Raw genomic sequence first — 55,270 nt, forward strand, 5'->3', positions numbered from 1 at the left:
CGCAATCTCTGCGGCAAAAATCGCCCTTGCCCGGGCCGTGGGCGTTGTCATTTGCGCTGGCCTTGGTATCCTTGGCGTCACTCCGGTCGAGGAAATGCGCTAGGCAATGGCGCCCCCGGAGCAGGCGTGAATGCAGGGGTGGACCAACCGCCCCGCAGGGCAGGGGCAGCAGATGGCGGATGCGGACTTCGACGGTCTCGGCAGCGGCTATACGGCCCGCGATGGCGCGCGGCCGAAGGCGCAGCGGTTCGTGCGGCTGGCTGGCGGGCTGACCTCGCTGGCGCTGGTCGTGGGCCTTGCGGTCTGGGGCTACAGGCTGGCGGTGCGCGATGTGCGCGGCGTGCCGGTGATCCAGGCGCTGGAAGGCCCGATGCGCATCGCGCCCGAGGATCCGGGCGGCGAGATCGCCGATCACCAGGGGCTGGCGGTGAACGCCGTCGCGGCTGTGGGCACCGCCGCGCCGCCCCCGGAAAAGCTGATCCTGGCGCCGCGCCCGGTGGACCTGGCCGAGGAGGATGTCCCCGGCCTTTCGGGACTCGAGCCGCAGGTTCCCGAATTGCCCTCGGCCGCGCCGCCGCCTGCCGCCGATCTGGCCCTGGCCGCCGCGCCGACCGTGGAAAGCGCCAGCCCGACCGAGATCGCGGTGGATGCGGCTTTGGCCGAGGCGCTGGGTGAGGTCCCGGTCGAAGCGGCGGAGCCGCCCGCACCCTTGCCGGATGTGGTGCAGGATCCGGTTCCGCTGGGTGGGATCGCGATCTCGCCGCGCCCCAGGGCGCGCCCCGGCAGCGCGGCCGCCGCGACCAAGCCCGCGCCGGTGGCCGCCGAGGCGACCGCGGCCATGGCAGCCCCGAACGAGGTGGACCCCGCGACGATCCCGGCCGGAACCCGGTTGGTGCAGTTCGGCGCCTTCGACACCGCCGACGAGGCGCGGGTGGAATGGGCGCGCCTCGCGGGGCTTTTCGGCGAGCTGATGGGGGGCAAGGGCATGGTGCTGCAACCGGCCGAAAGCGGCGGGCGCACCTTCTATCGCCTGCGCGCGCATGGCTTCGAGGACGAGGCCGACGCGCGCCGCTTCTGCTCGGCCTTCGTCGCCCAGGGCGCCACCTGCATCCCGGTCCCGCAGCGATGAGCCTGGGTCGCGGGGCGGCGATCTTCGGCTGTGCCGGGCCGGAACTTCTGGATACCGAACGCGCCTTCTTCCGCGAGGCGGATCCGTTCGGCTTCATCCTGTTCGCGCGGAATATCGAGACCCCGGAACAGGTTAGCCGCCTGACCTCATCCCTGCGCGAGGCGGTGGGACGCGAAGCCCCGATCCTCGTCGACCAGGAGGGCGGCCGCGTCCAGCGCCTGCGCGCGCCCCATTGGCGCGAGTGGGAGCCGCCGCTGGATACCGTTCTGGCGGCCGGCAGCTTGGACGCGGCGACCCGGCAGATGCGCCGGCGGATGGCGGTGATTGGGGCGGAGCTGCGCGCCGTGGGGATCGACGCCGACTGCGCCCCGGTCGGCGATGTGGCCCGGCCCGGGACGCATCCTTTCCTGCGCAACCGCTGCTACGGGACCGATCCCGAAACCGTCGCCCGCATCGGCCGCGCGGTGGCCGACGGGCTGGTGGAAGCAGGGGTCCTGCCGGTGATGAAGCACCTGCCGGGGCATGGGCTCTCGCATCTCGACACCCATCTCGACCTGCCGACGGTGGACGCCTCCCTCGAGGAACTGCGTGCGGTGGACTTCATGCCGTTCCGGGCGCTGAACGACCTGCCGATGGCGATGACCGCGCATCTGGTCTTTGCCGCGCTCGATCCCGGCCGGCCAGCGACCCAGTCGCCGGTGATGATCGACCTCATCCGCAATGAGATCGGCTTTCAGGGCCTGTTGATGAGCGACGACCTGAACATGCAGGCGCTGCAGGGGACGCTGGCGGAACGCACGGCGCGATCCATCGCCGCCGGTTGCGACATCGCGTTGCACTGCAAGGGCGACCTTGCCGAGATGCAGGCGGTCGCCGCTGCGGCCGGTGAAATGGCGCCCGAGGCGCAGGCCCGCGCGCGCCGGGTGATCGCCGCGCGGCCCACCGCCTTTCTCAGCCTCGCCGAGGCGCTGGCCGATGGCTGAGGATTGGGAGCAGCCCGAGCGCCTGTCGCCCGAGGAGCGGCTGGCCGCCGAGGCGCTGATCGTCGATGTCGACGGGTTCGAGGGGCCGCTCGACCTCCTCCTGACGCTGTCGCGCACGCAGAAGGTGGACCTGCGCAGGATCTCGGTCCTGCAACTGGCCGAGCAATACCTGGGCTTCGTCGAACGCGCCCGGACGCTGCGGATCGAGCTGGCGGCGGACTACCTGGTGATGGCGGCCTGGCTGGCCTTCCTGAAATCCCGCCTGCTTCTGCCCCCCGAACCCGGCGAGGCGGGGCCGAGCGCCGAGGACCTGGCGGCCCATCTTGCCTTCCAGCTGGAGCGGCTGCAGGCGATGCGCGATGCCGCCGCCCGGCTGATGGCGCGCGACCAGAAGGGGCGCGACTTCTTTGCCCGCGGCCTGCCCGAGGACCTGACCCATCACCGCAAGGTGACCTGGACGGCGACGCTCCTCGACCTGATGCGCGCCTATGCGATGATCCGCACCAAGGACGAATTCCGCCCCTTCGTGCTGGACCGCGACCATGTCTATACGATGGAGCAGGCGCTGGAGCGGATGCGCGGCCTGATCGGCTATACCGGCGACTGGGCCACGCTGACCAGTTTCCTGCCCGAGGGCTGGGACGTGACGCCGATGGCGCGGCGCTCGGCCCTTGCGGCGCATTTCGCGGCGGTGCTTGAAATGGCCAAGCGGGGCCAGCTGACCCTGCGTCAGGGCGAAACCTTCGCGCCGATCGAACTGCGCCGGAGGGATGCGTGAGCGAGGAACAAAGCCTTTTCGACGCGCCGCCGATGGGCGAGCAGGAGCGGATGGTCGAGGCGATCCTGTTCGCCAGCGCGGAACCCGTGACCGTGGCCGAGCTCGAGGCGCGGATGCCGCATGGCGCCGACCCGGCCGAGGCGCTGGTCCACCTGCGCCGCCGCTATGAGGGCAGGGGGGTGAACCTGGTCAAGGTGGGCGACGCCTGGGCCTTCCGCACCGCGCCGGACCTCGGCTTCCTGATGCGGCGCGAGACGGTCGAGACGCGCAAGCTCAGCCGCGCGGCGATCGAGACCCTGGCCATCGTCGCCTATCACCAGCCGGTGACCCGGGCCGAGATCGAGGAGATCCGCGGCGTCGCGGTCAGCCGGGGCACGATCGACCAGTTGATCGAGCTGGAATGGATCCGCTTCGGCCGCCGCCGGATGACCCCCGGCCGGCCAGTGACCTTCGTGGTCACGGAAGCCTTCCTGGATCATTTCGGACTGGAATCGGCCCGCGACCTGCCGGGGCTGAAGGAACTGCGCGCGGCCGGTCTTCTGGACAGCCGCCCCCTGCCGGGCCAGGCGGCCGCGCCGGATGACGAGGACGGGCCGGTGGTGGGGCAGAGCGAACTTTTCGAGGATTGAGCGATGGACTGGAACCGTCTGGTCGGCCCGCTGCTGCGCATGTTCCTCCGCACGGCGGTCAACAGGGGGATCGACCATGTCGCGCGCGGCGGCAAGACGGACGCCGAGCTTTCGCCCGAAGAACTGAAGCGCGCCCGCGCCACCCGCGAGATGGCCGGACGGACGCGGAAGCTGTCACGGATCGCGGGGCGTTTCCTGCATTAGATCAGGGGCTTGCGTTGGGTCCTTACTGTCGCAGGATCAGCCGGTCGCCGGTGAACTCCATGCGGAACTGGCCGAGGTAATCCATCCCCAGCAGCGAGCCCTGCATCTCGCCCTCGGTCACATAGGCGCGGAAGTCGCGGTTGACGAAGGGGCCAAGCTCGATCCGGGGCAAGGTGACCTGCGCGGTGCGCACGACCCCGTTGGCGGTGATGGCCTCGCCCAGGAAGGTCAGGCTGTCGGCAGTGATCCCCAGCGCCTCGGCGTCCTGCCGGGCGAGGACGAGACCGCTCGCGCCGGTATCGACCATGAAATGCACGGCCCGGCCGTTGATCATCAGCGTGAGGTAGTAATGCCCATCGGCCGCACGCGGCACCTCGACGGTGCCCTGCGTCACGGCCTGGATCGGCGGCGTCTCGCGCCGGATGTCGGACCAGAGCCCGTAGCCCGCCGCCACGCCGACGAAGATCAGCCCCCAAGCCATCGCCATGCGCAGGGCCTGGCCCATGCGCTGGCGGAACTCGACCAGGGCCCAGCCGCCGAGTGCGGCCAGGATGATCGCCAGATAGCCCACGCGGGCAAAGGTGTCGCCGTCCATTCCGCCTCCGCTTTGGCCAGATATGGGGGCAGGGGGCGGCAAGGAAAAGATCAGCCGATCAGCCCCGTGCCCTTTACCCCGTCGATCACGAACTGCACCGACAGCGCAGCAAGCAGCATGCCCAGAAGCCGGGTGATCACTATGGTCCCGGTCCGGCCCAGCATCCGTTCCAGCGGCGGCGAGGCGAGGAGGAAGGCGTAGGTCACGGCCATCATTGCCAGCATCAGCCCCAGCACCGCCGCAGAGCCCGCCCAGCCCGGACCGGACTGGCCGACCAGCAGGATCACCGAGGCGATCGCCCCGGGGCCGGCGATCAGCGGCGTGGCCAGCGGGAAGACCGAAGGGTCGTGGTCGGGTTCCGGATGCTGCCCCTCGCGGCGCTGGGTGCGGCGTTCGAACAGCATGTCGAGCGCGGTGAGGAACAGAAGGATGCCGCCGGCAATGCGGAAGGCCGGCATCGAGATGCCGATGAAGGACAGGATCGCCTCTCCCGCCAGCCCGAAGAGGAGGAGCAGCGCCGCCGCGATCAGGCAGGCCCGCCGCGCCATCGCCTGCCGTTTTTCCGGTCCCATGCCCCGCGTGAGCGCGATGAAGAGCGGCACGAGCCCCGGCGGGTCGATCACCACGAAGAGCGTGGCGAAGGCGGTGATCAGGAAGGCGGTCTCGGGCATCGTCACCTCGTTTTGCCACAGGCTAGGCGGGCGGCCGCGGTTTGCATAGCCAAACCTTCGGGCGGGGGCGCGGCCCCCGCGCCAGAAAGCCGAAGGCGTGGCCGCACCGGCCAAGGACGGGGAACCGCCGTCAAGCCGCTGCCGAGTCGAGCTTTTCCTGCGCGTCCAGCCAGAGCGCCTCGGCCTTGTCGAGGGCCTGCATCACCTCGGCATATTTGGCGTTCCAGGTCGCGAGTTCGCCCTTGCGCGCATCCTCGTAGAGCGCGGGATCGGCCAGCTTGGCGGCCAGCTTGTCGCGCATCCCGTTCAGCTTCTCCAGCCGGTCCTCGCATTTGCGGACCTCGGACCTTAGCGCGAGAAGTTCGTCGCGGCTGGCTTTCTTCGGTTTTTCAACGGGTTTCGACGCCGGCTTCACCTCGTCCTCACCGGCCAGAAGCTGGCGGCGATAGGCTTCCAGATCCTCGGTATAGGGCGTGACCGCACCGCCCTTGACCAGCCAGAGCCGGTCGGCCACCAGGCCCAGAAGGTGCATGTCGTGAGACACCAGCACCACCGCGCCGGAATATTCGGTCAGCGCCTCGACCAGCGCCTCGCGGGATTCGATGTCGAGGTGGTTGGTCGGTTCGTCCAGGATCAGGAGATGCGGCGCGTCGATCGTGGCGAGGAGGAGCGACAGCCGCGCCTTCTGCCCGCCGGAAAGCCGTCCCACCAGCGTCTCGGCCTGGTCGGCCATCAGCCCGAACCCCGCCAGCCGGGCGCGCAGCTTCGCCTGGCCTTCCTCGGGGCGCAGGCGCTGGACGTGCTGCAGGGGCGTCTCGTCCAGATGCAGCTCGTCGACCTGGTGCTGGGCGAAATAGCCGATCCTGAGCTTGGACGAGCGCGAGATCTTGCCTTCGGATGCTTGAAGTTTCCCGGCCAAGAGCTTGGAAAGCGTGGATTTCCCCTCGCCATTGCGGCCAAGGAGTGCGATGCGGTCATCCTGGTCGATGCGCAAGGACAGGCGGCGCAGAACCGGAGCGCCGCCATAGCCCACCGCCGCGCCGTCAAGGTTGATGATCGGAGGCGGCAGTTCCTCGGGTTCGGGGAAGGTGAAGACGACTTTCTTCGCCTCCTCTGGCGCAGTGATCGGGGTCAGCTTCTCCAGCATCTTCACGCGGGATTGTGCCTGTACGGCCTTGGAGGCCTTGGCCTTGAAACGGTCGACGAAGCTTTGCAGATGGGCGCGGCGGGCTTCGACCTTCTTCGCCTCGGCCTGCAGGACCGCGCGGCGTTCGGCCATCTGGCGGGCGAACTGGTCGTAGCCGCCCTGCCAATAGGTCAGCTTCCGGTTGTCCAGATGCAGGATGCCCTGCACCGCGCGGTTCAGAAGGCCCCGGTCGTGGCTGATGATCAGCACTGTGTGCGGGTACTTCTGCAGGTAGCTCTCCAGCCAGAGCGCGCCTTCCAGGTCGAGATAGTTGGTCGGCTCGTCCAGAAGCAGATAGTCGGGCTGGGCGAACAGCACGCCGGCCAGCGCCACCCGCATCCGCCAGCCGCCGGAGAAGGCCGAGCAGGGCATCAGCTGTTCCTCGGCATCGAAGCCCAAGCCCTTGAGGATGCTGGAGGCCCGGCCCTCGGCCGACCAGGCATCGATGTCGGCGAGGCGGGCCTGGATCTCGGCGATGCGGTGTGGATCATGCGCGGTCTCGGCCTCGGCCATCAGGCCGGCGCGTTCGGTGTCGGCGGCCAGCACCGTGTCGAGCAGCGAGGTCTCCGACGACGGCACTTCCTGCGCCACGCCGCCGATCCGGGCGCGCTGGGGCAGGGTGATCGTGCCGCCCTCCAGCGCCAGCTCGCCCCGGATCAGCCGGAACAGCGTGGTCTTGCCCGCGCCGTTCCGGCCGACGAGACCGACCTTGTGGCCGGTCGGAATGGTCGCGGTGGCGCCCTCGAACAGGGGGCGGCCCTCGACGGAATAGGTGATGTCCTCGATCTTCAGCATGCGCCGTTGCTTGGCCGCAGGGGCGCGGCTTGTCAACCGGCGGGATCAGTCCATCAGGCCGACCAGCAGGTCGGAGGGCCAGGACTGGAAGGCGATCAGCGGCTGGTCGCCTTCCTCGGAAAAGACGAAGACGTTGATCTGTTCGGCATGGGTGGTCAGCCGGCAGAAGCGGCCGGGCGCGGCCAGCGGCACCGGGCAGACCGCAAGGTCGATATGCGGCACGGCGTTCTCGAATTCGAGATAGGTGAAGGGGATCGGCTGATCCGAGGCAAGGGCGGGGACGGCGGACAGGGCAAGCGCAAGGCAGGCGGGGCGGATCATGGAACTCTCCTCGGTTTCTATTTCCGATTAATTCACTCAGATTTGATCCACCGGGAAGATGACGCTCTGTCGCAGGGCATCTTTTCAACGGCGCGCCTGCATGGTAGCAGCCCGACCACACGAAAAGGGCCGCCTGGCCCCGACACCATGGAGAGCCCGATGGCCACTGAACGCACCCTCTCGATCATCAAGCCCGACGCGACCAAGCGCAACCTGACCGGCAAGATCGTCGCCAAGTTCGAGGACGCGGGCCTGCGCGTCGTCGCAAGCAAGCGCATCCACCTGACCCCGGCGCAGGCCGGCGCCTTCTACGCCGAGCACAAGGAGCGCGGCTTCTATGGCGAGCTGTGCGAGTTCATGGCCTCCGAGCCGGTCGTGGTGCAGGTCCTGGAAGGCGAAGGCGCGATCGCGAAGAACCGCGAAGTGATGGGCGCGACCGATCCGGCCGCTGCCGCCGCCGGCACGATCCGCAAGGAATTCGCGCTGTCCAAGGGCGAGAACTCGGTCCACGGCTCGGACTCTGAGGCCTCGGCCGCACGCGAGATCGCGTTCTTCTTCTCGGGCCTCGAACTGGTCGGCTGATTTCTTCTGACGTCAGCGTTGCGGCCCGGTCCTTTGACCGGGCCGTTTTCGTTCAGGCGGGGGGGCATCGGCAGAAGCTCGCAGAGTCGCATAATCGGTATTATGTAATGCACTGGATGCTGGAAAGCCCGGATCACCCGCGATATGACCCCGGAAAGCCGTTTGGAGCCTGCCCGATGTTCAGCCGTTCGATCAAGATCGCCCCCTCCATCCTTGCCGCCGATTTCGCGAACTTCGGTGCGGAATGTCGCGCGATCGAGGCGCAGGGTGCGGATTGGGTGCATGTCGATGTGATGGACGGCCATTTCGTGCCGAACCTCACCTTCGGCCCGGCGATGTGTGCCGCACTCCGGCCGCACATCAAGGGCGTGATGGACGTGCATCTGATGATCTCGCCGGTGGACGCCTATCTCGAGGCTTATGCCAAGGCCGGCGCCGACGTGATCACCGCGCATGTCGAGGCCGGACCGCACATTCACCGCACCTTGCAAGCCATTCGCGGGCTTGGGAAAAAGGCCGGTGTCGCGCTGAACCCCGGTACCCCGGTCGAGGTGGTGGCCGAGCTGCTGGACATGGTGGACATGGTCTGCGTGATGACGGTCAACCCCGGCTTCGGCGGGCAAAGCTTCATCGAGAGCCAGGTCGCCAAGATCACCCGACTGCGCCAGATGATCGGCGACCGCGAGGTCCATATCGAGATCGACGGCGGCATCACGGTGGCGACGGCGCCGCTGGTGTCGAAGGTCGGCGCGGATGTGCTGGTGGCGGGATCGGCGGTGTTCAAGGGCGGCTCGGTCGACAATCCGGCACCCTATGGCGCCAATATCCGGGCAATCCGGGCGGCGGCCGAGGCGGTGCTTGGCTGAGGCGCTGAACCTTGTCTTCGATCTCGACGGCACGTTGATCGATTCAGCGCCGCAGATCCATGCCGCCGCCAATGCGGTCTTTACCGCAAGGAGCCTGCCCGGCTTTGCCCTTGCGACCGTGCTGGGCTTCATCGGCAATGGCCTGGGCGTGCTGGTCGGCCGCCTTCTGGCGCATCAGGGGCTGGAGGCCGAGGGGCCGCTGCACCGGGATCTGGTCGCAGACTTCATGAGGATCTACGAGCAGGCCTTTGATCTTACGTCGCTTTATCCCGGCGCGGCCGAGGCGCTGCAGGATCTTGCCGCCGCCGGGCATCACCTGGCCATCTGCACCAACAAGCCCGAGGCCCCTGCCCGCGCCATCCTGCATCATTTCGGACTGGCGGAACTGTTCCCCGTGGTGATCGGTGGCGACACCTTGCCCCTACGCAAGCCCGACCCGGCCCCGCTGCACGCCGCCATCGCCGCCCTGGGCCCTGCAAGGACGCTTTTCATCGGCGACAGCGAGGTCGATGCCGAGACCGCACGCGCGGCCGATGTGCCGCTTGCGCTCTTTTCCGGCGGCTACCGGAAAGCGGCCCCCGAGGAGATGGGGACGGAACTGGTTTTCGACCATCATGCCGCCCTGCCCCGGCTGGTCGCGCAGCTTCAGGGCCGCAGGCCCGGAAAAGGATGAAATCTTCCGTCATCCGGTCGAAACGACACCCTTTCCATGGCAAGAACCCTCGACAAGCCGGGAAAACCTGCCTTATCTCTCGCCCAGGTCAAGGTTGCCCCTGCGGCAGGCTGGACAATCAGGGATAGAGCCATGCGCGAGATACTTGCACTCCTGAACCGGATCGCCTCCTCCTCGAAGATCGACGATGCCTGGGAGCAGGCGACCGGCTGGTTCGCCACCCTGGGCTTCGGCCGCGTGAACTACGGGTTCACCCGGTTCAAGCATCTGAAGACCATCGGCGACCCCGAGGATGCGCTGTTCCTCACCACCTGCGACGCCGATTATGTGCGGCGCTACTTCCAGGGCGGTTTCTACGCCAAGACCCCGGTCTTCCGCTGGGCCGAGCGCAACTCGGGCATCTGCACCTGGAGCTGGGTGAAGGAAGCTTTCGAAGCCGGGCGGCTTTCCGCGGAAGAGGCCGAGGCGGTGCGGCAGAACGCGGCCATGGGGATCGTGGCCGGGATGTCGGTCAGCTTTCCCGCCGTCTCGTCGCGCTCGAAGGGCGCGCTGGGGCTGCTGGCCGATCCGGGGCTCTCGCCGGCCGATGTGGAGGCGCTGTTCGCGTCGCGCCGGGACGAGATCCTGGCGGTGGCGAACATGATGCACCTGACCATCGTGCACCTGCCGCAACTGTCACGGCACCGCGCGCTTAGCCCGCGCCAGCGCGAGGCGCTGGAATGGGTGGCGGACGGCAAGACGACGCAGGACGTGGCGCTGCTGATGGGTGTCTCTCCGGCGATGGTGGAAAAGCACCTGCGCCTTGCGCGTGAGGCGCTGGCGGTGGAGACCACGGCCCAGGCGGTGGCCAAGGGCGCGCTTCTCAACATGATCTTCCAGCGCCTGCCCGAGGTCGCCCAGGCGGCGCATTAGGTAAGGTATTCCGCACTCGCTTGCCCCTGGGTAAGCTGCAACAAGGGCTTACCGGATGTGCCACGCTTGACCGCTGCCGGATCGTTTGTTTCAGAGTAGCCGCATTTTGCGGCGGTTTCTGCCCTTCCCATCCTCGTCCCCAAGGGGCGGGCGGAACAGCGACGGCGCGGCCCCTCCCCAGGGCCGCGCCGTTTGCCTTTTTCCGCAAGGCAAAACAGAAGGGCCGGCGCATCGCTGCACCGGCCCCCTGCCCCATTGTCCGGGAAATCAGCCCTGAAGCACCTTGGCCACTTCGGCGGCGAAGTCTTCCTGCTTCTTCTCGATGCCTTCGCCGACCGCGACGCGGGCATAGCCGGTGATCTCGACACCCGCTTCCTTGGCGGCCTGCTCGACCGTCAGGTCGGGGTTGATCACGAAGGCCTGGCCCAGAAGCGTGTTCTCGGCGAGGAACTTCTTCATCCGGCCCGGGATGATGTTGTTGTGGATCACCTGCTCGGGCTTCGGCTTGGCCGAGGCGGCGTTCTCTTCCAGGGCCTTGGCGGTCTGGACGGCCAGCTCGCGCTCCACCACCGAAGGATCGAGGGTGGCTTCGGAGAGCGACAGCGGCGAGGTCGCGGCGATGTGCATCGCGAACTGCTTGCCGATCTCCTCGGCCTTGGCGGCATCGCCCTTCAGGGCAACCAGCACGCCGATCTTGCCCATGCCGGCGGTCGCGGCGTTGTGGACATAGGAGACCACGGTGTCGCCTTCCAGGATGTGCAGGCGGCGGAAGGTCATGTTCTCGCCGATGCGGGCGATGGCTTCCTGGATCACGGTCTCGACGGTCTTGCCGTTCAGATGCGCGGCCTTCACCACCTCCACCGAATCGCCGGTGGTCAGCGCGACATTGGCCACGTCACGGACCAGCGCCTGGAAATCCTCGTTCTTGGCGACGAAGTCGGTTTCCGAGTTGATCTCGATCGCGACGCCCTTGCCGTTCGAGACGGCCACGCCGATCAGGCCCTCGGCCGCGACGCGGTCGGCCTTCTTGGCGGCCTTGGCCAGGCCCTTGGTGCGCAGCCAGTCGACGGCCGCTTCCATGTCGCCGTTCGTCTCGGTGAGCGCCTTCTTGGCGTCCATCATGCCTGCGCCGGTCGAATCGCGCAGTTCCTTCACCATCGCAGCGGTGATCGTCATGGTTTCACTCCTTGGAATCGATGGACCCGGCGGAATGGACCCGCCGGGTGATCTCTGGTGACAGCCGGGCTCAGGCCTCGGCTTCGGCGACCGCTTCTTCTTCCGGAGCCACTTCCAGCGCGCCCAGGTCGACGCCAGCCGCGCCCATCTGGGCCGACATGCCGTCCAGGGCCGCGCGGGCGACGAGATCGCAGTACAGCGCGATGGCGCGGGCCGCGTCGTCGTTGCCCGGGATGACGTAGTTCACGCCCTTGGGCGAGCAGTTGGTGTCGACCACGGCCACGACCGGGATGCCCAGCTTCTGGGCTTCCTGCACGGCCAGGTCTTCCTTGCCCACGTCGATGATGAAGATCAGGTCCGGGGTGCCGCCCATCTCGCGGATGCCGCCGAGCGAGGCCTGCAGCTTGGCCTGGTCACGCTCCATGCCCAGGCGCTCTTTCTTGGTCAGGCCCTCGCCACCGGCGCCCAGGACCTCGTCCAGGTGCTTCAGGCGCTGGATCGACTGCGAGACGGTCTTCCAGTTGGTCAGCGTGCCGCCGAGCCAGCGGTGGTTCATGTAGTATTGCGCGCATTTCTCGGCGGCTTCGGCGATCGGCTTCTGCGCCTGCCGCTTGGTGCCGACGAAGAGGATGCGGCCGCCCTTGGCGACGGTGTCGCGCACGACCTTCAGCGCCGCGTCCAGCATCGGGACGGTCTGGGTCAGGTCGAGGATGTGGATGCCGTTGCGGTCGCCATAGATGAACTCGCCCATGCGGGGGTTCCAGCGGGCGGTCTGGTGGCCGTAGTGAACGCCAGCTTCCAAGAGCTGACGCATGGAGAACTCGGGAAGAGCCATGCTGTATCCTTTTCCGGTTTGAACCTCGGCGCGGCCGTCTTCACCCCTTGGCTGGGGCAACCGGCGGACCGCACGGGATTTCTCCCCGCATCGGCCCCGACCACGCCTGTGAAGTGCCGCGCGTATAGACGGGGCGGCGCGCCGGCGCAAGCCCTTCCGTACCGGGCCTTGCGCGATGGGCGGCTTTCGGCGATGCAGGGGCCATGACGCCCGACATCCTCTGCATCGGATCGGTCCTGTGGGACATCATCGGCCGCTCGCCCACCGCGATGCGCCTTGGCGCGGACGTGCCGGGACGGATTACCCGGCTGCCGGGGGGCGTGGCAATGAACATCGCGATGACGCTGCGGCGGTTCGGGATGACGCCTGCCCTCCTCACCGCCATCGGTCGCGATGCCGAAGGGGAGGAGCTGACCCACTCCTGCGAGCGTCTGGGGCTGGTGACGGCGCATGTCTACCGCTCGGACGACCTGCCGACCGACCGCTACATGGCGATCGAGGGGGCGAACGGGCTGATCGCCGCCGTGGCCGACGCCCATTCGCTGGAGGCGGCGGGGGAGAAGATCCTGCGCCCGCTGGCCGACGGCCGCCTCGGGACCGAGGCCGCGCCCTGGTCCGGTCCGATCGCGCTGGACGGAAACCTGACCGAGGCGCTTCTGGCCGAGATCGCCGTCTCCTCGCTGTTCTCCGCCGCCGACCTGCGGGTGGCCCCGGCCTCTCCGGGCAAGGCGGGGCGGCTTCTGCCGCTGCTGACCCATCCTTCTGCCACGCTCTATGTCAACCTCGAGGAAGCGAACATCCTGGCCCGCAGCGACTGCGCCAGTGCGGCCGACGCCGCCGAGGCGCTGCTGGATCGCGGCGCGGGCCGGGTGCTGGTCACCAACGGCGGTGAACCCGCGGCCGAGGGAACCCGCGACCGCGGCGTGATCGAGGGTCATCCGCCCCCGGTCCTCGTGACCCGCGTCACCGGGGCGGGCGACACCTTCATGGCGGCGCATCTCGTCGCCGAGCGGCGCGGCGCGGACCGCCAGACCGCGCTGGACGAGGCGTTGCGCGCCGCTGCAACCTATGTTTCCGGAGATATCGGCGCATGACCCTGCCCCTGATCCTGTCCCCCGAAGTCGCCGAGGCCCGCGCCAAGGGCGCCCCCATCGTTGCCCTGGAAAGCACGATCATCACCCACGGCATGCCATTCCCGCAGAATGTGGAAACAGCCCGCCGGGTGGAGACCGAGATCCGCGCCCATGGCGCCACGCCCGCGACCATCGCCATCATGGACCGCCAGATCCACATCGGCCTGACCGAGGCCCAGCTTGACACGCTGGGTCAGGCGCGGGAGGCGGCCAAGCTCTCGCGCGCCGACCTTGCCGCCTGCCTCGCCTCCGGCGGCACCGGGGCCACCACGGTCGCGGCCACGATGATCTGTGCGCAGCTGGTCGGGATCGAGGTCTTCGCCACCGGCGGCATCGGCGGCGTGCACCGCGGGGCGGAGTCCAGCTTCGACATCTCGGCCGACCTGCGCGAACTGGCGGAGACCCCGGTCACCGTGGTCGCTGCGGGGGCGAAGGCGATCCTCGATCTGCCGAAGACGCTGGAATACCTGGAGACGCTGGGCGTGCCGGTCATCGCCTATGGCCAGGACGAGTTTCCCGCCTTCTGGTCGCGCGCCTCGGGCCTGAAGGCGCCGCTGCGGATGGACGACGCGGCGGGCATCGCCGCCGCCCACCGGATGCGCGCGCGCCTTGGCCTGCCGGGCGGGCAACTGGTCGCCAACCCGATCCCGGCCGGGGCCGAGATCCCCCGCGCCGAGATCATGCCGCATATCGAGACTGCGCTGGCCGAGGCCGAGGCGCAGGGCATCGCCGCCAAGGCGGTCACCCCCTTTCTTTTGCAGCGGATCTTCGAACTGACCCGGGGCCGCTCGCTGACGGCCAATATCGCGCTCGTCCTGAACAACGCGCGGCTTGGCGCGGCGATTGCACGGGAACTGGCGCGGGCCGCCTGAATTTCCGGTTGCCGCCATTGCGCGGCCGGGGGGGCAAGCCATAGATTGACGGGAAAGGGACCAGAGACCTCGTGACCGAACCGCATCCGCCCCACCACCGCCGCGGCTTTCTTGCCGGGCTGCGCGCCAGTTTCCTCACCGGCCTCGTCGTCGTCCTGCCCATCGGGCTGACGATCTGGTTCGTCTGGGCGGTGATCGGCTGGATCGACGGCTGGATCCTGCCGCTGATCCCGGCCTATTACCAGCCCGACGTGCTGATCGGCCGCTGGTTCGGCCCGGAATACGAATTTCCCGTGCGCGGCGTCGGCGTCCTCGTCTTCCTGATCGTCACCATCATGGTCGGCTGGCTGGCCAAGGGCCTGATCGGCCGCTCGATCATCCGCTCGGGCGAGGATCTGGTCGACCGGATGCCCGTCGTCCGGTCGGTCTACAGCGCGATCAAGCAGGTGGCCGAGACCTTCTTCAACAAGAAGGAGAAAAGCTTCGACAAGGTGGTGCTGGTCGAGTTTCCCCGCGCCGGGTCCTGGGCGCTGGGGTTCCTCTCCACCCGCCCCAAGGGCGAGCTGGCCGAGCGCCTGGCCGCCATCGGCCCCGATGTGTCGGCGGTCTTTGTCGGGCTGACGCCCTTCACCAGCGGGATGCTCCTGTTCGTGCCGACGCGGGATCTGGTCGTCATGGACATGGGCGTGGACGATGCGGCAAAGCTGATCGTCTCCGGCGGGCTGGTCTACCCGCTGCCGAAAGAGCCCTTCGCCTAGCCAAGCACCCCCGGAATGTCGAGCCCGGCCTCGTCATGCCCGATCTTCGACCAGCCGTTGCCCAGGAACCCGTCGGCCGCCTTGCGCCCGGCGTCCTTCAGCCGCTCCAGCAACAGCGGCGTGGGCGACAGTTTGGAATCCGCCGAAAGCGCGTTCATCAGCCCGTCGTCGGCGATCATGTGGACATTGACCTCCTTCATCACGCCGCGCTCCATCCTGCCCTCGCGGATCAGGCGGCGCACGAAGTTGATCGCGCGCAACTCGCCCAGGAAGGCCGAGTTGAAGCTGATCTCGTTGATCCGGTTCTGGATCTCCAGCGCGGTCTCCGGCACCTCGTCGCGGCGCAGCGGGTTGATCGAGACGACCAGAAGATCGTCGGGCAGGTCGGGCTCATACAGCGGGAACAGCGCCGGATTGCCTGCATAGCCGCCATCCCAATAGGCCTCGCCGTCGATCTCGACCGTCTGGAAGGCGGTGGGCAGGCAGGCCGAGGCCAAGAGCGCCTCGGGCGTCAGTTCCGCGCCGGTGAAGACCTTGATCCGGCCGGTCCTGACATTGGTCGCGCTGACGAAAAGCCGTGGCCCGGCATCGGCCTGGACCTCGCTGAAGTCGAGATCGGCGACCACCGGGGCCAGCGGATTCTTCCAGCCCTCGCCCCAGGCATGCGGCGACCAGACCTGCGCCGCCAGCGCCTGTGGCGAGAAGGGCAAGACCGAGGCGCTGGCGGTCTGCCAGAAGCGCATCGCCGGGACGAAGGGTTGCAGCCAGGGCGCCATGCGGAAGTCGCCGATCCCGGCGATATGGTCCCAGAGCCGGTCCAGCCGCGCCCTGGCGCCCGCACGGCCGTCCTCGATCATCCCGGCCTTCAGCGCCGCCCCGTTCAGGGCCCCGGCCGAACTCCCCGAGACCGCGGCGATCTCCAGGTCCTCCTCCTGCAGAAGCCGGTCGAGAACCCCCCAGGTGAAGGCGCCATGCGCGCCCCCGCCCTGCAACGCCAGGCTGACGCGCCTCGGGTCGGGCGCCCGCGAATCTTTCAGGTCTGCAAAGTCCTTCGAAGGATCGTGGCCCGCCTTGGCCGCGCCTCGTCTCACAATGCGGTCCAGCCGCCGTCGATGCTGATCGTCGTCCCCGTCACCTGGTCCGCCGCCGGGCTGCACAGATAGACCGCCGTGCCGCCGATCTGCTCGACGGTCGCGAACTGGCGCGAGGGCTGGCGTTGCAGCATGACCTCGCGGATCACCGTCTCGCGGTCCATGCCGTGCACCTTCATCTGCTCGGGGATCTGCGATTCGATCAGCGGCGTCAGCACATAGCCCGGGCAGATCGCATTGCAGGTGATGCCCTGGCCCGCGACCTCCAGTGCCACGGTCTTGGTCAGGCCCACGACGCCGTGCTTGGCCGCGATATAGGCCGATTTGAACGGGCTGGCGGTCAGGCCATGCGCGCTGGCGATGTTGACGATCCGGCCCCAGCCCTTCGCCTTCATCCCCGGCAGGGCGGCGGCGGCGGTGTGGAAGGCCGAGGTCAGGTTGATCGCCAGGATCGCATCCCATTTCTCGACCGGGAACTCCTCGACCGGGGCGACGAACTGGATCCCGGCATTGTTGACCAGGATGTCGCAGCCGCCCGCCTTCTCGACCAGGGCCCGACATTCGGCCCCCTTCGACATGTCGGCCGCGATATAGCGCACCGGCACGCCATGCCGCGCGGCAAGCTCGGCCGCCAGCGCGTGATCCTCGGGCCGGTCGGTGAAGCTGTTCAGAATCACCTCCGCCCCGGCGGCGGCCAGCGCCTCGGCCACGCCCAGTCCGATTCCCGAATTCGACCCGGTGACGATCGCCCGCCTGCCCTTCAGCGCCATTCCCAGACTCCATGCTGCAACTGCAAAGATATTACGTCCGCCTGCGGGCAAGGTTCCAGACCCGGCGGGCATAAAAAAACGCCGGCGCAAGGCCGGCGTTAAGTCGTTGAGGCAGGTTTCATACAGGCAAGAAACCTATCGAGCAGTGACTCCTATATAGTCCCCTAACCGCCGATGGCCAAGCTAAAAGTTTGAATATCCACGTTTGGCCGCTTAGGGTTCGGGACAAAGAACAACAGCTTAGACGAGGGATGCGCCCCGATGCTGCCCGACCTGACCCCGATCTTCCGCCGGCTTGCGCTGCCGCTGGGCCTTGTCCTGGGCGCCGCTACAGCCGTCGCCGAGCCGCAGCATGGCATAGCTATGTATGGCGAGCCCGCGCTTCCCCCGGATTTTGTGTCGCTGCCGCAGGCCAATCCCGACGCGCCCAAGGGGGGCGGCATCACGCTGTCGATGAACGGCGGCTTCGACACGCTGAATCCCTTCATCACCAACGGCTCTCCGGCCGAGGGGATCGCGCCCTTCACCTTCGAGACGCTGCTGGCGCGCAGCTATGACGAACCCTTCACCCTCTACGGCCTCCTGGCCGAATCGGTCGAGACCGACGAGGCCCGCAGCTTCGTGGAATTCACCCTGCGCGAGGGCGCCCGATTCTCGGACGGGACGCCGGTGACGGTGGATGACGTGCTCTGGTCCTATGAGACGCTGGGCACGCTGGGCCATCCGCGCTACCACACCGCCTGGAAGAAGATCGCCAAGGCCGAGGCGACCGGCCCCCGCACCATCCGCTTCACCTTCAACACCGAAGACCGCGAGTTGCCACTGATCCTGGGGCTGCGCCCGATCCTGAGGAAGGCGGATTTCGAGGGCAGGGATTTCGAGGCGACGTCGCTCGACAAGCTCACCGGCTCGGGCCCCTATGTCGTCGACCAGGTCGATCCCGGCGTCTCGATCACCTTCAAGCGCAACCCCGACTGGTGGGGCAAGGACCTGGCCGTGAACCGGGGCCAGTGGAACTTCGACAGGATCCGCTACGACTATTACTCGAACCCGGTCGCGGTCTTCGAATCGGTCAAGACCGGCGCGATCTCGGCCTATCGCGAGGACAACATCGCGAAATGGGCCAGCCGCTACGACTTTCCCGCGCTCGCCTCGGGCGAGATGGTGAAGCTCGAGGTGCCGCACGACCGGCCCTCGGGGATCATCGGGCTGGTGATGAACAGCCGCAAGCCGCAGTTCCAGGACTGGCGCGTGCGCGAGGCGATGATCGAACTGTTCAACTTCGACTTCATCAACCAGACCGTGACCGGCGGCGCCGCGCCCCGCATCACCTCGTATTTCGCCAACAGCGCCTTCGCGATGACCCCCGGCGCCCCGGCCGAGGGCGCGGTCCTGTCGCTGCTGGACCCCTACAAGGCCGACCTCCTGCCCAGCACGCTGGAGGGCTACGCCCTGCCCCAGCCCGACGGCACGCCGCAGAACCGCGCCGGCCTGCGCCGGGCGATCAAGCTCCTGGACGAGGCGGGCTGGACCGTGGGCGAGGATGGCATCCTGAAGAACGCCGAGGGCACGCCCTTCGCCTTCGAGATCCTCCTGACCATCGGCCAGGACGAGGTCGCCAGCGTCGCCGCGATCTATGTCGAGGCGCTGAAGGATGTCGGCATCGACGCCCGGGTCACCATGCTGGACAGCGCGCAGATGAAGGCGCGAACCGACAGCTTCGACTTCGACATGACCTATATCATCCGCACCATGTCGCTTTCCCCGGGGAACGAGCAAAGCCTCTACTGGTCCTCGGCCGCCGCCGACACCGAGGGCTCGCGCAACTGGATGGGCGTGAAGTCGCCCGCGATCGACGCGGTCATCGCCGCGATGCTCGCCGCCCGCAGCCAGGAGGAGGCCGCCACCGCCGCCCAGGCGCTGGACCGGCTTCTGACCGCCGGGCGCTATGTCGTGCCCTTCTGGTTCTCCGACCGCAACCTGATCGTCCACAAGGCCGAACTGAAGCACCCCGAGCGGGTCCAGCTTTACGGCGACTGGGGGACGTCCTATCTTCCCGCGCTGTGGTGGTACGAAGAATGACCGCCCGGCAGCAACGTACAGGTGGACCGATGCGCAAACTCGCCCTTATCGCAACCCTGCTGGCGCTGGCCGGCTGCAACACCGTCGCCGGCGTGGGCGAGGATGTCTCGGCCGGGGCGCGCACCGTGCAGGACATGTTCTGACGCTCAGGCGGCGGCGCGCTCCTCGGGCAGACGGATCACGGTGACCGAGCATCGCGCCTCGGCCACCACCTTGGCCGAGACCGACCCCAGATAGCGCCGCGTGGTCGAATAGCCGCGCGCGCCCATCATGATGTGGTCGACATGGTTGGCGGTGGCATAGTCGATGATCGCAAGCCCCGGATCGGGGCCTTCCAGCACGGTATAGGTCAGCCGGTGGTCGGGCAGTTCGATCCCCTCGGCCCAGGCCTTCAGCTGCACCAGCCGCATCACATGCAGGTTGTTGCCCTGGTCGTCGGTGCCCTGGTCGATGCCGATCCGCGCGGTCTTGATCACGTTCACGCAGGCGATGCGGGCGTCGGGCTCGATCGTCAGCATCCGCTTGACCGCCGCCCGCAACACCTCGGCCAGGCGCTCGCCTTCGGGGGAAAGGTCCACCGCGACCACGATGATCGGCACCGACGCCAGCTGCGCCGCGACCGAGACCGGCGCGTCGAAGCGGCGGAGCTTCCGCATCACGCGCCAGCGGTCCCAGACCTGCAGCCAGCCGTCGCGCCGCGTCTTCAGCGCCCGCGCGGTCAACGTCACCTGCTGCGGATGCGCCAGGTCGAAGGCCAGCTGCGCCGCCGTCTGATAGCGCCGCATCGGATCGACCGACAAGGCCCGCAGGATGATCTCCTGCAGCCATTCCGGGATCTCGGGCCGGATCGCGCGCGGCGGCTCGGGGTCGCGCCAGAGCCGCTTTCTCACCCCGCGCAATCTTTGCGGCGTGCCCCAGGGATTGCGCCCCGTCGCCAGCGCGTAAAGCATCGCCCCCAGGGCAAAGAGGTCCGAGCGCGGATCGTCGCGGCAGCGCAGGTATTGCTCGGGCGCGATGAAGGGATAGGTGCCCATCGGAATGGTGAATTCCTCGGCCAGAAGGTCCGGCAGCTGGTCGTGGCGGCTGAGGCCGTAATCCACCAGCACCATCTCGCCGGTCTTGCGCTGCAGGAAGTTCTCGGGCTTCAGGTCCAGGTGGATCACATGCTGGCGGTGCAGGTCCGCCACCGCCGCCACCATCCGCGCCCCGATCTCGATCACGTCCGACAGGGGCAGCGGGGCCTGCTGGAACACCGCCAGGAAACTGCCGCCCTCGATCTTCTCGGTCACGATATAGGGCATCACGTCGAAACCGCCGATCCCGATCACCTTCGGCACATGCGGCCCGGAGAGGCGCGGCATGATCATCTGCTCGACCTCGAAGCCCACGATCGTCGGCCCGTCGTCGCCGTCCAGGATCGTGGGCACCTTCATCACCATGTGCAGGTCCTGGTCGGGATGCGTCACCTCCCAGATCGTCGCAAAGCCGCCGGTATGCAGCTTCTCGCCCAGGGTGAAACCGTCGATCTCCAAACCGGTATGCGGCCGCACTGGCATTCACTCAACTCCCTGTCAACAAACGCGCCGCCAACTCCTCGGGCAGGCCCTCGGCGCGGATCTTCCGGGCCGTGCCGGCGACATCATAGGGCGTGCGGCGGAACGTCAGTTCGTTCGCCTCGGTGTCCAGAAGCGCCCATCCCGCCTGCGCCACCCCGTCGCGCGGCTGCCCGACCGATCCTACCACCGCAAGCCACCTCCGGCTGCGCAGAAGCGGGATCGGCAGGTTCGCCTTGAACTCCTGCTGCCGCACCACGCCGCCCGGATCCCGGCTGGCCAGCAGCGGCACATGCGTATGCCCACAGAAGATGAGCCGCGCGCCCGTCGCCCGGAACGAGGGCGCGGCGCGCGTGTCCGAGGTGATGTAGCTGAACGCCTCTGGATTGCTGGCCGAGGCATGGACGAAAAGCGCATCCCCCTCCTCCGCCACCAGCGGCAGGCGGCCCAGGAAGGCGCGCTGGTCCTCGCTCAGCCGCGCCTTCGTCCAGTCCATCGCGCGCCTCGCCAGGGGCGACATCGGCTCGGGCGCGCCGGCGGCGGCGTTGTCGTGGTTGCCCCGGACACAGATCGCGCCCCGCCCCTGCAACTCGGCCACCTTGTCGCAGCACCAGCCCGGATCGGGCCCATAGCCCACCACATCGCCCAGCACCACGATCCGCCCCGCCCCACGCGTGGCCGCATCCTCCAGCACCGCCGCGAAGGCCTCGCGGTTGGCGTGGATGTCCGTCAGGATCGCAAACCTCACCCGCTTCCTCCCCGAAGCCTTGCCCTGCCCTAGGACCCGCCTGAAACCGCCGCCATGAGGCAGATCAAACCAGCCCCAATCAAACCAGCGAGGTGACCCAGAGCACCGTCGCATCCTCGTCCGACAGGCTGATCACGTTGTGCCCCATCGCCGCGTCGTAATAGGCGCTGTCGCCCCGGCGCAGGTCCACGGGTTCGTAGAATTCGGTGTAAAGCCGGACGATCCCGGTCAGGACATACAGGAACTCCTCGCCGTCATGCCGGACCCAGCCGTCGAATTCCTCGAACGAGCGCGCCCGGATCGTGGCGCGGTAGGGCAGCATCTGCTTGCGGCTCAGGTTCGGGGCCAGAAGCTCGTGCTCATAGGTCGCGGTCGCCTGCGTCAGGCCCTCGGTGGCCTTGGTCACCGCCATCCGGCCCAGGACCTGCGTCCTCGACGGCGGGGTGAAAAGCTGCGGGACGCTGATCGCCAGCCCCTGCGCCAGCTTCTTCAGCGCGTCATAGGTCGGGCTCATCTGCCCGTTCTCGATCTTCGAGAGCGTGGATCGCGCCAGCCCCGCCCGGCTTGCCGCCTCCTCCAGCGTCCAGCCGAGCGAGCGGCGCAGCTCGCGCACCCTCGGGCCAAGGTTCACCGGCTCGACATGCGCCTCGCCCCCGGCTTCGCGGGCGACGCGGATCATCGTCTTGGGGTCCATCGGCTGCATCCTTCCCGGATAGTCCAGCCGCCCCCCGCTTGCAACCGCGCCGCGCAAATGCCACCCCTTGGCCCATGCTTTCCGTCGTCGACACCCGCCCCCATCCGGCCGCCCCGCCCGCCTTCAACCTGGCGGGCCATGTCCTGGCCCGCGCCGCTGCGCTGGGAGAGAAACCCGCCCTCATCCTGCTGCACCCCGAAGGCGACGCGACCATCACCTATGCCCGCCTGCGTTCCCTGGTCCTTGGCTGCGCCACGCATCTTCTGGCGCAGGGTCATCGTCCGGGCGACCGGGTGCTGATGCGGCTGGGCAACGGCCCGGCTTTCCCGATCATCTACCTGGGCGCCATCGCCGCCGACCTCGTCCCCGTCCCGACCTCCGCCGCCCTGACCGCGGCCGAGATCACGAAGCTGGCGACCCTCGTCGCCCCCCGCCTGATCCTCGCCGATCCCGGCATCCCCCTGCCCGAGGGCGAGACCCCGGTCACGGCTCCGGACTTTGCCTTGTGGGAAAGCCTGCCGCCGCACGACCCCACCCCCGGCGACCCCGGCCGTGAGGCCTATGTGATCTTCACCTCGGGCACCTCCGGCCGCCCCTCCGCCGTCAGCCATGCGCACCGCGCGATCCTGGCGCGCAAGGCGATGCATGGCGCCTGGGAGGGGCTGGGACCCGATGACCGCCTCCTCCATGCCGGGGCGATGAACTGGACCTATACGCTGGGCACCGGGCTGCTCGACCCCTGGACCCTGGGCGCGACCGCGCTGATCCCGGCCCCCGGCACGCCCGCGACCGCCCTGCCCGGCCTTCTCTCCCGCGCCCGCGCCACGATCTTCGCCGCCGCGCCGGGCGTCTTCCGCCAGATGCTGCGCGCGCCCTTCCCCGCGCTTCCCGACCTCCGACACGCGCTTTCCGCCGGCGAGGCCCTGCCCGAAGCGACCCGCGCCGCATGGGAAGCCGCGACCTGCACCCAGGTGCACGAGGCGCTGGGGATGACCGAGATCTCCACCTACATCTCCGGCTCGCCCACCCATCCCGCCCCGTCGGGAACCGCCGGCTATGTCCAGCCCGGCCGCCATGTCGCTCTGCTGGACGACGACGGCCAACCCGTCCCCCGCGGCCGGCCCGGAGAGCTTTCCGTCGCCACCACCGATCCCGGCCTCATGCGCCGCTATCTGGGCGAGGACCCGCTGCCGGGCCCCTGGTTCCGCACCGGCGACATGGCCCTGATGGCCGCGGATGGCGCGATCACCCATCTCGGCCGCCGCGACGACCTGCTGAACGCCGGCGGCTTCCGCGTCTCGCCGACCGAGGTCGAGGCCGCCTTCGAGGGCCTTCCCGGCCTTCACGCCGCCGCCGCCGCCGAGGTCGAACCCGGTCCCGGCACCCGGATCATCGCGCTCTTCTACGAAGGACCTTGCGCCTTGGACGAGGCGGTTCTGCGCCAGCGCGCGGAACTCGCCCTTGCCCGCTGGAAGCAGCCGCGCCACTACCAGCATATCGACACCCTGCCCCGCACCGCGAACGGCAAACTGCTCCGCCGCGCGCTGGCCGCGCACTACCACAGGTCAAACCCATGATCCGCCTCGACATCTTCTCCGATCCCGTCTGCCCCTGGTGCTATCTCGGCAAGGCCAACCTGGACCGGGCGCTTGCCGCCAACCCAGCGCATCCGTTCCAGATCCAGTGGCATCCGTTCCAGCTGAACCCCGACATGCCGCCCGAAGGCGTCGCCAAGCGCGCCTGGCTCGAGGAAAAGTTCGGCGGCAAGGCCCGCGTCGATGCCGTGCACGAGCGCCTGCGCGAGGTCGCCCGCGCGGCCGGGGTCGAGATCGACCCGGACAAGCCGCAGCGGATGCCGAACACGCTGAACGCCCACCGCCTGATCCACTGGGCCGGGATCGAGGGCCGCCAGGACGCCGTCGTCGCCGCCCTCATGCGCGCCTATTGGGTAGAGGGTCGCGACATCGGCGATGCCGAGACCCTCGCCGCCATCGCGGCCGAGACGGGGATGGACCACGAGGCCACCCTGCGCCTCCTGAATTCCGACGCCGATGCTTCCGACATCGCCGCCCGCGATGCCGATGCCCGCGCCAAGGGGGTGAACTCGGTCCCGACCTTCCTCGTCGCGCAGCAATATGTCGTCACCGGCGCCCAGCCGCCCGAGCTTTGGGGCCAGGTGATCGAGGAACTGGCCGGGCACGGGAATTGACCGACAAACCCCTGTCGCAGACCGAATTCGTCGCGTTGATGGCGATGCTCTTCGCCACCATCGCGCTGTCGATCGACGCGATGCTGCCCGCCCTGCCCCGGATCGCCGCCACGCTCTCGCCCGGCGCGCCCAACGCCGCGCAACTGGTCATCACCAGCTTCGTCCTCGGCATGGGGATGGGCACGCTGTTCACCGGCCCGCTCTCCGACCGTTTCGGGCGCAAGCCCGTGATCATGGCCGGCGCGGGCGTCTTCGCGCTGGCCGGGGTGGCCTGCTACCTCGCGCCCACGCTGGAGAGCCTGCTTGTCGCCCGCCTGGTCCAGGGCATCGGCGCCGCCGCCCCCCGGACCGTCTCGCTTGCCATGATCCGCGACCTCTTCGCCGGGCGCGAGATGGCGCGGCTGATGAGCTTCGTGATGATGGTCTTCACCGCCGTCCCCGCCATAGCCCCGCTGATGGGCCAGGGCATCATCGCTCTGGCCGGCTGGCAGGCGATCTTCCTCGCCCTCATCGCATTCGCCGGCTTCACCATGCTCTGGCTCGGCCTGCGCCAACCCGAGACGCTGCCCCCCGCCCGCCGCCGGGCGCTGCATCTCGGCAGCCTGGTCGCCGCAACGCGTGAGCTTGGCCGCCACCGTATCGTCCTCGTCTCGATCCTCCTCCAGGCCCTGACGCTGGGCGCGCTTTTCGCCACGCTCTCCTCGATCCAGCCGATCTTCGAGACCGTGCACCACCGCGCCGACAGTTTCCCGCTCTGGTTCGCGCTGATCGCCGTCGCCTCGATGTCCGGCAGTTTCCTGAACAGCCGGGTCGTGATGAGCCTCGGCATGCGCCGTGTGGTCCGGGCCACCTATGCAGCCCAACTGGGCCTCACGCTCGCGGCGCTGGTGCTGCTCGGCATGCTTGACGGCAATCTCGCCTTCGCCGTGCAAGTGGCTTGGGCGATTGGCCTTTTCGCGATGATGGGCCTGACCATGGGCAACCTGAACGCCCTGGCGATGGAGCCGGTAGGCCATATCGCCGGCCTCGCCGCCTCGGTCATCTCGGCGCTTGGGACGGTCGGCTCCGTTCTCCTGGCGATCCCGGTCGGGCTGGCCTTCGACGGCAGCGCCGTCCCGCTTCTGGTCGGCGTGGCGGTACTGATCGGGCTGGCCTTGCTCCTGTCGCTGAAAGCCCTGGGCGAGGCGCGGGACTAGGCCTTCTTCCCGGCCCGCACGATCTCGGCCAGGTCGCGGGCGATGTTGAACGCGCCCTTGATCCGGTCCGCCTCGGACTTCATCTCGCCCGTCAGCACGATCCGGTTGCCGTTCACCCTGGCCGCCGGGCCCTGCGCCTTCAGGAAATCGACCAGCCCGGCCGGATTGGCGAACTTGTCGTTGTGGAAGGCGATGGTCGCCCCCTTGGGCCCCGCATCCAGCCGGCTGATCCCCGCCCGCTTGCACATCGCCTTGATCCGCACGATCAGCATCAGCGTGTTGACCTCTTTCGGCAGCGGGCCGAAACGGTCGATCAGCTCGGCCGCGAAGCCCTCCAGCTCGACCTTCGTCGTCAGCGAGGAGAGCCGCCGGTAAAGCCCCAGCCGGATGTCGAGATCGGGGATATAGTCCTCGGGGATCATCACCGGAACCCCAAGGTTCAACTGCGGGCTCCAATCATCTGAAATCGTGGACAAACCCTGCAACTCGCCCGACTTTATCCGCGCAATCGTCTCTTCCAGCATCTGCTGGTACAGTTCGTAGCCGACTTCCCTGATATGGCCCGACTGCTCCTCGCCCAGAAGGTTCCCGGCCCCCCGCAGGTCAAGGTCATGCGAGGCCAGGTTGAACCCGGCACCCAGGGAATCGAGGCTGCCCAGAAGCCGCAGCCGCTTCACCGCCTGCGGCGTCAGCGGCGCGCGCGGCTTCGTGGTCAGGTAGCAATAGGCCCGCGTCTTGGACCGCCCGACCCGGCCCCGGATCTGATACAGCTGCGACAGCCCGAACATGTCCGCGCGGTGGACAATCATCGTGTTTGCAGTCGGAATATCCAGACCGCTTTCAACGATCGTCGTCGCCAGCAGCACGTCATACTTGCCGTCGTAGAACTGGTTCATCCTCTCATCCAGCTCTCCGGCCGCCATCTGGCCATGGGCGATGACGTAGCTCACCTCGGGCACATGCGAGGCCAAGAACTCCTCGACCTCGCGCAGGTCCGAGATCCGCGGCACCACATAGAAGGATTGCCCGCCCCGGAACCGTTCCCGCAGAAGCGCTTCGCGGATCGTGATGCCGTCGAATTCGCTGACATAGGTTCGGATCGCCAGCCGGTCGACCGGGGGCGTCGCGATGATCGAGAGGTCCCGCACCCCGGTCAGGCTGAGTTGCAGCGTGCGCGGGATCGGCGTCGCGGTCAGGGTCAGCACATGGACCTCCGAGCGCATCTCCTTCAGCCGCTCCTTGTGGGCGACGCCGAAATGCTGCTCCTCGTCGATGATCAAAAGGCCAAGCTGCTTGAACGTCACGCCCTTGGCCAGAAGCGCATGGGTGCCGACGACGATATCCACGCTGCCATCCGCCATCCCGGCGCGCGTGGCGTTGGCGTCCTTCGCTGAAACAAACCGCGACAAGGGCTTGACGGAAAGCGGAAATCCCCGAAACCGCTCGGCAAAGCTGCGATAGTGCTGGCGCGCCAGCAGCGTCGTCGGGCAGATCACCGCGACCTGCATTCCCGCAAGCGCCGCCACGAAGGCCGCCCGCATCGCGACCTCGGTCTTGCCGAAGCCCACGTCGCCGACGATCAGCCGGTCCATCGGACTGCCCTTCTCCAGATCCGCCACCACGTCGGCGATGGCGGCCAGCTGGTCGTCGGTCTCCTGATAAGGGAAGCGGGCCGCGAAAGCCTCCCAGAGGGAATGGGGTGCCTCGAGGATCGGGGCGTGGCGCAGGGCGCGTTCGGCGGCGATGCGCATCAGCCGGTCGGCGATCTCCTTGATCCGTTCCTTGAGCTTGGCCTTCTTCGCCTGCCAGGCCCCGCCGCCCAGCTTGTCGAGCAGGCCCTCCTCATGGCCATAGCGGCTGAGAAGCTCGATATTCTCCACCGGCAGGTAAAGCTTTGCGTTCTCGGCATATTCCAGCGCCACGCAGGCATGCGGCGCGCCAAGCGCGGTGATCGTCTCGATCCCCAGGTAGCGGCCGACACCATGTTCGACATGCACCACAAGGTCGCCGGGGGACAGCGTATCGACCTCGCGCAGGAAATTCTCGGCCTTGCGCTTGCGGCGCGGCTTGCCGACCATCCGGTCGCCCAGAACGTCCTGCTCGCTGATCACCGCCAGCCCCGGCGCGACGAACCCGGCCTCCAGCGGCCAGACCACGAGGTAAAGCCCGCCCTTGCCCTCGGGCAGCTCGCGGAAATCCGCGATCTCCTTCGCGCCGGCCAGACCGTTGTCGGCCAGAAGACCCGTCAGCCGCTCGCGCGCGCCCTCGGACCAGCTGGCAAGGACCACCTGCGCCTCACGGGAAAGCGCGCGAACATGATCCGCCAAAGCGCCGAAAAGATTTATCTTTTCCTGCTGCCGCTCGGGCGCGAAATTCCGCCCCGCCCGCGCGCCCGCGTCCAGCACCCCCGGCCCCGGACTTTGCGCCAGCGGCGAAAGCTGCACCACCCGATGCTCCGCCACCGCCGCCTCCCAGGCGGCATCGTCCAGATACAGTTCCTCCGGCGGCACCGGCTTGTAGACCGTGTCGATCCGCCCCTTGGCCCCCATCGCCTCATGGCGCGCATCGTAACTGTCGTCGATCGCCTCCCAGCGCGCCAGGCGCATCGGCGTCACCTGGTCGTCCAGCATGACGCTGGCCTCGGGCAGGTAGTCGAACAGCGTCTCCAGCCGCTCGTGGAAGAAGGGCAGCCAATGCTCCATCCCCTGGTGCTTGCGCCCCGCGCTCACCGCCTCGTAGAGCGGATCGTCGGTCCCCGCCGCGCCGAAGGCGATGCGGTAGTTCTGCCGGAAGCGGGCAATCGCCGCCTCGTCCAGCACGATCTCCGACACGGCCGAGAAATCCACCCGCTTCAGCTTCTCGATCGTGCGCTGGCTTTCCGCGTCGAAGCGGCGCGCCCCGTCCAGCACGTCGCCGAAGAAATCCAGCCGGATCGGCCCGCCCGGACCCGGCGGGTAGATGTCCACGATCCCGCCGCGCAGCGCATAATCGCCGGGCTCCGCCACCGTCGAGACCGGCGAGAATCCCATCCGCGCGAGGAACCCCTTCAGCCGGGCCTCGTCCACCCGCTCGCCCACCGTGGCCCGGAACGAGGCGGCGTGGACCACCTCGCGCGCAGGCACCTTCTGAATCGCGCCGTTCAGCGTGGTCAGAACCACGACCGGCGCCTTCAGCCCCTCGGCCAGCACCGACAGCGTCGCCATCCGCCGGGCGCTGATCTCGGGGTTCGGGCTCACCCGGTCATAGGGCAGGCAGTCCCAGGCCGGAAAATCCAGCACCGCCACCTCGGGCGCCATCACCGCCAGCGCGGCGCGCATCGCCTCCAGCCGCTTGTCGTCGCGCGCGACATGGATCACCGTCCGGCCCCGCGCCAGTTCGCGGGCCAGAAGGCGGGCGTCAAACCCCTCGGGCGCGCCGCCCAGGATGATGCGTTCGGCTGGCATGGGCACTCAGTGCAGGATGGAAACGCTCAGGTTCTGCCAGCTGCCATACATCGCCGTGACGAAGATCGCCACCATGCCGATGCCTTGCGTCCAGCGGCGGTGGATGGTCAGGCGGCGGCAGAGCGCCGCGTCCCGGTTCTCGCCGGCATTGATCCGCCGGCTGGCGCGGATGCTCAGCCAGACGACAAGCGACATCGGAAAGGAAAGCAGGAACAGCGCCTGGGCGAATTCCACGTCGTACCAGAAGCCGAGCCCCGCCAGGACGGTCAGCCAGAAGCAGCCCAGAGCCGTCAGGATCAGCGCGCCCTGATCGACGATGCTCAGGATCCGCCCGGTGTTGATCCGGGCCAGGTCCTCGACATCCTCCATCGCCTGCCCGCCCTCGCGCCTTGCGCGCTGGATCATGTCATGCGGTATCCCCAGCACCCAGTGGCTGGTCGAGGACCACATGACCGCGAGCGCGATCCAGAACCAGAGGTTCGAGAAGGACCGCATGTCGATGACTTCGAAAATCGTATCCAGAACTTCCACGAGCCGCGCCAGTCCCTTTCCTTGCCTGCCAGTGACATTCGCGCACTTGAGGCGATGCCAATTCCATGGCAGGCAGAACCCGAAGTCGCAAGCCCTGCCTTGCCATCCCGCCAAAGGAGTCAGCCGATGCTGCCCGCCTCAGCCCCCTTCCCCCTTGCCCGGTTCCGCCGCACCCGCCGCACCGCCGCGCTGCGCGACCTCACGCAGGAGGTCCGGCTTTCCGTCAAGGACCTGATCTGGCCGGTCTTCGTCCGCGACGGCGCCAATCTGCGCGAGCCTGTCGCCTCGATGCCGGGGGTGGAGCGTCTTTCGGTCGACCTGGTGGTCGAGGCGGCGGCGAAGGCGGCCGATCTCGGCATCCCGGCGATCTGCCTCTTCCCCTATACCGACCCGGCGAAGAAGACCGCCGACTGCCGCGAGGCCTGGAATCCCGAGAACCTGGCCAACCGGGCGATCCGCGCGATCAAGGCGCAGGTGCCGGAGATCGCGGTGATGACCGACGTGGCGCTCGATCCCTACAACGCGCATGGCCATGACGGGCTGGTGGTTGACGGGGTCATCCTGAACGACGAAACCGTCGAGGCCCTGGTCAAGATGGCGCTGGTGCAGGCCGAGGCCGGGGCCGACATCCTCGGCCCTTCGGACATGATGGATGGCCGCATCCTTGCCATGCGCCAGGCGCTGGAGGGCGCGGGGCACAAGGACGTCTCGATCCTCTCCTATGCCGCGAAATACGCCTCTGCCTTCTACGGCCCGTTCCGCGACGCGGTAGGCGCGACGGGGGCGCTGAAAGGCGACAAGAAGACCTACCAGATGAACCCCGCCAACCGCGACGAGGCCCTGCGCCTGGTGGCCCGCGACCTGGCCGAGGGCGCAGACATGGTCATGGTGAAACCGGGGATGCCCTATCTCGACATCTGCGCGGCGGTGAAGCAGACCTTCGGCGCGCCGACCTTCGCCTATCAGGTCTCGGGCGAGTATGCGATGATCCGGGGCGCGGCGCTGAACGGCTGGATCGACGGCGAGAAGGCGATGCTCGAAAGCCTCCTGGCCTTCAAGCGTGCCGGTTGCGACGGCATCCTCACCTATTTCGCCCCCGAGGTCGCCCGGCTTCTGCGCCATCAGTGAAACTGGCCCTGCACGGTCCGGGTCAGCTCGTTCAGGCTGAAGGGCTTCGGCAGGAAGACCGAATTGGGGATGCGCGACTGGTCCTCGCTCAACGCGTCCTCGGCATAGCCCGAGACGAACACCACCCGCACGTTCGGCCGCCGCTCGATCGCCTGCTTCACCCATGACGGGCCGTCCAGCCCCGGCATCACCACGTCGGTGACGAAGACATCGACCTCCAGCCGCGGGTCCTCCAGCGTCTTCAGCGCCTCCTCGGCATTCGCGGCCTCCAGCACGGTATAGCCCCGCAGCCGCAGCGCGCGGCTGGCGAAGGCGCGGACCGGGGCCTCGTCCTCGACCAGCAGCACCACCCCCTCGCCCTGGCGCGAGGGCAGGCGGCGGACCTGGGCCTCGGGCGCAAGCTCGTGCTCGCCGCCGTCGCTGACCGGGAAATAAAGCGTGAAGGTCGTGCCAACGCCCAGCACCGAATCGACGAAGATGTACCCGCCCGACTGCTTGACGATGCCATAGGCGGTGGAAAGACCCAGCCCCGTCCCCTCGCCCACCCGCTTGGTGGTATAGAAGGGCTCGAAGATGTGCTGGATCTGTTCGGGCGCGATGCCGATGCCGGTGTCGATCACCCGGATCACCGAATAATCCCCCGCCGGAACCGAGGCGCGGTCGCGCTTCAGCGGCTCGGCCAGGGTGACCGGCTCGGTCTCGATGCGGATGCTGCCGCCGTTCGGCATCGCGTCGCGGGCGTTGACCACCAGGTTGATCAGCACCTGCTCCAGCTGCCGCTTGTCGGCCCGGATCTCGCCCAGGACCTTGCCCAGCTCCTGCCCGCGATGGGCAAGCGTCAGACCGACCCGCTCCACCACCAGCCGGTTCAGAAGATGGGTCAGGTCCGCCAGAACATCCTGCAGATCCAGCCTTTCGGGCTTCAGCGTCTGCTTGCGCGAGAAGGCCAGAAGCTGCCCCACCAGCGCCGCCGCGCGGTTGGCGTTCTGCCGGATCTGCTCGAGATCGGCATAGTCCGGGTCCTCCTGGCCATGGCGCAACAGCAGAAGGTCGCAATGTCCCGAGATCGCTGTCAGGAGGTTGTTGAAATCATGCGCGATCCCGCCCGCCAGCTGGCCGATCGCCTGCATCTTCTGGCTCTGGTTGAACTGCGCCTCCAGCGTCTTCAGCCGCGTCGCGTCGTTCAGCACCGCCAGCGCGCCGACCCGCCCGCCATCGACATAGCGCCGCAGGGTGACCTCCAGATAGCTCTCCTCGCTCGCCCGCCGCGCCCGCAGGACCTCGGCCCCGCCGGGATGGCGCCCCGCGACCACATCGGCCAGCCAGTCCGAGACCGGGCGGCCCAGCCCCTCGAAGATGTCGTGGAACATCGCGGCCCGCAGCTCGCCCTGCCACATCAGGTCGCGCGCGGCCCGGTTCGCCACCCGCAAGACCCCGTCCGGTCCGAAGACCATCAGCGCCACCGGGACGTCCTCGAGATCCGTGCCGCCGCCCTTCGGCCGCTCCACCGGCTCGGTCAGGTTCAGGATCGTCGGCGCCTCGCCGAAATGGTCGATCCGCCAGAACAGGTGATCCGCGCCCGACAGGTGCACACTGACCCGCAACGCGCCGTCCCGGGCCGCGATGTCCTGCCGCGCCGCCCCCTCGGCCCCGGCGCGTTTCTGCAGCCGGTAAAGCAGGGCCGCCGGATCCACCACCCGGTTGCCCAGCACCGCCAGAAGGCTGTGCGCATCCGGGCCATAGGCCGCCTCGGCCACCTGGTTGCGAAACAGGAGCACGCCCTCGGCATCGGTCATGAAACAGGGGGCGGCATCGTCGGCGACCAGGCTGAAGGCGCGCACCCGTTCGGCCCGGCTGTCGGCGGTCCGCTGCCAGATCACCGCGCCCACGACCAGGCTTGCCAGCGTCAGCGTCAGCCCGATCAGCGCCAGCCCGGCGCTGTCGCCCGGCGCCGAGAAGCCCGCAACCGCGATCAGCGCCAGCCCCGAGGCGACCAGCACGGCCAGGCTTCCGGCCGTCCACTGGCCCAGCCGCCGAAATTCCCCCACCTGCGCCTCCACCACATACCTCTCGCCGTCCTGTCCCGCGACAATCGGCGAAAACGGGTTAACCAAAGCTTAACCGGAGCATGGTGAGTGGCGGATTTCCCGTCAAGGTTGTGGCGACAGAGTCAGGATCGCCGGAAAAGCGCGAGATGGAAGCCGTCGCCGCCCTCCAGCGGGGTGAAGGAGCGTTCCGTCTCCAGCCGCCAGCCGGGATGCCGTCCCAGGAACGCCTGCGCCTGATCGCCGTTCTCCACCCGCAGCAGCGAACAGGTCGCATAGCCGAGCCACCCCCCCGGCGCGACCATCGGCGCGACCCGGTCCAGGATCGCCGCCTGGATTCCGACCAGTTCCGCCAGCCGCGCCGGGGTCAGCCGCCACTTGCCCTCGGGATCGCGCCGCCAGCTGCCCGAGCCGGAACAGGGCGCATCGACCAGCGCCAGATCGTAAGGCGCGCTCGCCTCGGGCCGCTCGGTCAGCGTCACCTTCACCCCGGCCCGCTTCGCCCGCTCGGGCAGGTCGGCCATCCGCCTTGGCGCGGCATCATGCGCCCAAAGCCGCAGCTTCGCCCGCGCCGCCATTGCCAGAGTCTTGCCGCCCCCGCCCGCGCAATGGTCCAGCACCCGCATCCCCTCCGCCAGCGGCAGCCCCGCCACCACGGCCTGCGAGGAGGCATCCTGCAACTCGACCAGCCCCGCCCGGTAAGCGTCGGAGACCTGCACCCGCCGCGCGCCCTCCACCACCTCCAGCGCGGTGTCGGCCAGAGGGTGCGGGCGGGTCACGATCCCCTCCCCCGCCAGCGCCGCCTGCGCCCCCGCCGCCGTCCCTCGCGCAAGGTTCACCCGCAGGAACACCGGCGCCCGCGCCCGCAGCGCCTCGGCCACCGGGGCCAGCCTCTCGCCCAGCGACCGCTCCAGCTCCGGCACAAGCCAGTCCGGCAGGTCCAGCGCCTCGGCCCCGACAGGCTCCCTTCCCGCCTCGCTCGCCGCGGGCGGGGCGGGCGCATGACCCTCGCCCGAGAACAGGGCCTCCTGCCCGTTGGCGCGCATCAGGCCCAGCACCAGCCCGCGCCCCGCCTCGCCCCCGCCAAGCGCAGCGGCCGAGCGTCGCTGCCGCAGCGCGTCATAGACCAGATCGCGCACCGCCGCCCGATCGCCGGAGCCGGCAAAGCGGCTGGCCCGGCCCCAGTTGGTCAGCGCCTTCTCGGCCGCCTCGCCCGCCAGCACCCGGTCCAGCACCCCGATCGCCGCGGCCGCCCGCGCCCCCGGCGTCATGCGCCGGCCCCCAGCGGCACGGCCTGCAGATGGTTCTCCTGCATGAAGCGCAGGAAATTGTCGCGGAACTGGCGGGTATGGGAATGGGCCAGCGCATCGGCCCGGTCCACGTCGCGCTCGCGGATCGCCTCCAGCATCAGCCGATGCTCGTCGGTCAGAAGGTAGCCGTCGTTCGTCCGCTCCAGATAGTCGAAATGCAGATGCAGCATCCGCCGCCCCTGATCCAGAAGCCGCTCGTAGAACGCCGCCAGATAGGGGTTCCGCCCTGCCACCGCGATGGCCATGTGGAAGGCCTTGTTCGCCCCCGACATCGCCAGATGGTCGCCCGTCGCCACCGCCGCCTCGAACTCCGCCTGCCGCGCCGCGATGGCCTGCAGGTCGGCCTCGGAGCGCAGTTCCGCCGCGAGCCGCGTGTTCATCCGCTGCGCCACGTCCAGCGCCTCGACATATTTCGGAAAGGCCTGCACGTCGATCGGCGCCACGATGGTCGAGCGGTTGGGCAGCATCACCACCAGATCCTCGCCCGCCAGCCGGATCAGCGCCTCGCGCACCGGCGAGCGCGACATGGCGAACCGCTCCGCCAGCGTGGTCTCGTCCAGGAGCTGCCCCGGTTGCAGCACCAGCGACAGGATCTCGTGCCTGAGCGTGTCATGGCACAGCCGCGACCCCATCCCCCGCACCCGCCTGCCTTCGCCGTCCTCGTCCATCGCCCGCTCCTTCGCCTTGCACCTGCCTAGACCCCGGCGCCGATCTTGTCGACAGATTGTTCTTCTTGACCTGTCGCCAGGGTGTCGGCACAATCCTGTCGACAACCTGACGACATAACGATTCCCTGAAGGAGGCCCCGCATGAAACTGTCCGGCGTGATGCCCGCACTCGTCACCCCCTTCGATGCCGAAGGGAAGATCGACTTCTCCGCCTTCGAGCGGCACCTGACCATGCTGCGCGCCGCAGGGGTCTCGGGCTGGGTGCCCTGCGGCTCGTCGGGCGAATACAACCTGATGGACGATGACGAACGCGACCAGGTCCTGCGCTTCGTCAAGGACTTCGCCAAACCGGGCGAGACCCTGATCGCCGGGACCAACGCGCCGTCCACCGCCGGGGTGATCGCCAACACGCAGCGGGCGAAGGATATGGGCTACCACGCCGTCCTCCTCGCCGTGCCCTTCTACACCAAGCCCACCCAGGCCGAGATCATCCGCCATTTCAACGCGGTGATCGAGGCGACCGACATGAACCTCGTGCTCTATTCCTACCCCGGCAAGGACGGGGTCGAGATCGAATACGAGGCACTGGATGCGCTGGCCGACAATCCCCGCGTGATCGGGATCAAGGAAAGCTCGGGCGTGATGCAGCGCGCCATCGGCATCTCCACCCGTTACGCGGGCAGGATCCAACTCGTCTCCGGCTCGGACGACATCGCCTGGGACTTCATGCACTGGGGTGCGGACAGCTGGATTTGCGGCCCGGCCAACTGCATGGCAAAGCCGGTCTGCGAGATGGACGCCGCCTTCCGCAAGGGCGACCACGCCCGCGCGAAAGAGATCATGCAGGCGCTCTGGCCGGCGATGAACGTGCTGGAATCGGGCAAGTTCGTGCAGAAGCTGAAGTATGGTTGCGAGTTGCAGGGCAATCCGGTGGGGGACTGCCGGATGCCCTTCGGCCCGCTGACCGAGGCCGAGAAGGCCGAGTTCGCCACCGCGATGCAGCCGATCCTGAACTGGAAATAGGCCATGGTCACGGTGGTTGTCGGCGCGGGAATCATCGGCACCGCCATCGCGCATGACCTGCAAAAGCGCGGCCGTCAGGTGGTGCTGGTGGACCGCGATACGCCGGGCATGGGCGCATCCTTCGGCAACATGGCTTCTATCGCGGTGACGGAGTTCATGCCCGCCTCGCGCCCCTCGGTCTGGAAGCAGATCCCCGGCTGGATGCTCGACCCCGAAGGCCCGGTCCGCATCCGCCCCTCCTACATGCCGCGCCTCGTGCCCTGGTTCCTGCGCTTCATCGCCGCCTCTCGGCCCTCGAAGCTGCGGGAACTGGAGGCGCAGGGGGCCGCCCTCTGCGCCCGCGCGCTGGACGATACGCTGGCCCTCCTGCGCGAGACCGGCCTTGAAGACCAGATCAGCCAGGAAGGCTGCCTCTCCCTCTATACCGACGAGGCCGAGTTCAAGGCCGACCGCGACCATATCGAAATCCTCGAACGCTTCGGTTTCCCGCATGAGGTCATCGGCCGACAGGCCATCAAGGCGCTGGAGCCGGAACTGTCGGACAGGATCGGCCTCGCCGTCCTCTTCCCGCAGAACCGCTCGCTTAAGGACCCCTACAAGCTGGTCCTCGCCCTCGCCGACCGCTTCACCGCGCTTGGCGGAAGGATCGTGCGGGGCGAGGTCGCCGGCTTCACCTGCTCGGACCGGATCCGCGAGGTGGTGCTGAAGGACGCCCCGCCCCTGCCCGCCGACGAGGTGGCGATCTGCGCCGGGGCCTTCTCGGCCCGGCTGGCCAGCGCCCTGGGCGAGCCGATCCCGCTCGAGACCGAGCGCGGCTATCACACCCAGATCATGGCGCCGGGCATCTCGATGAAACATTCGATCATCTGGCCCGCCCGCGCCTTCATGGTGACGCCGACCGCCGGCGGCATCCGCGTCGGCGGCACGGTCGAGATGGCCGGCCTCGACGCAGCCCCCGACTACCGCCGCGCGAAGATCACCGTGAAGCGCGCGAAGGAGGCCCTGCCCAACCTCAAGTGCGAGGACTTCACCGAATGGATGGGCCACCGCCCTGCCCTGCCCGACACGGTACCGATCCTTTCCGCCAGCGCCCGCACGCCGGGCCTGTTCTACGCCACCGGACACGGGCATCTTGGCGTCACCTATGCCGCCACCACCGCCCGGCTGATGGGAGAGCTGATCACCGGCGCAAGGCCCGCCGTCGATCTCGCGCCCTACCGGGTCAACAGGTTCTAAGGGGGATACCATGCGTTTCAGCCGCACCATCCAGACCATCGACGTCCACTGCGAAGGCGAGATCGGCCGCGTCATCACCGGGGGCGTGCTGAACATCCCCGGCGCGACCATGGCCGGGAAGCTGGACCACCTGAACCGGATCGACGATTCGCTGCGCCGCTGGCTCTGCTCGGAACCGCGCTCGGGCCCGGCCGGGTCCTTCTGCCTCCTGACCCCCGCCTGCGACCCGGCAGCCGATGTGGGCTTCATCGTGCTGCAGCCCGACCAGGCCCACGCCATGTCCGGCTCGAACGCCATGTGCGCCACCACCGCGCTTCTGGAAACCGGAATGCTGCCGATGGTCGAGCCGGAAAGCGTGGTCACCTTCGACACCGCCGCCGGGCTGGTGCGGGCCACCGCCACCTGCCAGGGCGGCAAGGTGGTCAAGGTCACGCTCGACATGCCGCCCGCCTTCGTCGCGAAACCGGGCGCGGTGATCGACACGCCCGAATGGGGCGCCGTGCCCTATGACCTGTGCTTCGGCGGCGTCTTCTACGCGTTGATCGACGCGGACCGCATCGGCCTGGCCATCGCGCCGGAAAACGCCCGCCAGCTCGCCACCATCGGGGTCGACCTGCGCAACCGCATCGCCGAGGTAGAGCCCGCGCTGCACCCGACCACTCCGGCGCTGAACGGCCTCTCCTACGTCATGTTCCGCGCCGAGGAGCCCGACGGCGCGCTGCGCACCTGCACCACGCTGCGCCCCGGCCGCGCCGACCGCTCGCCCTGCGGCACCGGATCGAATTCCAACATGGCCACCCGCCACGCCCGCGGTCTGGCGAAACCCGGCGACAAGGTCATCTCGCGCTCGATCATCGGGGGCGAGTTCGTGACCGAATTCGTCGAGGAAACCCGTGTCGGCCCCTACAAGGCCACCCGCAACCGCGTCTCGGGACAAGGCTGGATCTACGGCATCAGCCAGATCGGCCTCGACCCGACCGACCCCTTCCCGCTCGGCTTCACCCTCTCGGATACCTGGGGCGGGTGAGGGCAGGACGTCCACCTCATCGCGTTAGTGGCTCAGCGGCACGTCGCGTCGACAATGCCCCCGGCTTTACCCTCCCGGACACCCCGGGGCGGATCGCCGAAGTCCGCTTGAGCTTCCCCGCCGCCGCTCCGTAAACATTCCGCGAGACAATTCCGCATCCTTGACTGCCGGAGGCGTCGTCATCGAAGAAGCCGTCGAAGTCATACCCGCGCGTCCGGCCTCGTCGATCGACCCGCTCCCCCTGCCGCTTCCGGGTCGTGGTCATCGCGCTGGTTGCGAATGGCGGCGACGAACCCTGCAAGGCAAGCATCTGCCGGCAGATCCCACCGCGCCGGACTGGAACTCTGTCGCGACCGCATCCTCCCGCGCTGGCCGTCCGCTCCGGCCCCGCCAGCGCCGCGCCCTCTGCGCCGATCCGGCCAGCGGCTGGATCGGGCCACTGCGGGCCGAGCCTGGAGCGATCCTCGCCGGACCCGAGCAGGCTTCCCGCTCAGCCGATGCGGTAGTTTGGGCTTTCGCGCGTGATCTGCACGTCGTGGACATGGCTTTCCTTCAGCCCGGCCCCGGTGATCCGCACGAACTGGCAACGGCTGCGCATCTCGGCCACCGTCGCGCAGCCGGTATAGCCCATCGCCGCGCGCAGGCCGCCGACCATCTGGTGGATCACCGCCGCCGCCGACCCCTTGTAGGGCACCTGCCCCTCGATCCCTTCCGGCACCAGCTTGTCCGAAGCCGCATCCTTCTGGAAATAGCGGTCCGCCGAGCCCCGCGCCATCGCCCCCAGCGACCCCATCCCGCGATAGGCCTTGAACGACCGCCCCTGCCACAGGATCACCTCGCCGGGGGACTCGTCCGTCCCCGCGATCGCCGAGCCCACCATCGCGCAGGAGGCCCCCGCCGCGATCGCCTTGGCGAAATCGCCCGAGAACTTGATCCCGCCATCCGCGATCACCGGCACATCGCCGGCCGCGCGGGCCGAATCCATGATCGCCGTCAGCTGCGGCACGCCCACGCCGGCGACGATCCGCGTCGTGCAGATGCTGCCCGGCCCGATCCCCACCTTCACCGCATCCGCGCCCGCCCCGATCAGCGCCCGCGTCGCCTCGGCCGTGGCGACGTTGCCCGCCACCACCTGCACCGTGTTCGACAGCTGCTTGATCCGCTCCACCGCCCGGGCGACACCCTCCGAGTGCCCATGCGCCGTGTCGATCACGACCAGATCGACCCCCGCGTCGATCAGCGCCTGCGACCGCTCGAAGCCCGCATCCCCCACGGTCGAGGCCGCAGCGACGCGCAGCCGCCCCATCTCGTCCTTGCAGGCATTCGGGTTCAGCACCGATTTCTCGGTGTCCTTCAGTGTCAGAAGCCCGGTCAGCTTGCCGCGCCCGTCGGTCACCAGAAGCTTCTCGATCCGCCGCGCCTTCATCAGGCTGATCGCCTCGGCCCGGTCCACCGGCTCGCGCAGCATGGCCAGATTCTCGCTGGTCATCATCACCCGGACCGGAGTCCGGTCGTCGCTGGCAAAGCGCATGTCGCGGTTGGTCACGATCCCCAGGACCCGGCCCACCTCGTCCACCACCGGAAAGCCGGTGACGGAGTAGCGTTCCATCAGCACCTTGGCGTCCGCAAGCGTCTGGTCCGGCGTCAGCGTGATCGGCTGGTAGACCACGCCCGACTCGAACCGCTTCACCCGGCTGACTTCCCGCGCCTGCGCCTCGGGGTCGAGGTTGCGGTGGATCACCCCGATTCCCCCCGCCTGCGCCATCGCGATCGCCATCCGGCCTTCCGTGACCGTATCCATCGCGCTGGACAGAAGCGGGATGTTCATCCGGATCGCCTTCGTCACGAAGGTCGAGGTATCCGCATCCGACGGCAGGACGCTCGATGCGCCGGGCACCAGAAGCACGTCGTCAAAGGTGAGAGCCTCACGAATCTCCATGGGTTTTCCCTCCGGGAGCAAGCATCGTTTGGCGGTTCCCCATTTCACGCCCCGCGCTTCTGCGCAAGGGCAAATCCTCCCCTTGCCCTTGCCCGTGCCCCATGCAGATTACCCCCGTCAGTCCGAAGGATCCCCATGCGCGTCGCCATCATCGAGAACACCAGGATCACCCACCACGGCCAGCTCGGCGTCGCGCTGCACGAAGCGGCGGCGCTGATCGACCTCTGCAAACCCTGGTCCGGCCAGCCGCTGCCGGACCGGATCGAGGCCGACGCCCTTGTCGTCTTCGGCGGCGAGCAGGCCGCAACCGACGACCACACCCATCCCTACCTGCCGCAACTCGCCGACCTCATGGCTGCCTTCAGCCAGGCCGACAAGCCGGTCCTCGGCATCTGCCTCGGCTCCCAGCTCCTCGCCCGCGCCTTCGGCGGCGAGAACCACCTCGGCATCGCGCCCGAATTCGGCTGGACCGACGTCACCCTGACCGAGGCCGGGCGCGCCGACCCGGTCCTCTCCGCCGTGCCCCTGACCTTCCCGATCTTCCAGTGGCACTCGGACACCTTCACCCTGCCCCAGGACGCGGTGCATCTTGCGACCAGCCGGGTCGCCCCGCACCAGGCCTTCCGCCTCGGCCGCGCGACCTATGGCACCCAGTTCCATTTCGAGGCCAGCCGCAGCGTGGTCCGCGACTGGTCGCGCACCTTCCCGGACCTCGTCGAGAAGAACTCCCCCGGCTGGGCCGCCCGCCACGACGCGCTTGCCGCCACCCGCGGCGCGGAAGCCGACGCGCATGGCCTCGCCCTCGCCCGCGCCTGGGTCGGCCTGATCGCCTGAAACTCCCCCGTTCCTCTTGGGACAAATACTCTGGGGGTCCGGGGGTGAAACCCCCGGCGGCCCGCCCCTCAGGCCTCGGCCGCGTTCGTCGCCGCCGCCAACCTGCCGCCCGGCCAGCGTTTCAACACCCACCAGGCGATCAGGGGAATGACCACCAGCCCCAGGGCCGTCAGCAGAAGCCCCGGCCAGAACCAGACCCCGCCATTGACCATCAGCGCCGTCGCAAGCGCGGCAAGCGGGAAGGTGAAGGCGCCCCAGAAGGCCGAGACCCCCGCCTCCAGAAGCCAGCGTCCCGCGACCGCAAGCAGGATGGCGTAGACCGCCCCAAGTCCGGCGAAGAGGACGCCGAGGTCCGGCCTGGCCAGCAGGCCCGCGACCGATCCGAGCAGCGCCGCCGGGGCCAGATGGATCGCCAGCAGCGGCCGCAGCGGCGCCGGCGGCGCGGCCGCCATGAACTGCCGCAGGCTCAGCGCCCAGATCGCGACCGCGATGGGCAGGGCCACCCAGAACAGCGTCTCCGCCAGCCAGCCCCAGCCGACCGCCAGCGCCGGCGCGGCGCCCACGATGACGCCCACCAGGCTCAGGTGCAGCGTCGGGTTCACCGCCCGCGCCTCGGGCGGCAGGCCCAGCAGAAGGCGCAGGAGGAGGACGGCCAGCATCCCATGCCCGACCAGCGCCAGCACCAGGAGGACCGCCGCCGCCGGCACGCTGTAGGCCGCGACCAGCCCCGCGGCGACCATACCCCCCATGGTCAGCGCCGCCAGCCCCGAGCGTCCCGGCAGGATCCGCAGGTCTTCCACGACCACCCCCGGCCGCCGCGCGAGCTTCACGCCATAGGCGAAAGCGGCAAAGGCCCAGAGCGCCACCGCACCCCCTGCCAGCAGGTCCCCCGGCCCCGGATCCCAGCCCAGCCGCCCCAGGGCCAGCCGCACCGCGCCCGCCAGGCCCAGCAGTCCCAGAAGCGAGGGGAACACCGCCGGCGGCATCCGCGCGAACAGCGCCGGGCGGCGCGGCGGGAACTGCGGCGGCGGATAGCGTTTCGGCCGGGCTTCGGCACGGAATTCGGGCTGGGTCATGCGGTCATCTCCTGCCCTGTCATAGCAACCGCCCCCGACCGGCAACAGCCCCCGCTTCCAAAGGCCGCGCCCGCTGGAAAGCCTGCCTGCCTCAGGCGGGGATATTCAACCAGCATGAAAGGACTCCGTGGCCATTTCGCAGCCACGGTGCAGGCGAGAACGCGATGACTGTCCGGTGCGCCATCGGGCCCGAGGTGGGGCCAGTTCCCTCATGTCATGCTGGCGCAAATATCCCCGCCGGAGGCTCCCGCAGGCTCGGCCCGCACCACCGGGCAGGAGCGCGATTTCAGCCCGCGCGCAGCACCGGGAACCAGTCCTCGCGCAGCCGCTCGCCGCCTTTCATCCCATGCCCCGGGAAGGGCGGCGAGGTCGGCCCCGGCCGCTCGACATAGCGCGCATCCTCGCCCACCAGCCGCAAGGAGAACGCCCGCCGCCGGGTGGCTGCGGTGTTGCCGCGCGCGCCATGCAGGGTGCGGAAGTTGAAGGCCACCGCGTCGCCCGGCTCCATCTCCCATTCCAGGATCTTCATCCCCTCGACCTCCGGGTCCGGCACCGGCATGTAGTCGTCCTCGCCCGGATAGAAATTCGTCTCCGACATCCAGCGCGTCGGCAGCACGTCCTTCTCCCACAGATGCGATCCCGCGACGCAGCGCAGCGCGGCCTCCCTCACCGGGTCCAAGGGCGACCAGAAGCTGACCGTCTGCCTCCCCTCGACGAAGTAATAGGGCCCGTCGGTATGCCAGGGCGTCGGCTTCGTCGTGCCCGGCTCCTTCACCAGCACATGGTCGTGGAACATCTGCACCCGGTCCGAGCCCATGAGCTTCGCCGCCACCTCGGCCACCCCGGACTGCCGGATCACCGCCGCGAATTCGGGGACCTTCTGCCAGTTGCAGTAGTCGTCGAAGAAATAGCCCGGCTCGCCCGGCTTCAGCGTCGCCATCTGGTGCGTAGGGTTCGCCATGTTGCGCGCGATTCCGGCGCGCAGCATCTCGACCCAGTCGCGCCAAAGCCCCTTGACCAGCACCACCCCGTCGCGCTGGTAGGCCGCGACCATCTCCTCCGTCACCGTGACCATGGCAATCCTCCCGTTTCGCGCCACCCTGCCCCGGCGATTGCGTCACGGCAAGACCAGCATCGTCGCCCCCAGCCGCTTCAACGCCGCTCCGGTGCCCAGCTTGAACCGCGCCAGCCCCGGCGCGGCTTCGGTATCCACCGTCCCCAGGTCAAGCCAGCGCACCCCCTCCGCCGCCAGCGCCTCGGCCGCGCGCATCAGCATCACCCCGTGCACTCCCGCCGCCCGCCCTTCCGGCGAGGTCCAGCCGAGGTGATAGGTCGCCGACTTCCCATGCACCACGAAACACATCGCCGCCCTGCCCGGCCAGTCCCAGATCCGCAGCGCGCCGGGATCAAGCGCAAGCGTGAAGGCCGCGGGCAGCGCGCGATAGCCCCGCGCGCGCCGCTGGACCGCCTCGGCCGCGATCAGCCGCTCCAGCGCCGCCCGCCCGGCCCTCCGTACCTTGACCGAAGCCTCGGCCCGCACCAGCCGGTTGCGCCACTTGCCCGCCAGCCCCGCCCGCAGGTCGCCGGACAGATCCCACAGCGCATGGTGCATCGGCGTCACCAGCGGCACCAGGCCGAAGCCCGCCACCTCCTCCCCGGCGGTGACCAGCGTCATCCCCGGCCAGCGCGCCAGGCGGCGGATCGCGCGCCGCCGCTCCGCCGCGCCGGGCTCCCCCTCCCAGACCGGCCCGCGCGAGACCAGGCGCAGGGGGCCGCGTTCGACCGCCAGCGCGCGGCCGCAGCCGAGCTCAAGCCAGCGGGCCCGCGCGCCGCAGGCCGATGCCGCCGCCGCATAGGCCGGGCCTTGCTGGAAAGGTTCGAATCCCATGGCGGCCATTAACGGGCGGGAAAGCTTTCCATGCCCTTAATGCGAGCATGAAACGGACCCCGCGCCACGCCGCCCCGACGCCGCGCCTCACCCTCTGGGTGCCGGTGCTCCTCGCCTTCGGCCTCTGCCTCTTCTGGCTCGGCCTCGCGGCCCTCGTTCACCGATAAAGCAGCGACCGCCCGCCGGCGAAAAGATGCACCTTCGCCGGGTCCGCCGACAGCTGCACCCGCCGGTGCCGCAGTCCGGCCCGGATTCCCGGCAGCTTGGCCACCACCGCCGTCCGCTCGCCTGACGGGCGGAAATGCAGAAGCGTCACCTCCCCCAGCGCCTCGGTCACCGCCACCGCGCCCGCATGGATCGCCTCGCCCTCGGTCTCGTGGAAATCCTCGGGGCGCACGCCGACATTCACCTTCAGCCCCAGATCCGCCGCCGCCGTCGGCACCGCCGAGCGGGCGACCCCGCCACCCTCCAGCCGCACCAGGGTCTCCGTCCCGGTGGCGGCCACCTCGCCCGGCAAGAGGTTCATCGCCGGGCTGCCGATGAACTGCGCCACGAACTCGGTCTCCGGGCGCTCGTACAGCTCCAGCGGGCTGCCGACCTGCGCGATCCCGCCGCCGGCCAGCACGACGATCCGGCTGGCCAGCGTCATCGCCTCGACCTGGTCATGCGTCACATAGATCATCGTCGACTGCGGCATCGCCTCCTTCAGCTGGGCGATCTCGATCCGCGTCGCCACCCGCAGCGCGGCATCCAGGTTCGAGAGCGGCTCGTCGAACAGATAGACCTTCGGGTCGCGCACGATCGCCCGCCCGATCGCCACCCGCTGCCGCTGCCCGCCCGACAGGGCCTTGGGCAGCCGGTCGAGATAGGGCGTCAGCTGCAGGATCCGTGCCGCCCGCTCCACCGCCGCCGCGATCTCGGCCCGGGGCTTCTTCGCCAGCGCCAGGGCAAAGCCCATGTTGTCGCGCACCGTCATATGCGGATAAAGCGCATAGGACTGGAACACCATGGCGATGCCGCGCTGTGCCGGGGGAACATCGTTCATCCGCACCCCGTCGATCAGAAGATCGCCGCCGCTGATCCGCTCCAGCCCCGCGATCATCCGCAGCAGCGTGGACTTGCCGCAGCCCGAGGGGCCGACGAAGACGATCAGCTCCCCCGTCCTGATGTCGAGGTCGATGTCCTGCAACACCCGGATCTCGCCATAGCTCTTGGCGACCTTCCTCAGGACCAGATCGGCCATCCTGCCCCCCCTAGGCCCGCTGCACCAGCACGACACCCCAGGGCGGCAGGCTGACCCGCCCGCCGCTGGCTGGCTGGCTGCCCAGTTCCGCCCCGACCCGACGCCAGTCGCCGGGCGGCAGCGCGACCTCGGCCGCCGCGTCGCCCAGGTTGAAGCCGCAGAACAGCTCCTCCGCGCCGCGCCGCAGGAAGCTTGCCACCTCGCCCTCGGCCCGGATCGCCTCCATCGCGCCCGTCCGCAGCACGGGATGCGCCCGGCGGAAGGCCAGCGCCCGGCGGTAATGCAGCAGAAGCGAACCCCCGTCCCGCTCCTGCGCCGCGACCGACAGCGGCAGGTGCGGCGGCTTGACCGGCAGCCAGGGGCGGCCCCGGCTGAAGCCGCCGTTGCCATTGTCCGTCACCCAGACCATCGGCGTCCGCGCGCCATCCCGTCCCTTGAACTCGGGCCAGAAGCGGATGCCATAGGGATCGCGCAGCTCCTCGAGGCCCAGCTCCGCCTCGGGCAGGCCCAGTTCCTCGCCCTGGTACAGGCAGATCGAGCCGCGCAGACAGGCCAGCAGCGTGGCATAGGTCCGCGCCGCCGCGCCCGGCAGGTTCCATCGCGTGACATGGCGCACCGTGTCATGGTTCGAGAACGACCAGCAGGGCCAGGCATCGGGCGCGGCCGCGCGCATCCGGGCGAAGGTCTCCTCCAGCCGGGAGGCGGTCAGGCGCGCGGGCTGCAGCATCTCGAACGGATAGCACATCTGCACCTTGTCGCCACCGCTGGTATATTCCGCCATGATCTCCAGCCCGCGCTGGGCATCGCCGACCTCGCCCACGGCGGCGGCGCCGAACGGGTCAAGGACGGCACGGAATTTCCGCAGGAATTCAAGGTTTTCCGGCTGGTTCTTGTCGTGGATGTGCCGCTGGTGGTTATAGGGGTTCACCCTCGGCGCGATACTGTCATTGCGCTCCTCCTCCGGCAGGGGCGGGTTGTCGCGCAAGTGCGGGTCGGCGAAATAGAAGTTGATCGTGTCCAGCCGGAACCCGTCCACCCCCCGCTTCAGCCAGAAACGCGCCACATCCAGCAGCGCCGCCTGCACCGGCTCGTGATGGAAGTTCAGGTCGGGCTGGCTGGCCAGGAAGTTGTGCAGGTAATACTGCTCGCGGCGACCGTCCCATTCCCAGGCCGGTCCGCCGAAGATCGACAGCCAGTTGTTCGGCGGCGTGCCGTCCGGCTTCGGATCGGCCCAGACATACCAGTCCGCCCGCGGATTGCCGCGGTTCTGCCGGCTTTCGCGGAACCAGGCGTGCTGGTCCGACGTATGGCTGAGGACGAGGTCGATCATCACCCGCAGCCCCAGCCCATGTGCCCGCGCCACCAGCGCGTCGAAATCGGCAAGGCTCCCGAACAGCGGATCGACACCGCAATAATCGCTCACGTCATAGCCGAAATCCTGCATGGGCGAGGTGAAGAACGGGCTGATCCAGATCGCATCCGCGCCCAGGTCGGCCACATGGCCGAGGCGCGCGGTGATCCCGGCCAGATCGCCGACCCCGTCGCCGTTGCTGTCCTGGAAGCTGCGCGGATAGATCTGGTAGATCACCGCGCCGCGCCACCAGTCCGGGTCCACCGCCAGCACCATCCGCCCCTTGCCTTCCATCACCGTCATTTCACCGACCCCGCCAGCAGGCCCCGCACCAGAAAGCGCTGCATCGAGAAGAACACCACCAGCGGCACCGCGATCGAGACGAAGGCCGAGGCCGACAGGATCTCCCAGTCGCCGCCACGCGAGCCCATCAGGTTCACGATATTGCCGGTCAGCACCTGCTGGTCGTTCGAGGTTCCCAGGAACACCAGCGCCACCAGAAGATCGTTCCAGGTCCAGAGGAACTGGAAGATCGCAAAGCTCGCCAGCGCCGGAAAGGACAGCGGGAGGACGATCCGGGTGAAGATCTGGAACTCGGTCGCCCCGTCCACCCGCGCGTTCTCGATGATGTCGCGCGGCAGGCCGACCATGTAGTTGCGCAAGAGATAGATCGCCAGCGGCAGGCCGAACCCGGTATGGGCCAGCCAGATGCCGAGATAGCCCTTGCCGATCCCCAGCGCGTTGTGGACCTGCAACAGCGGGATCAGCGCCAGTTGCAGCGGCACAACCAGAAGCCCGACCACCGCCGCCACCAGAAGCGCCCGGCCCGGAAACTCCATCCAGGCCAGGGCATAGGCGGCAAAGGCCGCGACCAGGATCGGGATCACCGTCGCCGGGATCGCCACCGTCGCGGTGTTCAGGAAGGCCTGCAGGATCGACTGCCCGGCCATCGGGCTGAACAGCACCATCCGGTAGTTCGCCAGCGTGAACTCGGGCGGGGTCGCCGCCGTGGTGAAGATGCGCGGCAGCCGCGTCCCCTCGGTCGTCCTGGCCGAGGTCAGGACATAGAAGCCGTCGCCCTCCACCCTCAGGCCCATCCCCTCGCCCAGGTCCGCCGTCGCCCCCGGAGCATATGCGGCAGGCTCGCGCGAGGAGGTGCCCCAGGCGCTCACCCTTGCCGCGCCCGGAAAAAGCCGCCCCTCGATCACGAAGACCCCGTCCCGCGCCACCTCCTCGCCCGCCACCCGGATCGGCGACAGCTGGCTCTCCTGCGTGAACAGCGCCTGCCACCAGCCCGAGGAGACGATCTGGTCGCCCGACCGGAAGGACGAGACCAGAAGCCCCAGCGTCGGGATCACCCAGAGCAGGACCAGCAGCCCCACCGACAGATGCACGGTCCAGGTCAGCGCTGGTTTCCTGCCGGCGACGTGGGTCATGTCAGCGCATCTCCCGCCGCGCGGTCCAGACGTTCCAGACCAGGATCGGCGTGACCAGCGCCAGGATCACCATGGCAGCGGCCGAGCCGACGCCCCAGTCCACCGCGACGAAAAGCTTGTCGTACATGTAGTTGGCCAGCACCTGCGTCTCCTGCTGGCCGCCGGTCATCGCCCGCACGATGTCGAAGACCTTCAGCACGGTGATCGTGATCGTGGTCCAGACCACGACGATCGTGCCCATGATCTGCGGCACCTTGATGCGGAAGAAGATCTGGAACGGATTGGCCCCGTCCAGGATCGCGGCCTCGACCGTTTCCTCCGGCACGCCGCGCAGCGCGGCCGAGAGGATGACCATGGCAAAGCCGGTCTGCAGCCAGACCAGCACCGCCATCAGGAAGAAGTTGTTCCAGAACGGGATCTGCAACCAGAACTGCGGCTGGCCATAGGGCAACTGCGCCGTCGCCGCGCCCCAGGCCCAGGACAGCGCGACCCAGACCAGCCAGGCCCCCAGCGCCATGCCCGGCCCCCGCAGCACCCTGCCCGCCAGCCTCGCCCGCGCCAGCGCCCCGACCTGCCCCCAAAGCAGCCAGGCCAGCACGCCCGCGAGACCCAGCAGCAGCAGCGCCGGCAACGCGCGCAGCAGGATCGTCGACCAGACCCCGCCCTCGAACCGCAGCCAGAGCGCGTTCAGAAGCCCGATCTGCGCCTGCCCCGCCTCGCGCGTGTCGTAGATCAGCTTCCAGATCACGCTCGCGCCCACGAAGGAGATCGCCATCGGCATGAAGATCAGCGATTTCGCAAGGTTTCCCCAGCGGATCCGGTCGGTCAGCTGCGCCACCATGAGGCCGAGGCCGGTGGACAGCGCCGGGACCACGACCAGCCACAGCAGGTTGTTGCGCAGGCTCTCGCGGAACTTCGCCTCGGCGAACATCGCGCGGTAATTGTCCAGGCCGACGAAGGCCAGCTCGCCCCCCGTGTTCCGGTTCAGCGACAGCCAGGCGGTCGCGAAGACCGGATAGGCCAGGTAAAGCCCCAGCGCGAGGAGGGCGGGCAGCAGGAACAGCCAGGGCCGCAGCATGTTGGCGCGGCTGGTGTTCTGCCCCGCCTTCGGCCCGCGCGCCGGAAAGATCACCCGGTCCAGCACAAGGTTCGACGCCCAGAAATAGCCGACGCAGCCGCCGACGCCGATCACGATGGTCGCGAGCGCGGGGAACACCTGCTCCATTCAGCCCTCCGCCCGCGTCTTGCGCCTCACTTCGGCCAGCTCGCCTGCACCGCCGCCGCGACCTCCCCGGCCGATTTGCCGCCGACGTAATCGACCATCGCGGTCCAGAACGACCCCGCCCCCACCGCGCCCGGCATCAGGTCGGACCCGTCGAAGCGGAAGGTGGTGGCATTGGCCAGGATCTCGCCCTGCTTCTTCAGCGCGGCCGAGCCGTAGAGATCGGTATTCACCGCCTTGTACGGGGTGACGAAACCGCTTTGCGCCATCCAGATCTCATGCGCGATCGGGGTCTTCAGCCAGTCGATGAAGGCCCGCGCCGCCGCGCCGTCGCGCATGATGAAGGCCAGCGTCCCCGCGCCCAGCACTGGCTGGCCCAGGTCCCTGTCGGCATAGGCCGGGAAGTAGAAGAAATCCGCATCCGTGCCCAGTTCCGTGCCCTCGGGGAAGAACGAGGGGATGAAGCTTGCCTGCCGGTGCATGTAGCAGCCGGGAGGCGAGGCGAAGAGGCCCTTGGGGCTGTCGCGGAAATCGGTCGAGGCCACCGCCGCCGCCCCGCCCTGCACGAAGGCGTCGTTCCGGGCGAACCAGCCGAATTCCTCGATCGCGCCGATGACCTCGGGGCTGTCGAAGGGCAGCGCGTTCGTCACCCACCGATCATAGACCTCGGGCGGCTGCGTGCGCAGCATCAGGTCCTCGACCCAGTCGGTCGCGGGCCAGCCCGTCGCCCCGCCCGAGGCCAGGCCGATGCACCAGGGCGTGCCGCCATCGGCCACGATCTTCTCGGTCAGCGCCTTCAGCTCCTCCATCGTGGCCGGGACCTCATAGCCCGCATCCTCGAAATTCTCGGGCACATACCAGACCAGCGACTTCACATCCGCCTTGTAGGGAAAGGCGAAGAACGCATCCGCACCGTCCTTGCCCCTGTAGGTCCCCAGCGCCGCCCAGGATTCCCCCGCGCCGTAATTCCCGACCAGCCAGGCCCGCGCCTCCTCGCCCAGCGGCAGGATATGCCCCTTCGCCGCCAGGTCCGCGATCAGCCCCGGCTGCGGCAGGATCGCCACATCGGGGGGCGAGCCCGCCTCGGCGTCGATGATGATCTGCTGCTCATAGCCCTCGGACGAGGAATAGTTCACCTCGACACCCGAGGCCGCCTCGAAATAGGCCAGCATGGATTCGACCAGCACTTGGTCCTCGCCGCGCCAGGGCCCGAAGATCGTCAGGGTCTGGCCGTCAAGGTCCGTGGCCGCGTCATAGGCCCGGTAGCTCTCCCAGTCGAACGCCCCCTCGCCCACCGGGAACTTCAGCTCCTGCGCCACCGCGCCGCCGGCCGAAAGCGCCAGCGCCGCCGCGCCGGCAAGAAGGTCCGTCCTCATCTGCATCCCTCCCGATTGCCCGCGGCTCCGGCGGGCGCCTGCCAGGACCGGCCGGAATCGCCTCAAACCGCTTTGGGTATGTCACCCTCACCGATCCCACCCCGCAAGTCAATCCAAAGCGCCTTCGGATCCGCCACCAGGCAGCGTTAACCTTTTGACCTCCCCCGCCCCGACCGGCTACTCTCTCCCGCGATTGAAACCGTTTTGGACCCGCGCCGATGAACCTCAAGGAACTCGCCACCCGGCTGGGGCTCTCGCCCACCACGGTGTCGCGCGCGCTGAACGGCTACCCCGAGGTGAACGAGGCCACCCGCGAACGCGTCATCGCCGCGGCCCGGCGGCACGACTACCACCCCAACACCCGCGCCATCCGCCTGGCCACCGGCCGCGCCATGGCCGTGGGCCATGTCATCCCGATCGCCACGAGGCATGAGATCGTGAACCCCGTCTTCGCCGATTTCATCGCCGGCGCGGGCGAGGTCTACACCCGCAACGGCCATGACATGCTGCTCTCCATCGTCCCGGACGAGGACGAGGAAGCCACCTACCGCGCGCTGAAATCCAAGGGCAACGTCGACGGCGTCATCGTCCACGCCCCCCGGCTGGACGATCCCCGCATCCCGCTCCTGCACCAGATCGGCCTGCCCTTCGTCGTCCACGGCCGCGCCACCGGCGCGACCCAGGCCTATTCCTGGCTTGACGTGAACAACCGCCGCGCCTTCCAGCGCGCCACCGAATTCCTGCTGGACCTCGGCCATGCCCGGATCGGCCTGATCAACGGGCTGGAGTTCATGGACTTCGCCATCCGCCGCCGCACCGGCTATCTCGACGCGCTGGCCGCGCGCGGCATCGCCCCCGACCCCGCGCTGATGTCCTCGGGCGAGATGACCGAGATCGCGGGCTTCCGCGCCGCGCAGGCCATGCTCGCCCTGCCCCGGCCGCCGACCGCGCTCCTCTGCTCCTCGATGCTGTCCGGCATGGGCGCCCGCCGCGCGGTGGAAAGCGCGGGCCTCGTCATGGGCCGCGACGTCTCGATCATCATCCATGACGACGACCTCAGCTACCTGAAGAACGGCGAGGAGGTGCCGATCTTCACCGCCACCCGATCTTCGGTGCGCGAGGCCGGACGGCTGGCCGCCGAGATGCTGCTCGGCCTCATCGCCCGCCCCGGGACCGGCCCGCAGGAGCGCCTGCTCGAGGCCGAACTGATCATCGGCCAGTCCACCGGCCCCGCGCTACTGGCGCAGCGCCGGCAATCCCCCTATCACCAAGGGGCGCAGACCTCCGGGGGACCGCTCTGATGACGCTTGCCATCCTTGCCGACATCGGCGGCACCAATACCCGCGTTGCCCTGGCCGAGGGGCGGCAGGTCCGCCTCGACTCGATCCGCCGTTTCCCGAATGGCGATTATCAGGCGCGCGGGCAGGACATTGCCCATGTCCTGCGCGACTATCTCGACCAGACCGGCGCCAAGGTGAGCGGAGTCTGCGTCGCCGCCGCCGGGCCGGTGCAGGACGGCGTCGCGACGATGACCAATCTCGACTGGGTGATCGACGCGGACAAGCTCGCCCGCGCGACCGGCGCCTCGCGCGTCGCGATCCTGAACGACCTGCAGGCCCAGGGCCAGGCGCTTGGCCATCTCCAGCCCGAAAAGCTGCGCTGCGTCATCCCCGGCCCCGCCGATACCGGCCCGAGGCTGGTGGTCGGCCTCGGTACCGGCGTCAATGCCGCCCCCGTCCACCCCGGACCGCAGGGCCGCGTCGTGCCGCCCTCGGAATGTGGCCATGTCAACATGCCCGTCCGCACCGAGGAGGACTTCCTCCTCGCCCGCTTCGTCGAGGCGAAGCTGCGCGCCGGGGGCGAGGCCCCCCATGCCGGGGTCGAGGAGGTCCTTGCCGGGCGCGGGCTTGCCAACCTGCACGCCTTCGCCGCCCATGCCGCCGGCCATCCTTCCAGCCTCTCCTCGGCCGAGGTGCTGGCCGCGCTTGATGAGGGCGACGCCATCGCCGCCCATGCCGCCCGCCTCTACGTCCATATCCTTGGCCAGATGCTTGCCGATCTGGCGCTGATCCACCTGCCCTATGGCGGCATCTACCTGATCGGCGGCATGTCTCGCGCCATGAGCCCGCATTTCCCCCGCTTCGGCCTGGAACAGCATTTCCGCGAACCGCGCCGCGTCGACCTTCTGATGTCGGATTTCTCCGTGACCGTGGTCGAGGACGACTATGCCGCCCTCACCGGCTGCGCGGCCTATCTCGCGGCCGCCAGCTAGGGACAGGGCACCGGGCGCAGCAGGAAGCTGCGGTCGTCACCCCGGTCGCGCTCCAGCGTGACGAAGCCCGCCTCGTTCTCCAGCCCGATGCCCCGGCTGCCGGTGGTGACCAGCACCGCCTTGCCCTTGCCCGGCTCGATGCTGAAGGCCCCGGCATCGCCCTCCATCGTGCAGTAAAGCGTATCTTCGATGTTCTCGCAGGCGGCCAGCGCCTCGAATCTGCCGCCCGGCGCGCCGCGCAGGGTCGCGGTCAGCCAGAGGCCAAGGAAGGGCGCGGCCGCCTGCCGGTCGGGGCGCAGGACCATCGCCGTCACCCTTTGCGCAGGATGCCTGGCCAGATGCTCGGCCGTGTAACTCCGCGCATAGCAGCGCGCATCGCTGGGGAACATCAGGTCGGTCGGGCTTTTCGCCAGCGCGGGCCCGGCGAGGCACATCAGGATAAAGGCTGACGCCCTTGCACCACCTACCATTTCCCGCTCGCACCCCCGCCCGAGGAGCGCCCGCCGCCAAAGCCGCCGCTGCGCCCGCCGCCGCTGCCGCCGCGGCCTCCGCCGCTGCGCCTCGACCTGTCCCGCGAGGTGGCGCGGATCGTGAAGGTCTGCCGGTCGGTGAAGCCGCAACTGTCGCAGATCATGTGCTCGATCCCGCTGCCCGAGGACAGCCGTGACGACGGCGTGATCACCTCGCGGGTCCGGGTCAGGGTCTGCTCGCCGCATTTCGGACAGGTCCGCCGCGCGCGCGCCCGCCAAAGGACCAGCGAGAGCAGGCCGCCGATCCCGGCCGCACCGGCGGCCCAGGGGGCGATGGTGCCGAACGCGCCGCCCTCGGGCTCGAACCCCTCGGTCAGGGTGACCGGGCGCCCCGCCTGGAAGGGCACCACCAGCCGCTCGCGGGCCGAGGCGATCCCGGCCTCGATCCCGCCCGCCAGGCGGCCCGCGCGGAACTCCGGCAGGACGGCGGTGGTCAGGACCCGCGCCGCGCGCCCGTCATAGACGGCGTCATAGCCCGCCCCCAGCGCGATCCGCGCCTCGCGCGGGCCGGTGACGACCAGCATCAGGATGCCGTCGTTGCGCTGCGCATCGCCCACGCCCCAGGCGTTGAACAGCGCCTTGGCGTAATCCTCCAGCCGCCGCCCCGCGCCGCCATGCTCGTCCAGCGTCGCCATGGTCACGACGACCATATGCACCCCGGTCTCGTCCCGCAGCGCCTGCAGCGCCCGGTCGATCCGCCCCTCCTCCGTCGCGTCCAGCACGCCCGCGAAATCCGAGACCTTGTCGCTCAGCGGCTGCGGCATCTCCTGCGCAACAGCACTCGCGGCCAGGCCGATCCAGAGGAAAAGGGCACGGAGAATCATCTGGCAAGCAACTCGTTGACGACCTTTGCGATCAGCATGACATCTTCGCGCGTGCAGTCAAACGATCCCACCTGCACCCGGATCGCAAACCGCCCGTCGACCCGGGTCTGGGTCAGGTATATCCGCCCGTCATCGTTGATCCGGGCCAGCAGCGCCTCGGTCGCCGCATCCTCCCCCAGCGCGAAACTGAAGAGCGACAGCCGCGGCTCGGTCACGATCTCCACGCCCGGCAGCGCCGCCAGCTGGTCGCGCGCCTCTGCTGCCCAGGCGACATGGTTGCGGATCCGCGCGCGCAAACCCTCCAGCCCATAGGCCCGCAGCACGAACCACAGCTTCAGCGCGCGGAACCGCCGGCCCAGCGGCACGGTCCATTCGTTGAAATTGACGATCTCCTCGCGCCCCGCCGTCTCCAGATAGGTCGGCCGCAGGCCCAGGGTGCGCACCTGCGCCCCCGGATCGCGCATGAACTGGACCGAGCAGTCGAACTGCACCCCCAGCCACTTGTGCGGGTTCAGCACCACCGAATCCGCGCCCTCGATCCCGGCCCACAACTCGCGGAACTCCGGGCAGATCATCGCCGACCCCGACCAGGCCGCATCGACATGGCTGGGCACCCCCTCCTCGCGGCAGACCGCCAGGCAGTCGGCGATCCGGTCGAAGGCCCCGACACTCGTCCCGCCCGCGCAGAGGATCACCCCGGCGGGCAGCATCCCGGCCTCGCGATCCGCCCGGATCGCCGCGCGCAAGGCCGCGCCGGTCATCGCCCGCGCGCCGTCGGTCGCCACCTTCACCAGGTTGCGCTGCCCGATCCCCGCCACCCGGATCGCCTTGTCCACGCTCGAATGCGTCTCGGCGCTGGCGTAGAAGCGCAACACCGGCCCGCCCGCCAGCCCCTCCTCCAGCCCCTTCCAGCCCAGGGCCCGCTCGCGCATCGTCAGCACCGCCGACAGCGTCGCCACCGTCGCCGAGTCATGGATCGTGCCGACGAACCCCTCCGGCAGGCCCACCGCCTGGCGCAGCCAGTCCATCATCACCTGCTCGACTTCGGTCGCGGCCGGAGAGGTCTGCCAGATCAGCGCATTGCAGCCCATCGCATTGACCAGCTGCTCGGCCAGCATCGAGGCCGGCGCGGCATTGGCCGGGAAATAGGCGAAGAACCCCGGATGCTGCCAATGCGTCATGCCGCCCGGCACGATCCGCTCGAAATCGGCCCAGATCGCCGCCATCGGCTCGGCCGCCTCGGGCGGGGCGCCCGGCAGCTGCCGCGCCACCGCACCCGGCACCAGCGGCGCGCGCACGGGACGGTCGCGCAGACCGGCGTGGTAATCCGCCGCCCAGTCCGCCGCCCGCTTCGACCACAACCGCAGGTCCTCGTGATCCATCTCGTCTTCCCCCATTTGCGCGCAACAAGGCATGATCACGGCAAA

53 protein-coding genes (1 of these 53 cut by a window edge) are annotated in these 55,270 nt (G+C 69.0%); 25 read left to right on the plus strand and 28 right to left on the minus strand.

What is annotated here, in order from left to right; genetic code table 11:
* From argS to I7S92_RS00810, 6 genes are all read left to right on the plus strand, one after another.
* Window positions 1-103 carry the final stretch of an arginine--tRNA ligase gene (argS, locus tag I7S92_RS00785; RefSeq protein ID WP_197641568.1) on the plus strand. It extends 1,640 nt beyond the left edge of the window, so only the last 103 of its 1,743 coding nucleotides appear in the window; its start codon lies beyond the left edge, outside the window; its stop codon occupies window positions 101-103.
* Between the two features lie 69 nt (window positions 104-172).
* A complete protein-coding gene (locus tag I7S92_RS00790) occupies window positions 173-1,129 on the plus strand; it encodes an SPOR domain-containing protein (protein WP_197641569.1) in 957 nt (318 codons plus the stop codon).
* Window positions 1,126-2,112, plus strand: coding sequence for a beta-N-acetylhexosaminidase (gene nagZ / locus I7S92_RS00795; RefSeq protein WP_197641570.1), 987 nt, complete (start codon window positions 1,126-1,128; stop codon window positions 2,110-2,112). The genes I7S92_RS00790 and nagZ overlap by 4 nt, the downstream gene beginning before the upstream one ends.
* The gene (locus tag I7S92_RS00800; protein ID WP_197641571.1) at window positions 2,105-2,890 is read left to right on the plus strand and encodes a segregation and condensation protein A; all 786 of its coding nucleotides are present in this window, start codon (window positions 2,105-2,107) and stop codon (window positions 2,888-2,890) included. The genes nagZ and I7S92_RS00800 overlap by 8 nt, the downstream gene beginning before the upstream one ends.
* Window positions 2,891-2,922: 32 nt before the next feature.
* Window positions 2,923-3,519, plus strand: a complete 597-nt coding sequence (gene scpB, locus I7S92_RS00805; protein ID WP_206760978.1) for an SMC-Scp complex subunit ScpB — start codon at window positions 2,923-2,925, stop codon at window positions 3,517-3,519.
* Window positions 3,520-3,522: 3 nt separating this feature from the next.
* The gene (locus I7S92_RS00810) at window positions 3,523-3,723 is read left to right on the plus strand and encodes a hypothetical protein (protein WP_197641573.1); all 201 of its coding nucleotides are present in this window, start codon (window positions 3,523-3,525) and stop codon (window positions 3,721-3,723) included.
* Between the two features lie 22 nt (window positions 3,724-3,745).
* Here the strand turns inward: I7S92_RS00810 and I7S92_RS00815 are convergent, their stop codons facing one another.
* The 4 genes from I7S92_RS00815 to I7S92_RS00830 form a co-directional block, all read right to left on the minus strand.
* Window positions 3,746-4,318, minus strand: a complete 573-nt coding sequence (locus tag I7S92_RS00815; protein WP_197641574.1) for a retropepsin-like aspartic protease family protein — start codon at window positions 4,316-4,318, stop codon at window positions 3,746-3,748.
* A gap of 50 nt (window positions 4,319-4,368) precedes the next feature.
* Window positions 4,369-4,989: a MarC family protein gene (locus I7S92_RS00820; RefSeq protein WP_197641575.1), complete on the minus strand. Its 621-nt coding sequence runs from the start codon at window positions 4,987-4,989 to the stop codon at window positions 4,369-4,371.
* 130 nt (window positions 4,990-5,119) lie between these two features.
* Window positions 5,120-6,970: an ABC-F family ATP-binding cassette domain-containing protein gene (locus tag I7S92_RS00825; RefSeq protein WP_197641576.1), complete on the minus strand. Its 1,851-nt coding sequence runs from the start codon at window positions 6,968-6,970 to the stop codon at window positions 5,120-5,122.
* A 45-nt stretch (window positions 6,971-7,015) separates the two neighbouring features.
* On the minus strand, window positions 7,016-7,291 hold the full coding sequence (locus I7S92_RS00830; protein WP_197641577.1) for a hypothetical protein: 276 nt from the start codon (window positions 7,289-7,291) through the stop codon (window positions 7,016-7,018).
* 159 nt (window positions 7,292-7,450) lie between these two features.
* On the opposite strand from I7S92_RS00830, the gene ndk reads away from it, so the two are divergent.
* The 4 genes from ndk to I7S92_RS00850 all read left to right on the plus strand — a co-directional run bounded on the left by ndk (window position 7,451) and on the right by I7S92_RS00850 (window position 10,324).
* Window positions 7,451-7,873 (plus strand): nucleoside-diphosphate kinase, encoded by a 423-nt coding sequence (ndk, locus tag I7S92_RS00835; RefSeq protein WP_197641578.1) that lies wholly within the window; start codon window positions 7,451-7,453, stop codon window positions 7,871-7,873.
* Between the two features lie 176 nt (window positions 7,874-8,049).
* Complete coding sequence (gene rpe / locus I7S92_RS00840; RefSeq protein WP_197641579.1) at window positions 8,050-8,739, plus strand: ribulose-phosphate 3-epimerase; 690 nt, start codon at window positions 8,050-8,052, stop codon at window positions 8,737-8,739.
* Complete coding sequence (gene gph / locus I7S92_RS00845; protein ID WP_242069998.1) at window positions 8,732-9,412, plus strand: phosphoglycolate phosphatase; 681 nt, start codon at window positions 8,732-8,734, stop codon at window positions 9,410-9,412. Before rpe ends, gph begins: the two co-directional genes overlap by 8 nt.
* A gap of 132 nt (window positions 9,413-9,544) precedes the next feature.
* The gene (locus I7S92_RS00850) at window positions 9,545-10,324 is read left to right on the plus strand and encodes a helix-turn-helix transcriptional regulator (RefSeq protein WP_197641581.1); all 780 of its coding nucleotides are present in this window, start codon (window positions 9,545-9,547) and stop codon (window positions 10,322-10,324) included.
* A 267-nt stretch (window positions 10,325-10,591) separates the two neighbouring features.
* Here the strand turns inward: I7S92_RS00850 and tsf are convergent, their stop codons facing one another.
* Both tsf and rpsB read right to left on the minus strand, forming a co-directional pair.
* The gene (gene tsf, locus I7S92_RS00855) at window positions 10,592-11,500 is read right to left on the minus strand and encodes a translation elongation factor Ts (protein ID WP_197641582.1); all 909 of its coding nucleotides are present in this window, start codon (window positions 11,498-11,500) and stop codon (window positions 10,592-10,594) included.
* A 70-nt stretch (window positions 11,501-11,570) separates the two neighbouring features.
* Window positions 11,571-12,335: a 30S ribosomal protein S2 gene (gene rpsB / locus I7S92_RS00860; protein WP_197641583.1), complete on the minus strand. Its 765-nt coding sequence runs from the start codon at window positions 12,333-12,335 to the stop codon at window positions 11,571-11,573.
* A gap of 203 nt (window positions 12,336-12,538) precedes the next feature.
* On the opposite strand from rpsB, the gene I7S92_RS00865 reads away from it, so the two are divergent.
* From I7S92_RS00865 to I7S92_RS00875, 3 genes are all read left to right on the plus strand, one after another.
* Window positions 12,539-13,429 carry a PfkB family carbohydrate kinase gene (locus I7S92_RS00865; protein ID WP_197641584.1) on the plus strand — a complete coding sequence of 297 codons (891 nt, stop codon included), beginning with the start codon at window positions 12,539-12,541 and terminating at the stop codon, window positions 13,427-13,429.
* Window positions 13,426-14,340: a pseudouridine-5'-phosphate glycosidase gene (locus I7S92_RS00870; RefSeq protein ID WP_197641585.1), complete on the plus strand. Its 915-nt coding sequence runs from the start codon at window positions 13,426-13,428 to the stop codon at window positions 14,338-14,340. The genes I7S92_RS00865 and I7S92_RS00870 overlap by 4 nt, the downstream gene beginning before the upstream one ends.
* Window positions 14,341-14,411: 71 nt before the next feature.
* The gene (locus I7S92_RS00875; RefSeq protein ID WP_197641586.1) at window positions 14,412-15,098 is read left to right on the plus strand and encodes a DUF502 domain-containing protein; all 687 of its coding nucleotides are present in this window, start codon (window positions 14,412-14,414) and stop codon (window positions 15,096-15,098) included.
* Here the strand turns inward: I7S92_RS00875 and I7S92_RS00880 are convergent.
* Window positions 15,095-16,135: a patatin-like phospholipase family protein gene (locus I7S92_RS00880; RefSeq protein WP_197641781.1), complete on the minus strand. Its 1,041-nt coding sequence runs from the start codon at window positions 16,133-16,135 to the stop codon at window positions 15,095-15,097. The genes I7S92_RS00875 and I7S92_RS00880 overlap by 4 nt on opposite strands.
* 50 nt (window positions 16,136-16,185) lie before the next feature.
* On the minus strand, window positions 16,186-16,959 hold the full coding sequence (locus tag I7S92_RS00885) for a 3-hydroxybutyrate dehydrogenase (RefSeq protein ID WP_197641587.1): 774 nt from the start codon (window positions 16,957-16,959) through the stop codon (window positions 16,186-16,188).
* 261 nt (window positions 16,960-17,220) lie between these two features.
* On the opposite strand from I7S92_RS00885, the gene I7S92_RS00890 reads away from it, so the two are divergent.
* Both I7S92_RS00890 and I7S92_RS00895 read left to right on the plus strand, forming a co-directional pair.
* A complete protein-coding gene (locus tag I7S92_RS00890; protein WP_242069999.1) occupies window positions 17,221-19,041 on the plus strand; it encodes an extracellular solute-binding protein in 1,821 nt (606 codons plus the stop codon).
* A 29-nt stretch (window positions 19,042-19,070) separates the two neighbouring features.
* Window positions 19,071-19,184 carry an entericidin EcnA/B family protein gene (locus I7S92_RS00895; RefSeq protein WP_197641588.1) on the plus strand — a complete coding sequence of 38 codons (114 nt, stop codon included), beginning with the start codon at window positions 19,071-19,073 and terminating at the stop codon, window positions 19,182-19,184.
* 3 nt (window positions 19,185-19,187) lie between these two features.
* On the opposite strand, the gene I7S92_RS00900 is transcribed toward I7S92_RS00895, so the two are convergent.
* The 3 genes from I7S92_RS00900 to I7S92_RS00910 form a co-directional block, all read right to left on the minus strand.
* A complete protein-coding gene (locus tag I7S92_RS00900; RefSeq protein ID WP_197641589.1) occupies window positions 19,188-20,597 on the minus strand; it encodes a bifunctional serine/threonine-protein kinase/universal stress protein in 1,410 nt (469 codons plus the stop codon).
* Between the two features lie 4 nt (window positions 20,598-20,601).
* Window positions 20,602-21,342, minus strand: coding sequence for a metallophosphoesterase family protein (locus I7S92_RS00905; RefSeq protein WP_197641590.1), 741 nt, complete (start codon window positions 21,340-21,342; stop codon window positions 20,602-20,604).
* A 79-nt stretch (window positions 21,343-21,421) separates the two neighbouring features.
* Complete coding sequence (locus I7S92_RS00910; protein ID WP_197641591.1) at window positions 21,422-22,045, minus strand: helix-turn-helix domain-containing protein; 624 nt, start codon at window positions 22,043-22,045, stop codon at window positions 21,422-21,424.
* A gap of 65 nt (window positions 22,046-22,110) precedes the next feature.
* Between I7S92_RS00910 and I7S92_RS00915 the strand changes: the two genes are divergently transcribed.
* From I7S92_RS00915 to I7S92_RS00925, 3 genes are read left to right on the plus strand one after another with little or no spacing between them, the layout of a single operon-like run.
* Window positions 22,111-23,613 (plus strand): class I adenylate-forming enzyme family protein, encoded by a 1,503-nt coding sequence (locus I7S92_RS00915; protein WP_197641592.1) that lies wholly within the window; start codon window positions 22,111-22,113, stop codon window positions 23,611-23,613.
* A complete protein-coding gene (locus I7S92_RS00920; RefSeq protein ID WP_197641593.1) occupies window positions 23,610-24,245 on the plus strand; it encodes a DsbA family oxidoreductase in 636 nt (211 codons plus the stop codon). The genes I7S92_RS00915 and I7S92_RS00920 overlap by 4 nt, the downstream gene beginning before the upstream one ends.
* A gap of 38 nt (window positions 24,246-24,283) precedes the next feature.
* Window positions 24,284-25,441, plus strand: a complete 1,158-nt coding sequence (locus tag I7S92_RS00925; protein ID WP_197641783.1) for an MFS transporter — start codon at window positions 24,284-24,286, stop codon at window positions 25,439-25,441.
* Here I7S92_RS00925 and mfd read toward each other — a convergent pair.
* Complete coding sequence (gene mfd, locus I7S92_RS00930) at window positions 25,438-28,884, minus strand: transcription-repair coupling factor (protein WP_197641594.1); 3,447 nt, start codon at window positions 28,882-28,884, stop codon at window positions 25,438-25,440. The genes I7S92_RS00925 and mfd overlap by 4 nt on opposite strands.
* A gap of 6 nt (window positions 28,885-28,890) precedes the next feature.
* Complete coding sequence (locus tag I7S92_RS00935; protein WP_197641595.1) at window positions 28,891-29,415, minus strand: component of SufBCD complex; 525 nt, start codon at window positions 29,413-29,415, stop codon at window positions 28,891-28,893.
* Window positions 29,416-29,541: 126 nt separating this feature from the next.
* Between I7S92_RS00935 and hemB the strand changes: the two genes are divergently transcribed.
* Window positions 29,542-30,543 carry a porphobilinogen synthase gene (hemB, locus tag I7S92_RS00940; protein WP_197641596.1) on the plus strand — a complete coding sequence of 334 codons (1,002 nt, stop codon included), beginning with the start codon at window positions 29,542-29,544 and terminating at the stop codon, window positions 30,541-30,543.
* Here hemB and I7S92_RS00945 read toward each other — a convergent pair.
* The 3 genes from I7S92_RS00945 to I7S92_RS00955 form a co-directional block, all read right to left on the minus strand.
* On the minus strand, window positions 30,537-32,516 hold the full coding sequence (locus tag I7S92_RS00945) for an ATP-binding protein (protein ID WP_386003966.1): 1,980 nt from the start codon (window positions 32,514-32,516) through the stop codon (window positions 30,537-30,539). The genes hemB and I7S92_RS00945 overlap by 7 nt on opposite strands.
* Window positions 32,517-32,713: 197 nt before the next feature.
* Window positions 32,714-33,859, minus strand: a complete 1,146-nt coding sequence (locus tag I7S92_RS00950; protein WP_197641597.1) for an RsmB/NOP family class I SAM-dependent RNA methyltransferase — start codon at window positions 33,857-33,859, stop codon at window positions 32,714-32,716.
* The gene (locus I7S92_RS00955; RefSeq protein ID WP_197641598.1) at window positions 33,856-34,566 is read right to left on the minus strand and encodes a GntR family transcriptional regulator; all 711 of its coding nucleotides are present in this window, start codon (window positions 34,564-34,566) and stop codon (window positions 33,856-33,858) included. Before I7S92_RS00955 ends, I7S92_RS00950 begins: the two co-directional genes overlap by 4 nt.
* Before the next feature lie 141 nt (window positions 34,567-34,707).
* On the opposite strand from I7S92_RS00955, the gene I7S92_RS00960 reads away from it, so the two are divergent.
* From I7S92_RS00960 to I7S92_RS00970, 3 genes are read left to right on the plus strand one after another with little or no spacing between them, the layout of a single operon-like run.
* Window positions 34,708-35,589, plus strand: coding sequence for a dihydrodipicolinate synthase family protein (locus I7S92_RS00960; protein WP_197641599.1), 882 nt, complete (start codon window positions 34,708-34,710; stop codon window positions 35,587-35,589).
* 3 nt (window positions 35,590-35,592) lie between these two features.
* Complete coding sequence (locus tag I7S92_RS00965; protein ID WP_197641600.1) at window positions 35,593-36,825, plus strand: NAD(P)/FAD-dependent oxidoreductase; 1,233 nt, start codon at window positions 35,593-35,595, stop codon at window positions 36,823-36,825.
* A gap of 10 nt (window positions 36,826-36,835) precedes the next feature.
* The gene (locus I7S92_RS00970; RefSeq protein ID WP_197641601.1) at window positions 36,836-37,852 is read left to right on the plus strand and encodes a proline racemase family protein; all 1,017 of its coding nucleotides are present in this window, start codon (window positions 36,836-36,838) and stop codon (window positions 37,850-37,852) included.
* 490 nt (window positions 37,853-38,342) lie between these two features.
* Here the strand turns inward: I7S92_RS00970 and guaB are convergent, their stop codons facing one another.
* The gene (guaB, locus tag I7S92_RS00975) at window positions 38,343-39,791 is read right to left on the minus strand and encodes an IMP dehydrogenase (RefSeq protein WP_197641602.1); all 1,449 of its coding nucleotides are present in this window, start codon (window positions 39,789-39,791) and stop codon (window positions 38,343-38,345) included.
* A 135-nt stretch (window positions 39,792-39,926) separates the two neighbouring features.
* Between guaB and I7S92_RS00980 the strand changes: the two genes are divergently transcribed.
* Window positions 39,927-40,625, plus strand: coding sequence for a type 1 glutamine amidotransferase (locus I7S92_RS00980; RefSeq protein WP_197641603.1), 699 nt, complete (start codon window positions 39,927-39,929; stop codon window positions 40,623-40,625).
* 68 nt (window positions 40,626-40,693) lie between these two features.
* On the opposite strand, the gene I7S92_RS00985 is transcribed toward I7S92_RS00980, so the two are convergent.
* From I7S92_RS00985 to I7S92_RS01020, 8 genes are all read right to left on the minus strand, one after another.
* Window positions 40,694-41,701 carry an SLAC1 family transporter gene (locus I7S92_RS00985; RefSeq protein WP_197641604.1) on the minus strand — a complete coding sequence of 336 codons (1,008 nt, stop codon included), beginning with the start codon at window positions 41,699-41,701 and terminating at the stop codon, window positions 40,694-40,696.
* Between the two features lie 286 nt (window positions 41,702-41,987).
* Complete coding sequence (locus tag I7S92_RS00990) at window positions 41,988-42,776, minus strand: phytanoyl-CoA dioxygenase family protein (protein WP_197641605.1); 789 nt, start codon at window positions 42,774-42,776, stop codon at window positions 41,988-41,990.
* Between the two features lie 42 nt (window positions 42,777-42,818).
* Window positions 42,819-43,589, minus strand: coding sequence for a GNAT family N-acetyltransferase (locus tag I7S92_RS00995; protein WP_197641606.1), 771 nt, complete (start codon window positions 43,587-43,589; stop codon window positions 42,819-42,821).
* Window positions 43,590-43,746: 157 nt separating this feature from the next.
* Window positions 43,747-44,832, minus strand: a complete 1,086-nt coding sequence (locus I7S92_RS01000) for an ABC transporter ATP-binding protein (protein ID WP_197641607.1) — start codon at window positions 44,830-44,832, stop codon at window positions 43,747-43,749.
* Window positions 44,833-44,842: 10 nt separating this feature from the next.
* Complete coding sequence (locus tag I7S92_RS01005) at window positions 44,843-46,486, minus strand: alpha-amylase family glycosyl hydrolase (RefSeq protein ID WP_242070001.1); 1,644 nt, start codon at window positions 46,484-46,486, stop codon at window positions 44,843-44,845.
* Entirely contained in the window at window positions 46,483-47,619 is a 1,137-nt protein-coding gene (locus I7S92_RS01010; protein ID WP_197641608.1) for a carbohydrate ABC transporter permease, read from the minus strand. The genes I7S92_RS01005 and I7S92_RS01010 overlap by 4 nt, the downstream gene beginning before the upstream one ends.
* A 1-nt stretch (window position 47,620) precedes the next feature.
* Window positions 47,621-48,844: a carbohydrate ABC transporter permease gene (locus I7S92_RS01015; protein WP_197641609.1), complete on the minus strand. Its 1,224-nt coding sequence runs from the start codon at window positions 48,842-48,844 to the stop codon at window positions 47,621-47,623.
* Window positions 48,845-48,870: 26 nt separating this feature from the next.
* The gene (locus I7S92_RS01020) at window positions 48,871-50,217 is read right to left on the minus strand and encodes an ABC transporter substrate-binding protein (RefSeq protein ID WP_197641610.1); all 1,347 of its coding nucleotides are present in this window, start codon (window positions 50,215-50,217) and stop codon (window positions 48,871-48,873) included.
* A gap of 218 nt (window positions 50,218-50,435) precedes the next feature.
* On the opposite strand from I7S92_RS01020, the gene I7S92_RS01025 reads away from it, so the two are divergent.
* The gene (locus tag I7S92_RS01025; protein ID WP_197641611.1) at window positions 50,436-51,518 is read left to right on the plus strand and encodes a substrate-binding domain-containing protein; all 1,083 of its coding nucleotides are present in this window, start codon (window positions 50,436-50,438) and stop codon (window positions 51,516-51,518) included.
* On the plus strand, window positions 51,518-52,489 hold the full coding sequence (locus I7S92_RS01030) for a glucokinase (protein ID WP_197641612.1): 972 nt from the start codon (window positions 51,518-51,520) through the stop codon (window positions 52,487-52,489). Before I7S92_RS01025 ends, I7S92_RS01030 begins: the two co-directional genes overlap by 1 nt.
* On the opposite strand, the gene I7S92_RS01035 is transcribed toward I7S92_RS01030, so the two are convergent.
* From I7S92_RS01035 to I7S92_RS01045, 3 genes are read right to left on the minus strand one after another with little or no spacing between them, the layout of a single operon-like run.
* Window positions 52,486-52,923: a hypothetical protein gene (locus tag I7S92_RS01035; RefSeq protein WP_197641613.1), complete on the minus strand. Its 438-nt coding sequence runs from the start codon at window positions 52,921-52,923 to the stop codon at window positions 52,486-52,488. The genes I7S92_RS01030 and I7S92_RS01035 overlap by 4 nt on opposite strands.
* Before the next feature lie 29 nt (window positions 52,924-52,952).
* Window positions 52,953-53,843 (minus strand): TPM domain-containing protein, encoded by an 891-nt coding sequence (locus tag I7S92_RS01040; RefSeq protein WP_197641614.1) that lies wholly within the window; start codon window positions 53,841-53,843, stop codon window positions 52,953-52,955.
* Window positions 53,840-55,225, minus strand: a complete 1,386-nt coding sequence (locus I7S92_RS01045; protein ID WP_197641615.1) for a pyridoxal phosphate-dependent decarboxylase family protein — start codon at window positions 55,223-55,225, stop codon at window positions 53,840-53,842. The genes I7S92_RS01040 and I7S92_RS01045 overlap by 4 nt, the downstream gene beginning before the upstream one ends.
* Window positions 55,226-55,270 lie beyond the last annotated feature (45 nt).

Source organism: Tabrizicola soli (genome assembly GCF_015999335.1).
Classification (GTDB): domain Bacteria; phylum Pseudomonadota; class Alphaproteobacteria; order Rhodobacterales; family Rhodobacteraceae; genus Tabrizicola; species Tabrizicola soli.

What these genes read in the sequence shown, in the direction of transcription:
- I7S92_RS00790 (WP_197641569.1), top strand. Translation starts at nt 173, where the DNA reads ATGGCGGATGCGGACTTCGACGGTCTCGGCAGCGGCTATACGGCCCGC.
- nagZ (WP_197641570.1), top strand. Translation starts at nt 1,126, where the DNA reads ATGAGCCTGGGTCGCGGGGCGGCGATCTTCGGCTGTGCCGGGCCGGAA.
- I7S92_RS00800 (WP_197641571.1), top strand. Translation starts at nt 2,105, where the DNA reads ATGGCTGAGGATTGGGAGCAGCCCGAGCGCCTGTCGCCCGAGGAGCGG.
- scpB (WP_206760978.1), top strand. Translation starts at nt 2,923, where the DNA reads ATGGGCGAGCAGGAGCGGATGGTCGAGGCGATCCTGTTCGCCAGCGCG.
- I7S92_RS00810 (WP_197641573.1), top strand. Translation starts at nt 3,523, where the DNA reads ATGGACTGGAACCGTCTGGTCGGCCCGCTGCTGCGCATGTTCCTCCGC.
- I7S92_RS00815 (WP_197641574.1), bottom strand. Translation starts at nt 4,318, where the DNA reads ATGGACGGCGACACCTTTGCCCGCGTGGGCTATCTGGCGATCATCCTG.
- I7S92_RS00820 (WP_197641575.1), bottom strand. Translation starts at nt 4,989, where the DNA reads ATGCCCGAGACCGCCTTCCTGATCACCGCCTTCGCCACGCTCTTCGTG.
- I7S92_RS00825 (WP_197641576.1), bottom strand. Translation starts at nt 6,970, where the DNA reads ATGCTGAAGATCGAGGACATCACCTATTCCGTCGAGGGCCGCCCCCTG.
- I7S92_RS00830 (WP_197641577.1), bottom strand. Translation starts at nt 7,291, where the DNA reads ATGATCCGCCCCGCCTGCCTTGCGCTTGCCCTGTCCGCCGTCCCCGCC.
- ndk (WP_197641578.1), top strand. Translation starts at nt 7,451, where the DNA reads ATGGCCACTGAACGCACCCTCTCGATCATCAAGCCCGACGCGACCAAG.
- rpe (WP_197641579.1), top strand. Translation starts at nt 8,050, where the DNA reads ATGTTCAGCCGTTCGATCAAGATCGCCCCCTCCATCCTTGCCGCCGAT.
- I7S92_RS00850 (WP_197641581.1), top strand. Translation starts at nt 9,545, where the DNA reads ATGCGCGAGATACTTGCACTCCTGAACCGGATCGCCTCCTCCTCGAAG.
- tsf (WP_197641582.1), bottom strand. Translation starts at nt 11,500, where the DNA reads ATGACGATCACCGCTGCGATGGTGAAGGAACTGCGCGATTCGACCGGC.
- rpsB (WP_197641583.1), bottom strand. Translation starts at nt 12,335, where the DNA reads ATGGCTCTTCCCGAGTTCTCCATGCGTCAGCTCTTGGAAGCTGGCGTT.
- I7S92_RS00865 (WP_197641584.1), top strand. Translation starts at nt 12,539, where the DNA reads ATGACGCCCGACATCCTCTGCATCGGATCGGTCCTGTGGGACATCATC.
- I7S92_RS00870 (WP_197641585.1), top strand. Translation starts at nt 13,426, where the DNA reads ATGACCCTGCCCCTGATCCTGTCCCCCGAAGTCGCCGAGGCCCGCGCC.
- I7S92_RS00885 (WP_197641587.1), bottom strand. Translation starts at nt 16,959, where the DNA reads ATGGCGCTGAAGGGCAGGCGGGCGATCGTCACCGGGTCGAATTCGGGA.
- I7S92_RS00890 (WP_242069999.1), top strand. Translation starts at nt 17,221, where the DNA reads ATGCTGCCCGACCTGACCCCGATCTTCCGCCGGCTTGCGCTGCCGCTG.
- I7S92_RS00895 (WP_197641588.1), top strand. Translation starts at nt 19,071, where the DNA reads ATGCGCAAACTCGCCCTTATCGCAACCCTGCTGGCGCTGGCCGGCTGC.
- I7S92_RS00900 (WP_197641589.1), bottom strand. Translation starts at nt 20,597, where the DNA reads ATGCCAGTGCGGCCGCATACCGGTTTGGAGATCGACGGTTTCACCCTG.
- I7S92_RS00910 (WP_197641591.1), bottom strand. Translation starts at nt 22,045, where the DNA reads ATGCAGCCGATGGACCCCAAGACGATGATCCGCGTCGCCCGCGAAGCC.
- I7S92_RS00915 (WP_197641592.1), top strand. Translation starts at nt 22,111, where the DNA reads ATGCTTTCCGTCGTCGACACCCGCCCCCATCCGGCCGCCCCGCCCGCC.
- I7S92_RS00920 (WP_197641593.1), top strand. Translation starts at nt 23,610, where the DNA reads ATGATCCGCCTCGACATCTTCTCCGATCCCGTCTGCCCCTGGTGCTAT.
- I7S92_RS00925 (WP_197641783.1), top strand. Translation starts at nt 24,284, where the DNA reads ATGGCGATGCTCTTCGCCACCATCGCGCTGTCGATCGACGCGATGCTG.
- mfd (WP_197641594.1), bottom strand. Translation starts at nt 28,884, where the DNA reads ATGCCAGCCGAACGCATCATCCTGGGCGGCGCGCCCGAGGGGTTTGAC.
- hemB (WP_197641596.1), top strand. Translation starts at nt 29,542, where the DNA reads ATGCTGCCCGCCTCAGCCCCCTTCCCCCTTGCCCGGTTCCGCCGCACC.
- I7S92_RS00950 (WP_197641597.1), bottom strand. Translation starts at nt 33,859, where the DNA reads ATGACGCCGGGGGCGCGGGCGGCCGCGGCGATCGGGGTGCTGGACCGG.
- I7S92_RS00955 (WP_197641598.1), bottom strand. Translation starts at nt 34,566, where the DNA reads ATGGACGAGGACGGCGAAGGCAGGCGGGTGCGGGGGATGGGGTCGCGG.
- I7S92_RS00960 (WP_197641599.1), top strand. Translation starts at nt 34,708, where the DNA reads ATGAAACTGTCCGGCGTGATGCCCGCACTCGTCACCCCCTTCGATGCC.
- I7S92_RS00965 (WP_197641600.1), top strand. Translation starts at nt 35,593, where the DNA reads ATGGTCACGGTGGTTGTCGGCGCGGGAATCATCGGCACCGCCATCGCG.
- I7S92_RS00970 (WP_197641601.1), top strand. Translation starts at nt 36,836, where the DNA reads ATGCGTTTCAGCCGCACCATCCAGACCATCGACGTCCACTGCGAAGGC.
- guaB (WP_197641602.1), bottom strand. Translation starts at nt 39,791, where the DNA reads ATGGAGATTCGTGAGGCTCTCACCTTTGACGACGTGCTTCTGGTGCCC.
- I7S92_RS00980 (WP_197641603.1), top strand. Translation starts at nt 39,927, where the DNA reads ATGCGCGTCGCCATCATCGAGAACACCAGGATCACCCACCACGGCCAG.
- I7S92_RS00985 (WP_197641604.1), bottom strand. Translation starts at nt 41,701, where the DNA reads ATGACCCAGCCCGAATTCCGTGCCGAAGCCCGGCCGAAACGCTATCCG.
- I7S92_RS00990 (WP_197641605.1), bottom strand. Translation starts at nt 42,776, where the DNA reads ATGGTCACGGTGACGGAGGAGATGGTCGCGGCCTACCAGCGCGACGGG.
- I7S92_RS00995 (WP_197641606.1), bottom strand. Translation starts at nt 43,589, where the DNA reads ATGGGATTCGAACCTTTCCAGCAAGGCCCGGCCTATGCGGCGGCGGCA.
- I7S92_RS01000 (WP_197641607.1), bottom strand. Translation starts at nt 44,832, where the DNA reads ATGGCCGATCTGGTCCTGAGGAAGGTCGCCAAGAGCTATGGCGAGATC.
- I7S92_RS01005 (WP_242070001.1), bottom strand. Translation starts at nt 46,486, where the DNA reads ATGACGGTGATGGAAGGCAAGGGGCGGATGGTGCTGGCGGTGGACCCG.
- I7S92_RS01010 (WP_197641608.1), bottom strand. Translation starts at nt 47,619, where the DNA reads ATGACCCACGTCGCCGGCAGGAAACCAGCGCTGACCTGGACCGTGCAT.
- I7S92_RS01015 (WP_197641609.1), bottom strand. Translation starts at nt 48,844, where the DNA reads ATGGAGCAGGTGTTCCCCGCGCTCGCGACCATCGTGATCGGCGTCGGC.
- I7S92_RS01020 (WP_197641610.1), bottom strand. Translation starts at nt 50,217, where the DNA reads ATGAGGACGGACCTTCTTGCCGGCGCGGCGGCGCTGGCGCTTTCGGCC.
- I7S92_RS01025 (WP_197641611.1), top strand. Translation starts at nt 50,436, where the DNA reads ATGAACCTCAAGGAACTCGCCACCCGGCTGGGGCTCTCGCCCACCACG.
- I7S92_RS01030 (WP_197641612.1), top strand. Translation starts at nt 51,518, where the DNA reads ATGACGCTTGCCATCCTTGCCGACATCGGCGGCACCAATACCCGCGTT.
- I7S92_RS01035 (WP_197641613.1), bottom strand. Translation starts at nt 52,923, where the DNA reads ATGTGCCTCGCCGGGCCCGCGCTGGCGAAAAGCCCGACCGACCTGATG.
- I7S92_RS01040 (WP_197641614.1), bottom strand. Translation starts at nt 53,843, where the DNA reads ATGATTCTCCGTGCCCTTTTCCTCTGGATCGGCCTGGCCGCGAGTGCT.
- I7S92_RS01045 (WP_197641615.1), bottom strand. Translation starts at nt 55,225, where the DNA reads ATGGATCACGAGGACCTGCGGTTGTGGTCGAAGCGGGCGGCGGACTGG.